Origin of the sequence: Pantoea stewartii subsp. stewartii (assembly GCF_008801695.1) — a bacterium.
In the GTDB taxonomy this organism is placed as follows: domain Bacteria; phylum Pseudomonadota; class Gammaproteobacteria; order Enterobacterales; family Enterobacteriaceae; genus Pantoea; species Pantoea stewartii.
Genome location: NZ_VZPF01000031.1, coordinates 1 through 51787, shown reverse-complemented (window position 1 = coordinate 51787; position 51787 = coordinate 1). Strand labels below are relative to the sequence as shown.

Below are 51787 nucleotides of genomic sequence, written 5' to 3'. Positions count from 1 at the left end.
AATGGAGGCGAAGCGCCTCAAGGAGCCATGTCCGGTGTTTCACGCGATAGTGTCCATTAAAAAATGATGGACACTATTTTCCCGGAACCGGAGCCCGCTGCACAGACGGTTTAAATGTGACGCTTACCAACAGGTTATCGTTAATGCCGTTTTCGCGTGCAAGCTGGGCCACATTAGTGCCTGGCTGCAGTGATTTCTCGACCAGTGCGATTTTGAACGCTCGCGGGAAGTTTGGTCTGCGGATGCGCTTTCTGGCGTTCGGCTTTTCGTCCGTAACGGTAACCACAGGCACTGGCGGTGCGCTGGATAGGGAGCGGTAAAGACACTCATCCAGTTTTTGTTCTGACATGGCGGGGGGCAAAGGCCACGAAAGCCCGGCTTTCCGGAAGCGAACAAAAAGATCGCAAACGGTCGTTTTTGGAATTCCCAGACGGCGTCCGGCCTCGACCCGGGCTAAATTTTCGTCGAAGTGCAGATGCAGGGCTTCAAGTAGCCAGGTCCGGTGTTTCATACGCTAATGTCCATTATAAATGATGGACATTATTGTCAAGGAGCCGGAGGGAAACGGACAGACGGTCTAAATGCGACGCTTACAACCGCTCTTGCATCACATTCACTTCAGCGTCAGAGAGGGAGAGCGGCTGGTCATCATCGGGCCAAACGGCAGTGGCAAGACGTCATTACTGCGGGCAATGTGCCGTGAGTTATCGTCACCGCCACAGGCGATTCAGCTTAACGGCGCATGTCTGGCAACGTTTTCACGGCAACAGCTTGCCACCTGCATAGCCGTGATGGCGCAGAATGATATGCCCGATCTCAGGCTGTCGGTTGAAGAGTACGTTGCGTTGGGCCGTATTCCGCATCTAGGCGCCTGCCCGGCAGGAGTAAATCAACGGATCATCCACGAGTCCATTGATGAAACCGGTCTTTCAGCACTAAAAACACGCCCGCTGGCTGCGCTGTCCGGGGGAGAGCGACAACGTGCTGCACTGGCGCGCGTGCTGGCGCAAAAGCCGTTATTGATCTTACTGGATGAATCGACGAACCATCTTGATCCGCTGGCCCGCCAGCAGCTACTGGCACTCATTAAAAACAAAGGGATTACGGCAATAGCGGTACTGCATGACCTGTCCCTGATTGATACGTTTGCCGAGCGTGTGCTTATCCTGTCGCAGGGCGAGCAAATTGTGTGTGATCACCCGTCGCGCGCGCTGACGTCGCGCTATCTCCAGCCTGTGTTCGGCTTAAACAGCTTTACCGTAAAACATCCTGCCAGCGGTAAGCGCTTACGTATTTTTGAGGTGCCCGACTGTGCATGATGCATTGAGTAAAATCGGTTTTGCCGCGTTTCTGGCCGTGACGCCAGCCATGTGGGCCAGCGCAAGTGATTTTCCTGTCACCGTCGACAGTTGCGGCCAGCCCGTGACGTTCACCTCGCCGCCTGCGCGAGCCGTGATTAACGACCTCAATATGGCAGAAATGGCTTTTGCGCTGCATCTGCAGAACCGTATTGTCGGTCTCACCGGCATCAGTGGCTGGTACAAGATGACGCCGGCCTTTAAGCAGGCCATGGGATCCATCCCTGAGCTGGCACCGAAATATCCCTCACTGGAAACGTTGCTGGCCGCGAGCCCTGATTTCTTTTTTGCTGGCTGGAATTACGGGATGAAAGTGGGCGGTGACGTTACGCCTGCTTCACTGCGTCAGTACGGCATTAAAACCCTGGTGCTGAGTGAAAGCTGCGTCTTTACACAGAAGGACAAGCAGAAAGCGACGATGGATCTGCTCTATAACGACGAGATTAAACTGGGCAAAATTTTTGGCAAGCGGGCCGAGGCCGAGGCGCTGGTAGAGGACTGGAAACAGCAACTGCAGGCCTTACCTCAGCGTCCGGCTGACACGCAGCCTCGAAAAGTCTTCGTTTACGACTCAGGCGAAGATAAACCGTTCACCAGCGGAAAATATGCCATGCCGACCGCCATCATTGAGGCCGCCGGAGGTAAAAACGCGATGGAATCGCTGGAGATGAGCTGGGGCACCACCTCCTGGGAGAGCGTGGCGGCCACGCAGCCGGATTTTATTATCTTGCTGGACTATCAGACCGGCAGTGGGGCAGAGGCACTGCGCCACTTCCTGGAAAATCATCCGCTTATGAAGCTGACGCCTGCGGTGAAGCACCACCGCTACCTGAAGTTACAGTACGCTGAACTCACACCGGGGCCGGCCAATATTCAGGCCGTGGAGAAGCTGGCTCATGCGCTCTATTCGACGGATGCGCCGTGAATCGATTGCCGCATCGTTATTCAGGAATAATGAGTGCGTCCTGCCTGCTGCTGGCGATCCTGATGCTGATCAGCACGGCGGAAGGCACCGTGTCATTGTCTTTAACGCAGGTGCTGTCCGCACTCGACATGGCAGACGCGCCCGTCTCTGAAATGATCACGCGAATCGTGATCGACCTACGGTTACCTCGCACGCTGCTGGCCGTGATGACGGGGGCTGGCCTGGCCATCGTCGGGGCATTGTTGCAAACCACCACCCGTAACGATTTAGCCGATCCGTTTTTATTTGGTCTGTCCTCTGGGGCCTCAGCCGGTGCTGTACTGGTGATTACCCGCTTTGGCGATCGGCTGTCGGCGTTAACCTTGCCCGTTGCCGCTTTCGCGGGTGGGCTGTTTTCAGCCGCCGCCGTCATGTTGCTTTTTCATTTCAAAAAGCAACGTTCAGCAGAGCACTTGATTCTCTGCGGGCTGGCCGTGTCATTTCTGTTTGGTGCGGTGACCAGCTATTTGATTTTTTCAGGCGACCAGCGCGCGGCCAGCTCGGTGATGTTCTGGTCACTGGGCGGGCTGGGATTAGCCAGCTGGCATAATCTGCCTTATGCACTGGTAAGTCTGGCACTACTGACAGGGTTTGTGGCGCTGCGCGGGCGGCAGTTGGATGGATTGCTGGCGGGCGAGCAAACCGCACTCTCGCTTGGTATTCACGTCAACCGGTTACGCATCGAGGTGTTTCTGTGCTGTGCGCTGGCAACCGCGTTGCTGGTGGCACTGACCGGCGTCATTGGCTTTGTCGGACTGATGGTGCCGCACCTGTGCCGACACGTAACGGGTGTGAAACACCGGTTGCTGATCCCCCTGTGCGCGCTCTGGGGCGCCATTTTGTTGTGTGCTGGCGATATTGCCAGTCGGACGCTGCTGGCCCCGCAGGAGCTGCCCATTGGCATCATCACGGCCGGTATCGGCGGAGGATTTGTGATTGTGCAACTGATGCGAAACAGGACGTGAAGGTCAAACCGGCCACCTTATAGGGTAAATATAAAGTGGCCTTGTCCCGGAAGGGGCCTTATCACCCGCTGCATCACTGGCTACAGACAGGCAACGCATAACAGATCATGACGCGTTTATACCTTATGCGGTATCAACGTACTGTGCAGGTATGGCTTGTCATTCCTGGCCCGCTGCGCCTGACCTGGCGAAATTCGCCGTAGGTTCCCCGAGCCCATGCCACATTCCCGCTCAACGTTATGCCACCGTCTCATTCTCAAGCTTCTGCCTTTTCCGCAGATTCGGAAAGAGCATCATCCAGAGCCCAACTACCACCAGTGTCCCGACGCCGCCAATGACGGCGGCAGGCACCGCGCCCATCCATGCCGCGAGCAGCCCGGATTCAAACTCACCCAACTGATTTGAGGTATTGATAAAGATAGCGTTAACCGCATTGACGCGGCCGCGCATCGTATCCGGTGTATCCAGCTGAACCAGTGCGCCACGGATCACCATGCTCACCATATCGAAACCACCCAGCGCGGCCAGCGCCAACAGAGAAAGCCATAGTTTTGTTGAGAGCGCAAACAGCAGCGTCGCCAGGCCAAAACCGGCCACGGAACCAAACATAATCATGCCAACATGTTTTTCCAGCTTATGACGGCTGAGCCAGACGCCGACCAACAGGGCACCCACTGACGGCGCACCGCGTAACAGGCCAAGTCCCCATGGCCCGGTGTGCAGAATATCCTGGGCGAAGACAGGGAGCAGGGCGGTCGCCCCGCCCAGTAACACGGCGAACAGGTCGAGCGATATTACGCCCAGAGCATCCTTGCGTTCGCGAATAAAGCGTACGCCCATAAACATGTTCGACAGCGTCATCGGCACACGTTCCTGAGGAGGACGCTCATAACGTAAGCAACTCACCAGTATCAGCGAGAATAAATAAAACAGGGCTTAAACCCCGTAAACCACCTCGGGACCGGCTATATACAGCAGTCCACCCAGCGTTGGCCCGACAATCACCGCCGCCTGACCGCCAACAGAGCTGGCCGCCATGGCGCGCGCCAGAATGGGTGGCGGGACCAGCGCCGGCAACATAGAGGTAATGGCTGGCCATTCCAGGGCTTTCGCCAGCGAAATCAGAAAGACCAGCCCCCAGATTTCAAGTTTGTCTGCCCAGTGCAATAGCGTCAGCGCCACCAGACCGAGCAGCGCGGCCCACTCAATCAGTTGGCCGATAACCACGATACGGCGGCGGTCGAACTGATCGGCCAGATGTCCCGCAGGCAACGCCAGAAGCACTGAGGGCAGAAACTGCATCAGGCCAATCATGCCTAACGCCATCGCGCTGTGGGTTATTGCATAGATTTGCCAACTGACGGCCACGGAAAGCATCTGAAAACCAAATGAAGAACAGGTTCGGGCGAGCCAAAACGCCACAAATGACCTGTGTTGCAGCAGCGAATCTTCGCCTGTTGAAACGCCTGTACGCATCCTGATTCCTGTCCCGAAAAGCCTCGCGGCAAAAGTGATTGCCTCAGTCTGATTGATGACCGTGATGTAATCTGGTTTTTTTCTGACTAAAGCATGGCGATGTTACTGCCTGGCGGTCTGCGCGATATTCACGCCATGGGCAGCGTCAGTCAGCACAGATAGAGCGCTAAATATTAGCATGCTCAATATTCAGTTTAATAAATCAAAATATCGACAAGATGTGATTTTAACCCGCTGAATAATGGGGAATTGCCGGATTACTTTTTATCATTCACCACAGAAAATGTACGAGCCGATCGGAAGGGACGCGACTTATCAGAGCTATTGGTCTTTCGTCGACGCAGCGATGATAAGATACGATCCAATGTTTTTTGACCGTCAGGCAAAGCCGTGTCAAAAAGCAAATAAAGGCGGGCTCGCAGGGCATAACGCTTTTTACGGCGTAAAAGACGTTAAAGCCCGCCCGACTGTTTCATCCATGGTCCGGGCTCATAAGGCGGCGTAAGACGTCAGCAAAGACGTTGGCAGGCTGACTCGACGTCGTCGCAGAAGTCCGCGCCATGCCTTCGTTTCGCCGTCACTGACGCAAAAGGCGCAGACGGAGGAGATGATGTCCTTGAGTGTGCTACAGTGTTCAGGCACTTTTTTCCTTGGGTTTTCAGAGGTCCCAGCTAATGACGAATAAACAGGGTGTTTTAATTGTTAACCTTGGAACACCAAAAGAACCCACGACTGCTGCGGTTAAAACATTTTTATCGAAATTTTTGCACGACTACAGAGTGGTCGATTTACCCCGGATCCTGTGGTGCCCGATCCTGCATGGCGTAATTATCCCGCTACGCGCCAAACGCGTGGCCAAATTATACTCCTCTATCTGGATGGACGAAGGTTCACCGCTGATGGTGTACAGCGTCCGTCAGGCGCGCGCACTGGAAGCGCTGACAGGCATGCCTGTTGAGCTGGGCATGAGTTATGGTGAGCCGAGCATCGGGGGCGCTATCGACAGGCTGCTGGCGAAAGGTGTCGATAAAATTATCGTTATTCCTTTGTATCCGCAGTTTTCCTCGTCCACCGTGTCATCCGTTTTCGACAGCGTGAGTCGTCACCTGCAGACGATGAAGAACCGCTACACACCGGCGATCAACTTCATCAACGACTATGCCGATCATCCTGCTTATATCGATGCGTTAAAAACGTCCGTGCTTGAATCGTTTGAGGCCAATGGCGTTCCGGATGCCTTACTGGTCTCCTATCACGGTATACCAGTCAGGTTTTCAAACGAAGGCGACAAATATCAGGAGCGTTGTGCGTTAACGACGAAATTACTCACCGACGCCCTGAACATGCCTTCGCTAAAAGTAGTGATGACCTTCCAGTCACGTTTCGGCAGGGAACCCTGGTTAACGCCTTATACCGATGAAACCATTAAAAATCTGCCTGCGGAAGGCGTGAAAAGCCTGCAGGTAATCAGTCCGGGTTTTGCGGCAGACTGTCTGGAAACGCTGGAAGAACTGGATGAGCAGAACAGGGAAATCTTTATGCATGCGGGCGGGACGTCCTTTACCTATATTCCTGCGCTCAATGATAAACCTGTTCATATTGAGATGCTGCGCCAGCTGGCGGAGGGCGCGAAATAGCGTGCTGCGGTCCGTCACTTGTTAAAGACCAGTAGCGACAAAGCCAGAATGCGTTCATTCTGGCTTTGTGTTTTTTATTAACTTGCAGGATTTTATTATGCCAGATTGCTAAATTTGGCCGTAAAGCAACGCGCGGAAAGGAGACAGAGAAAGGCGATCGGCTGAAAAGCAAAAAGCCTGCTCGTAAGCAGGCTTTTTTAATTCTGGCTCCTCTGACTGGACTCGAACCAGTGACATACGGATTAACAGTCCGCCGTTCTACCGACTGAACTACAGAGGAATCGTGTGAACGAGGCGAATAGTAACGAGGTCGGCTCAGGGTGTCAACAGTATAAAAGCGTTTAGCATTCAACTGGCTAGCTTTAAAGCAATGCGTCTGCAAAGCAGGCGATTTAGTCGTGAGCGGCTCCTGTTCTGCTTAACGGGTCCTGCTGATAAAAGTGCTGAAGATGACGGTACATGGCCGGGAAACGCTCCGCCAGCAGGGCCGGGGCCGTAAAAAAATACTCGGATAATACCGCGAAACACTCTGCCGGATCGCTGGCGGCATAAGGATCGATGCTGGCGGCCTGCTCACCGACACTTTCCACTTCATGTTCAATCCCGGCCATCGCGCTACGCAAATCTTTTTCCCATTGGGCAACCTCACGTAGCGGCATCATTGGCACGCCGCTGGTATAACCGCTACCGCGCGCATCCAGTTTGTGCGCCACTTCATGAATGACCAGGTTGTAGCCGGAAAGATCGAAGGAGTCCTGAATATCCAGCCAGTTGAGCACGACCGGCCCTTGCGTCCAGCTTTGCCCGGCATGGACGGCAGGGGCGTGATGGACCAGGCCATGCTCATCCTGCCACAGGCGATCCACATTGAAAGGCTCGGGATAAATGAGCACTTCGTGAAAGCCGTCCAGCCAGTCGAGCCCCAGCTTCAGCACCGGCAGGCAGAACAGCAAAGCAATGCGCACGGTACGCAGCGTATCAAGCTGACAGCCTTCAAGCGGAACCAGTTTTTTTTGCTGCAGAAAATGCTGAGCCATGGCCTGCAGCGACTGACGTTCATCGTGGTTGAGGAGGGTAAAAATCGGCTGTGTCAGCCCGGCCTGCCAGGGCAGGTCAGTCAGATCCGTATTGCTGTGTGTTTTCCATGGCCATTTAAACATCGTTGGTTCCGCACTGAATGCTGCAATTGCAGAACCCTGAGCGACCAGACAGTAAAATGCCAGCATCAAAACGGCATGCTGGCATCGTCAGGCTTCAGGGATGAAGGAGCAATATTCAACCTGTTAGCAAGGAAATTGTCTGTGATTCAGCCCACAAAGCGCAGGCTAAGTTGATTCGCGCGTGGCACGCTCGAACTCAATAACCCAAACCCACGGGTTAACCTGCCAGCTGGTTGCCCCGTACTGTTTTTGCCAGGCTTTGCGATAGGCTTCTTTAGGCAGTTCAGAATTGACGTTCATGGTAAAGAAGTTGTTCAGGAAGTGCGAGTCGGTCTGCACACCTTCCGCCATAATGTCGTCTTCACTAATATCCTGAATCTGCTCTGCGCGCACATCCGTAATAATCAGGTCGATGCGGCTTGCCCAGCGCGGCATATGAATGGCTGTTGGCCAGCCAAACTGCTCGGCGTCCGGTCCGCCTGACGTATGTTGGCCCAGTTCATTGCTGTCCGCCCGGTACTGGCAAAAGTCCGGCGAGCGAAACGGGGTGGGATCGCGTTCATAATCCGCCAGCGCATGTTCAGGCACGATGGGGCCACGCCAGGTTTCGCGGACCCAGAGCTTGTCGCCAGGCATGCCGTAAGGACAATGATAACGAATGTCGTTCATGGCCATCATTTTGTCACCGTGCAGGTGATTAGCCTGTACATCAAAGGCATGTACCCCTTCATGATGATCCTGGCCTGGACCAAAAGCCTGCGTTTTCATTATGCGCCGGGTTTGGGTTTGTTGGCCAACCAGCAGGGCTCGGACCCGCTGTTCGGAAAAAAGAATCGGCCGCTCTTTCATGGATTACCTCTTTTTATTAGTCGATCCCGGTTACTGCTGAAACAAAAAGGGCACCTAAATGGTGGCAATATCATAAAAAATATAAATCATTATTCCTGGTAATTGGCCACCGTGTGGTTCGCTCAGTTGTGATGATTTTTAATCCACCGGACAGGTGTGGATAAAAAATCATCAGCACTGCTGTTAACGCGTATTACCGGACATCTGATAGTGAGAATACAGTACGTTATATCGGCAAAAATAGGAACCTTTTCAGATTTATCCATCTATAATTTTCGCCGCTTTTATTGTTTTTTACATTTTTATTATGACATTAATTCCCTCACTCTGAGATAAAATAGCGCTGAGTAATCATTATTAATATTAAACTAGGCATCCTGCCTAAAACTGAATCAGTCAAGGCTGAAAAAGCAGCAAATGGCTGCTTTCCTGGTAGCAAATTGCCATAAAAATGATCAGCGTCTCATTTTTAAGAGGAATTTAAAGGTCCCGACCGGCTTTTTCCTTAGCGATGTAAAGAAAATGTCATTAGCCATTCGTTATGATGACAAAGCCTATACGCGTAACAGGTCGTCAATTGAGACGAAAATAACCCTTACAGGAAAAGATTATGTCACTTGCACTTTGGCAGGCTCGCTATGAAACCTGGTTTGAAAAAAACTGGATTCATGATGATGGCGCACACGATATTGCGCATTTACGTCGGGTCTGGATGAGCGCGCAGCGCATTATGGCAGGTACATCTGCCGACCCCCTGATCGTCCTGACTGCCTGCTACTTTCATGATGTGGTGAATTTACCGAAAAACCATCCTGAACGTAATAAGGCTTCCACTTACGCCGCCAGCGAAACGCAGCGTATCCTGCAGCAGGACTTTACGGATTTTCCTGCCGAATTAATCGGTGGAGTGATGCACGCGGTTCAGGCACACAGTTTTAGCGCGGCCATCACGCCCGAAACCCCTGAAGCGAAAATCGTTCAGGATGCCGATCGGCTGGAATCGCTGGGTGCAATCGGGCTGGCCCGGGTGTTTTACACGGCCGGTACGATGAACCGTCCTCTGTTCAACAGTGAAGACCCGCTGGGGAAAGCGCGTGAACTTAATGATGTGGAATGGACACTGGATCACTTTCAAACCAAGCTGTTACGGTTGCCTGAAACGATGCAAACCGAAGCAGGGCGGAGACTCGCAGAACACAACGCGGACTTCCTGGTACGCTATATGGCCAAGTTGTGTGCTGAGCTGCAGGGTAATCTGGTTAGTCTGGATGAGGCAGTACTTCGTGATTTTAGTCCCTTACACGCGGAATATTAAATTTTTATGACAGTATAGGAATCGATACAGTCATCCGGTAGCGTGGAAGCAATAACAAAAAAGGAGTGAGGAAATGACCGAAACTGTTAATTTGACGATTAAAATTGATCCTGCATTGAAAGAACACATTAAACAGCTGGCGCTTGAAAACCAGGTATCAATGAGTCAGGAGATCGTGCAACGTCTGCAGGCCAGCCTCGAAGCACCTTCTCAGCCCGCCATCGACAGTCAGAACACGGAAGAAGGCGCGTCGGATGCTTTAAGTTCCAGCGAAATTAAACAACTGCGTACGCTGCTTAAGAAACAGAGTAAGAAAAAGAAATAATGGTTATCGGTGTTCTCGCGATGAAAGCCGCCTTTGATAAAGGCGGCTTTTTTATTCAGAGCGCGTATTCAGACGGCAATGCGAAATTGTTGCGCGCTTTCGGCCAGGCGTGAAGCCTGATGTTGTAAGGTATCGGCGGTGCGTACCTGCCGCGCCGTAAGCCCCTCGTTAGTATGCAGTTCCTTGTCCAGCGCCACCACTTCGGCGGCAATGCCAGACACGCGGCGACTTTGTGCTGTGGCGTTTTCCTCCAGTTCTTTTAACTGGGTGACCACGGCGCTGACCGACTGGCTGATTTGGTAAAACAAGGCTTCCAGTGACTTCACCTTGTTGAATCCCTCAGAAATATGCAGCTGTGTATTGTTCACCAGCCCGTTAATTTGCTGTGCCGACTCGCCGCTTTTATTCGACAGGGTACCCATCTCTTTTGCCACGACGCTAAAGCTGCGTCCATAAACCCCTGCATGCGCTGATTCAATCGCCGCATTCAACGCCAGCAGACGCGTTTGCAGTGAAAGACCGTCCAGCAGCTCGACAATGCCGGCGATTTCCCCTGAGGAATCGACGATGTGGCGCATCTGCACCTCCATTTCATCGACCTGACTGGCGCACTGCTGCATCAGTTCATCCGCGACATGTGCCTGCTGTGCGGCCTGTTGCGAAAACAGCGTACTGTTTTCAACCTCTTCCGAGACACGATGCAGGCGCTGTGAAATATGACTAAAGCTGCTGTTTTGCACCTTATAGTGCTCGCTTACCTGGTCATTGGTATGCTGCATTTCCCGCGCGCCCTCCGCCACGCTGGCGGCTATGGTATTAATTTCTGCCACAATGGTGCGCAGCCCTTGCCGCATATCCGCCACCGCGTTAAACAATCCGGCGGTTTCTAACGATTGCAGACGAGGCGGTTGCGGGCAACTGACTAAGTCGCCAGTGGCGATAGCCTGCAGCTGGCGGCTGGCCAGTCTTAAAGGAATAATCACGCCGCGCAGCAGCAAAACCCCACCCGTCAGCAACAGCGTAAACAGCAGCCCTGTGACCAGCAGCGACAGGTTACGGCTGGTGGTCAGCGTCTCCAGTGTCAGGTTGTTGACGGCAGAAAGCTGTTTGTTGGCCTGGGTGATTTCGTTAAACCAGGCGCTGTTAAACTGCTGCTGATAAGCCTGCATCGGCACCATAAAGAACGCATCGATATTATTGGCTTCCAGGCCTTTAAGCTGCTCTTCAAGGCCCTGGGTTAACATCATGAAACCCTGCTCAAGCTCCCCCTTGGGAACGGCATGGTACTGAGCAAACAGCTGTTCTGCATGCACGAGTGAGGATTTTGCGGTTTCCGCCAGGCTCTTCCAACTGTCCACCGATCCACTTTTCTGATCTTCCATCAGATAAATGCCTGCCCGGTGACTGTTATCGCTGGCCGTCAGCAGCTCTATGCGAGCGTGATCGAGCAGCGCCAGCCGGTCGCGCATGGCACTCGCCTGCGTCAGGTTCACTTTGGTATGGCTGACCTGCGCGGTCAGCAGAACAATCCCGATGGATTGCAGCAAACAAAACAGCACAACGAACAGCATAAAATTGCCGCGCAGGCTGGTAAGCCAGGTGGGCACCGGGGGCAGTTTGACGCGATAGCGACGCTTCAGACTGCGCAGGGATAACAACGTGAGAGGTGACATCATTCTACCCATCAAGTGAAAAAGCAGCAGTATTCTGGGCTTGTATGACGAGGTTGTGACAATATCGCCTGGCAGCGGGAAAAGAGGAGAAAGGTTGCGCCTAAGCGCAACTTTTAGCGTGTTTTATGCTGTAAATCGCTGATGTAGGGCAGGAGAAGCTGCGCCACGGCGGCAAAAACGGGGACGACAACGGAATTACCAAACTGTTTATACGCTTGCGTGTCAGAGACCGGAATGCGAAAAGGCTCACTGCCGGCATCATCGAAGCCCATGATGCGTGCGCATTCACGAGGCGTAAGACGACGGGGACGATGCGCCATATTGGTGGCATCAAGGAAATCACGCTCGCCTTTATCCGCGTCCCAGCCGCGATCGATCAAAATCTCAGAGCCATCTTTATAGTAGCGGGCAGACAGGGTGCGCACGCAGCACTGCAGATTGCGCGGATCGTTCAGACCAAAGCCAAAGCCATTCCCCAGCGCTTTATGCTTTTTGGCATACTGATACAGATAACGCCACAGCACCTGCGACAGGATGTACTTATCATCAGGTGCGGCTTCCAGCAAACTTTGCAGGCTGGGCACCTGGGCAGGGAAAAAGCGTTTGATGTCGCGCAGGGTAAAATTCTCGCAGCCGGCAATGTCCCGTCGAATGCCCACCAGCACAATACGCTCGCGGTGTTGAGGCAAGAAATGGCGGGCATCAATCACTTTCGGATCCGGTGCACTGGCATCGGCATCCGCGACGGCATAGCCCAGTTCATCCAGCGTATCCATGATGATGGCAAAGGTCCGGCCTTTGTCATGGCTTTTTAGGTTCTTCACGTTCTCCAGCACGAAGAAGGGCGGTTTTTTGGCGGCAAGAATGCGTGCTACATCAAAAAACAGCGTACCCTGCGCCTGGCATTCGAACCCATGCGCCCGACCCAATGCATTCTTCTTACTGACGCCAGCCAGCGAAAAGGGCTGACAAGGAAAGCCTGCCAGCAGCACCTGATGATCGGGGATGGCTGCATCAATGGAGGAGTAGATCGCTGTTTCATCGTATAGCCCGGCAGGCTGCGTGACCTGGCGGATATCGGTATTGAAGTGGTGCTCAAGCGGATCGCTGTAATGGTTGGCCCGGTACGTGCGAATCGCCTCTTTATTCCACTCACTGGTAAAGACACATTTTCCACCAATGCGCTCAAATCCGCGACGAATCCCCCCGATGCCGGCGAACAGATCAACAAAACGAAACGCAGGTGCATCATAATGCGCAGGACGAGACGGCAATAAGCGCTCGAACAGATCCCGCTCCGCAGTGCTCAGTGCGGGCAGCGTGCTTTTACCCTGACGAATACGGTTGATGAGCGTCGGTGACCAGTGCGCAAAGCCGGCCTGATGCAGTCGGGCAACGATATCCCTGACGGAATAGATCGACAGGACCTGGTGTAACAGATTCAGTTCATCGGAATGCAGATCTGCAGAAAGAAGAGGTTCAGCGGTTGCGACGGCGTGCATGCAAATATCCTTAACAGTGAAGCGCCTATGCTATCACTCCTTGCCCGATGAGGAAATCCGCCTGACGCGGCGGCGGTGGGCTGCAAAACACGCGAGTGTAAAAGTCTGGACAGGTAGCACCGGACGCGTGATTACCGTCCGGAAGCGCCAAAAAAATGGCCGCTTTTGTCCAGGTGGCTTTCGCTTTTCAGGACGGCGACTAAAGTTGAAAGAGTAGCCTTTAAGGAGATGCTATGGCCGACGTTCACTCCAGCGAAACGCGCAGCAAAAACATGCGCGCTATTCGCCAGCAGGACACTGCGATTGAGCAACGCATCGCACTGTTGCTTAAAGATCGCGGATTCACTTACCGGGTTCAGGACAAAAACCTGCCAGGGCGGCCTGATTTTGTCCTGACCGCTCATCAGGCCATTATCTTTGTGCACGGCTGCTTCTGGCATCGTCATCACTGCTATTTGTTTAAGATACCCGCCACGCGCACCGAGTTCTGGACAGGCAAGATTAACAGCAACGTCGAACGAGACCATCGCTATGTCCGGCAGTTACGTGAGAGCGGCTGGAAGGTTCTCATCATCTGGGAATGTGCACTGCGTGGCAAACTCCGTCTCGACGACGACGCGTTGCTTGAACGACTGGAAGAGTGGTTACTGGTGATGAATGACAGTGCTGAAATCGATCATCAGGGCATTCATCATTATCGTGAGCAGGAATGATCGGGCCTTGCCCATCAGTAACATAACATGTTAGATAGACGCTTTTCCGTGACCGGGAGACCGAGATGAGCAGCATAAAACTGACGGTTAAACGTCTCTACCAGATTCGTGATGAGCGCATGGTGAATACCAAAGCCACCGCCAGAATTTATGTGGGCGAAACGCTGGTGGCCACGGAAGAAATTACCGGCATGACGGAAAGCCCGGTCAGTAAATACCTGCATAGCGAAGGACTGGCTGGGCAAGCGGTGCGCGTCGAATGGGATTGTGAGGGCATCGCAGAGATGACGGTAACGGAAATCGAACGATGCCCATGTTGTCAACATAACGAACCGGAATAGTCACAACGCACGCATCGTATGCCGTTGGGCTTCGTCGAGGATGAGGCTTCCACTGTTTGCGATGTAAGTCGTTGTCGATGACCGAATAAGGGACATATTTTGGCAGGAACCAGTTTATTAACGTTGCTGGATGATATCGCCACGCTGCTGGATGATATCTCTGTAATGGGCAAAGTCGCGGCAAAGAAGACGGCGGGCGTTCTGGGTGACGATCTGTCACTGAATGCGCAACAGGTCAGTGGCGTAAAAGCCAATTGCGAACTGCCGGTCGTGTGGGGCGTGGCCAAAGGCTCGTTTCTGAACAAGCTGATTTTGGTGCCGCTGGCGCTGATTATCTCGGCATTTGCGCCGTGGTTAATCACGCCGCTGTTGATGATTGGCGGCGCTTACCTTTGTTATGAAGGTGTCGAGAAAGTGCTGCACAGCCTGCAACACGACAAGCAGCAAAATTCACCAGAGGCCCGTCAGCAGCGTCTGGATAATCTGGCAAAGCAGGACCCGCGTGAATTTGAAAAGAAAAAGGTTAAAGGGGCTGTGCGCACCGATTTCATTTTGTCCGCCGAAATCGTCGCGATTACGCTGGGCATCGTTTCGGAAGCACCGCTGCTGAATCAGGTTCTGATCCTGGCGGGCATTGCCATTCTGGTCACGATTGGCGTTTACGGTATTGTGGCGGGCATCGTGAAAATCGATGATCTGGGATTCTGGTTAAAGCAAAAATCGTCACGGGTGGCCCAGTCAGTTGGTGCCGTGCTGCTGGCCGCGGCACCCTGGCTGATGAAAATATTAACCGTGGTGGGCACGCTGGCCATGTTCCTGGTGGGAGGGGGCATCATTGTTCACGGGATAACGCCTTTGCACCACTTTATTGAAAATGCTATCGCTCCGTTTAGCGGGCTGGTGTCAGGGCTGCTGAGTAACGGCGCTAACCTGGTGATTGGTTTTATCATTGGGTCGATCGTGCTTTTAGTGGTTAACCTTATTGCCAAACTGCGTGGGTAATCGGTATAACAGCGCCTTCTTTTACGCGTTCTGGGGAGAAAACAATGAGCGACGATATGTTTGAATTCGATATAGATGCTCAGTTAGAGCAGGCCGAAGCCAAGGCAGAAAAAAAGGCGGCCGAAGTGCCTGACGACCTGAGTGACGAAGCGGATTGCGAAGGTTGCAAAATCTGATTCATCCTCCCTCTGAAGCGGATAGCCTCTTATCCGCTTTATTCCTTTCCAGGATAACCTTCTACTTTATTCTGAATTTGCCCTTTTTCTGCGCGCCTTAACAGCAGCAACTTTTTTACCATGCTATAAATAAATATTAAGAATTAATGTCAATGGATAAAGAGGGCGCAACATGGTTTTTGCAATCAGTGATGAAGTGCAGCATAAGGACGGCGGGCAAACGATGGTGGTGACCGGTCATGCCAGCGGCATGGTAGAGTACCGCTGGTATGATGGTTATGCGGTCAGAAGCGAGGCGTTTCGGACAGACGAGCTCAGCCACACCCGTGAGTCACAACCGCAGTTAACGTCCTGATTGCAGATGACCGGGCCGGTGTTGTACACCTGGCCCGTCTGTCTGTCTTCCTTCCAGGCATCACGTCACGTAATAGCCTGTCTTCCACCTATGGCACGCTAAACGTTACCGTCATTATCCTCTTCTACCGCCTTGTAAATTCGTTGCAGAATATCCGGGAAGGCAGACTGAACCCGACTCCAGCTTGGGATAAACGGCTTGTCATTTGGGCGTTCTATAAAGGACTGACCCGCATCCAGGATAGCCTGGGTAAACATCTCGACCGCAGCCTCTTCCACGTGCTGATCGAATTTCAGTCCGTTCATGGCGGCCTCATGATTGTAGATTTCCATCATATCTAACGCATTGCGATAGTAGGTGGCTTTCAGCACGCGGAAGGAGTCGCTGGTGAGCGGCACGCCCATGGTGGCAAGTTTACGTAAAAGAGACTGAACAATATCGTTGCTCATGCGCTTCAGGCCGCCTGTTCCGTCATCCTCTGCCAGCGGCTGATGCTTGTGGTCATAATTATCCGCAATCTCAACCTGGCACGACTGGCGTGTGGTGTAATTGCGATAGATCTCGGAGAGCACGCCAATCTCCAGGCCCCAGTCACCCGGAATTTTAATCCCGTTAAGGACATGAGTACGCATGGCGAACTCGCCGGAGAGCGGGTAACGGAAACTGGAGAGGTAATCAAGGTACTCCGAGTGACCATACACTTTTTGCAGGGAACGCAGCAGCGGCCCGACTAATAAACGGCCCATGCGACCATTGAGTTTGCCGTCGGCGACACGCGCATAAAATCCTTTACAAAACTCATACTGAAACGCGGGATTCGCCAGCGGATAAAGCAGACGTGCCAGCATACCGCGCTCATAGGTAACAATATCGCAATCGTGTAGCGCGACACAGCTGGTGCGGTCGGAGGCCAGCGTATAGCCGGTGCAGAACCAGACGTTACGCCCTTTGCCCGGATTCGTCGGCGACAAACCTTCTTTGTCCAGTTCCGCGTCGATCGCCTTCAGGCGGGGACCATCATTCCATAAGATCCGATGGCGCTGCGGCAGGCGAGAAAAGAACTCGCGGGCATGGAGGAACTGATCGCGATCGGCCCGGTCAAGGCCGATGACAATTTCATTCAGATACGGCACTTTTGCCAGTTCATCGACGATTTTGCTCAGTGCCGGTCCTTCCAGCTCAGAAAACAGGGAGGGCAGAATTAACCCCATTTTGCGTTTACGCGCAAAACGCACCATCTCTTTTTCCAGCGATTCGACGCTGCGGTGCGTGAGATTATGAAAGTTAGTAATTACGCCATTCTGAAAGAAATCACTCATTGCATCATCCTTATGGGGTTGCCCGAGGAACCACAGCCGTTCATGGCTGCGTTAAAAAATGGTCCAGACCTTCGCGCCAGCCTTCAGGGCCGTGATGCGTTGTATGATAAACCTGCCCATCATTACGCGTTAACGTGACAGGGTTTTTGCTGAAGCCTTTAATCACGATGGCATAATCGACCGCATCGAGCATAGGTGCATCGTTAGGGCCATCACCCAGTCCAATCGTGATCAGATCCTGATGGCTGTAATGCGACAATAATTTATGCAGGGCATGGCCTTTTCCGCTTCGGGCCGGCATCACGTGCCAGAAGCGGCCGCCCTGGGTAAGCGTCAAATGGTAGTCAGCCAGCGCATGGCGAAAACGGTCTAACGCCTCGTCGGTATCGCGCCAGACGATAACTTCGGAAGCATCGCGCTGGCGGGCGAGCGCGGCCTCGGCTTCCGGTAAACCTGTCATTGCCGACACGTCGCTGTCGCTAAAATCCTGAAAGCCGCTAAAGCGGAACTGCTGTTTCATCGCGCTAAGAATCCGACAGATGGCGACGTAGTTCAGCTTATCGTCAGGGATACGAACGGGTTTGTCCTCGCGGAAGTAGAGAACCGCGCCGTTTTCGGCGATAAACGGCGTACCGCTAATCCCGATTTTTCGTTGTAACGGCAGAATTTCCGCCGCCGTCTTGCTGGAGCAAATCACCACAGGAACCTGATGCTGGCTGAAGGTCTCCAGCCATGTTGTGGCGGCATCCCAGTTGTAGTCGTGGTGGTCAAGCAGCGATCCATCGAGGTCGGTCACGATCATCAGCGATTCATTCAGGTTGGGCATCAAGGTCTCCTCCACACGGCTCACGTTAGCCACGGCATCTGTTTAGTGTAGTTGAGTCCTGAAAAGGCTCGAGGTTCCGTACTCATGCAGACAGAACCAGGAGGATTCTTAAAACCCGATAGGACAAAAAGCGGGAGCGGTCAGAATGTGCACGACGCATGGCGCGCGCGCTGCGGCTTGCGTAGGCAGGAGGAGGGCAGGAGCAGAATAAGATGAGCGAAACGTGCATCGCAGAAGCTTGTTTTCATTACCGGAACAGCTACTCTGAGAAAGCAGTATGTCTTCCCTGGTGTAACGATTTGAATACTTGCCTGGCCTGTGCCGGGTATTTTTTTGCCTGCTATTCCGCCCGGCGAGCGATCCCGCTAGCGATTGATCTCACTGTAGCGGCAATCGTGAATGTCCATCTCACACTGCTCCGCAGGGGCTTTGTTGAATAAATGGATTTTATGCTGTGGTACTATGAAAACGGTTGTTTCAGATAACATAAAATCAATGCGTTACATGCTTGCGTATGACGGTGTTCTGTCTGGCATCAGCGTTTTCTACCAAAACAGTGCAGACAAAACAGAATGATTACCTATTATTCAACAAAGCCCTCCGCAGGTTCACGGCACGGGGCTGTCGGCCCGCCAGCATTTTTTTCAGTCTGCGCAACCTGAGGCGAAAAATAGTCCTGTACCTGTCCTGCCGTGTCACGCTGGATGGCATGAAGAAGCGCATCCATTTCACTGTCCCGATCACTTTGGTTTTCATCTGAAGCGAGAAAATGCGTCATAGTCTGCCTCCAAAGAGCAACGTGAATACTGAGTATAGAACGGCGGGCTGACAGCAGGGAAGGGTAAAAAAAAGCCCGCGCTGCGCGGGCAAAATAATCCTTGTTACTTTGGGTGTGTTGTTTTCCTGGGGTAGGAAAGCAACGCAATGAAGTGTAACGATTCTCGTGTTAAACGTCCGGCTGTGAAGTGTCAGGAAAACGAAAAAAACCATGACTCAGATTTACCTGACTTTTCCTGTAACCCTTCAGAAAACGGCTATATTGGTAAGCAAAACGGTTTTTCTCAGTACCTAAAGGAATGGTTATGGACTTACTTCGAATTCTTATCGCTATTTTACTTCCACCACTGGGCGTTTTCCTGCAGGTCGGTTTTGGCGGCGCGTTCTGGCTGAACATTTTACTGACCTTGTGCGGCTACATTCCCGGCATCGTCCATGCCGTGTGGGTGATTGCCCGCCGTTAATGCCTGCATTCGTCCTACGCTTCCATTACACTGTTATCAGGAACGTTTCTGGAGAGTAACAGATGAAGGTAGACGATCGCGTAAGCGTTAAAACCGACGGTGGACCCCGGCGAATCGGTACGATCCTGGCGGTAGAACCTTTTAACGAAGGGACGATGTTTTTGGTGGCGCTGGACGATTACCCGCAGGGGATCTGGTTTTTTAACGAGAATAATCACCGGGACGGCGTTTTTGTCGAGCCCTGGGTTCCCGCCTGATTATCGGTCAGTCTGATGAAAACGCCCGCGATGTCTGAGGATGTCGCGGGCGTTTACTTTTATCTGTCCTGTCACGCATGTCACAGGACAGGGGCGTCCGCTTGGGTCAGAACGTTTCCCAGTTTTCATGACCAGAGGTAGTGGCTACCGGACGTAGCACGGGTGAGCTCGCTTTCGGTGCCACGTCTTTAACATCGGGAGTTTTCGCGACCGGTGTGTCGACTAAGCGAAATGCGGAAACCGCTTTCGTCAGTTTACCCGCCTGATCTTCCAGTGATGCCGCCGCCGCTGAGGCTTCTTCAACCAGCGAGGCGTTCTGCTGGGTCACGTTATCCATTTCCGTTACCGCCTGGCTCACCTGCTGAATAACGCGGCTTTGTTCATCCGAGGCGGCAGCAATCTCAGACATGATATCGGTCACGCGACGCACCGCTTCGACAATTTCACCCATCGTACTGCCGGCCTCGCCAACCTGATGCGAGCCACTGCTGACTAACTTCACAGACTCGGCAATCAGGGATTCAATTTCCTTCGCGGCCTGGGCGCTGCGTTGTGCCAGACTACGGACTTCACTCGCAACAACCGCAAAGCCACGCCCTTGCTCTCCTGCGCGCGCGGCTTCGACGGCGGCGTTCAGCGCCAGAATATTGGTCTGGAAAGCGATGCTGTTAATCACATTGGTGATCTCAGCAATTTTCTTCGAGCTGCCAGAAATATCGTTCATGGTTTTCACTACACCACTGACCATGTCGCCACCGTTGCGTGCTTTATCTGATGCATCGGCTGCCAGTTGGCTGGCATGGTGCGCATTATCGGCGTTCTGTTTCACCGTCGCCGTTAACTGCTCCATGCTGGCTGCGGTCTGCTCAAGGGCGGCGGCTTGCTGCTCCGTCCGCGAGGAGAGGTCGGTGTTACCGGCTGAAATTTCACTGGAGCCTTGATAAATGGCGATAGCGCCTTCAAGCACCGAACCGACCGTTCTGACTAACGATTCCTGCATGCGCTGCAGATTATCCAGTAGTAAGCCGATTTCGTTACGACCGTGCGGTACTGAAGGGGCGGTTAAGTCACCCTGAGCGATACGCTCGATATGGGCAACCGATTTGCGTAAAGGCGTGATCACGACCCGACGGAGAAAAACAAAGGTCAGCAGCACCAGCACCAGCGCAGCCACAAACGCACCACCCATGGAAATAAAACCAATACGTGACTGTTCGGCAGCCTTGGCGTTAATGAAATCAGAACGGATATCCCGAAGTTTGATCGCCTTGACCAGCACAGCGTTATAAGCGTTATCCAGTTTACGCGTGGTGTCGGTTTCCTGGGCAATGATGCTTTCGAAACTGCCCTGTTTACCGGCGTCAATCATCGGCTTCAGGCCTTTTTGAACATACTCTTTGAAGCGAGTAGTGAGCTCTTCGTCCAGCCTGACGTCTTCGGGGGTTTTATTCTTGCGGTTCAGGTAGACGTTGAGGCCATTTTCAGCCTGCTTAATACGCTCATCCGTTGCGGCAAGGTTGGCATTGAAATCATCCATCTCACCAATACGCGCGGCCGCACCGGCCTGGATGATATTCAGTCGGGCAGAGCGGAGGTTTGAGGAGCTGTCGATCAGACCGTTGCGGACCTGAATTTCCTCAGTTGCATCTTTCAACGACTGATTACTCAGGATGAGGAAGTAGCTGGAAATGCCTATACAGAGTGCGAACAAAAATAATATCCCGCCGAAAATCAAACTAAACAGCGGGACCAGTCTGAGATTTTGCCAAAAACTGACGTTGTGATGTCCTTCATTAATCAGCGTTGTGTTCATTTCCTTGCTCTCTTAAGGGGGCCTGATGAAAAAAACATCGGCAGGAGCAGGAAAAGGTTTATGCTGAAAATTGAGATCTTGATCGCTAATCACTAAAAAAAACCGGCCTTTTGGGCCAGTTCTGTGAGGCGGCAAACTATCTTACGTTGACGTAAATACCAGAGGTCACGTTATCGGTTAAGCGCACGACATGGTAAATAACCTGCTTGTTGTGCGTTTTAATTTTCCGCTTAATGTTTCCTTTATGGGAAGAGACCGTCTTCGCTTTAATTTGCATTTTGTCGGATATCTGGATGGTGTCATGACCCGACATCCACATTTTCAGCATATTTGACTCAGTCTGGCTCAACGTCAGAGGGTGAACGTCCAGCCCTGAGGAAATACGCGGAGACATGTTAAGTTTCTTTTGCAAATACGTGCTAAGGAGAGAATCCAGCGTTGAAGGTTTAATGGCTTTCGACGTAATAATTAAATTTTTTCGGACATACAGATATTCTTCAAAATGAATATTACTGATGGCCATAAAAATAAAAAAACAGTGTTTCTGGATGCTGATTAATAATGCTGCGAATGCGCTCGCTTGAGTCGGTTTCGTGAATGAAACAGTCTTCATTAATAAACACAACACCTGGTTTCAACTGCTCACATCTTTGCTGTAATTGCTCAATATCGGAGACAGAAGTAATATTTTTCTTCTTCACTCCTTTAGAAGACATATAGTCCGATAATCCCAGGCGTGTGTAGTTGCAGGAATCCATAATAATCGTTGGCATGTTAGCGACCCTCACCAATTTGTTATCCGTTTAAATCAACGATGAATTACGCGTTGCGGTACGAGAAGATTTCCAAAGCGCTTTTTTTTATTCTGCTGATGCAGCGTGGCAACGGGCAAACGCCCGTAAAAGTCTTCTTCCTTGACCCGTTCTGCAAAATTTTTTCTTACTCTGGCCCCACACCTGGCGTCGAATCCACATCGGGTATTGATGTAAAGTCGTACCGGCGCGAAACACCGTTTTTGGGAGCAATGTCACTATCGCTGAAAACCCAGAGTTTTCTGATAGGACAAGTCTTAAAAACATTTGTTTCACGAAAGTGTAAGGCTGAAGAGTGAGTTGACAATGCCGGAAAAAACATTTTCTGACAAGAAAAATCACACAATATTTTTTCTTGTTTAATTTCAATGCATTGCCGATTTTATCACCAAAACAACCCTGTCGATGACTCTGTGTACCGCCCGACTAAAATACGCGATGCGCGGTTTAATAAGAATTATTTTAAGACTTATCGCACATTTATCAGAATATCCTTAGTTGATTTCTGGAAAATATGGTTTGAAAAATGCCCGGATAGTTGTGAATTTCTTAAGTATGGAAAAGAAAAAATAGTTAGATACTTAATGTTCAGGAGGGGGACAGTTCGGTGAGGAACTGGGCCAGAAGATCAAATATTTCGCCGAACAGGTGCTCACAGAACGGGGCGAGAAGGGGCATCAGCAGGCTAATCGTCAAAATGCCGACTGATAAGGTAATCGGGAAGCCGATCGCGAAGATTGATAACTGTGGTGAAAGACGGTTTAACAAACCCAGGACCATGTTTAGCGTGAGTAGCAGAACGATCAAGGGTAACGCTAACATCATGCCATTAAGGAAAATCATGCCGCCTGATTTTGCAAGCGCCATAAAAGCATTAGCTTCAAGTGGTGTTCCACCTACAGGAAGTGTATGAAAACTGTCCGCCAACAGTGAGATAAGCCACAAATGACCGTTGAAGGATAAAAACAGTAACATGGCCAGCATGTCGAGAAAACGCGCAAGGACCGGCATATTAAGCCGACTGGCGGGATCAAAAAACGTCGCAAATGACAGACCCATCTGCAAACCAATCAGTTCACCGGCCGCCCGGACAGCTGCAAAGGCAAACTGCATCGTAAAACCAATGGCGATACCAATCAGCATTTGCTGAATCAGCAGCATGAAACCGGCCGGCGAAAACAGGGTGACGTTCACCGGCGGTAACAGCGGGACCAGCAACCAGGTGATCATGGCCGCCAGGCCGATTTTCACCCGTTTGCTGATGGCGCGCTCACTCAATACCGGCGCTGTCGCAATCAGCGCCAGAATGCGCACCATCGGCCAGAAAAACTGGCTTATCCAGTGAACAAGCTGGCTGCTGTCGAGCGTAATCATCAGCCGATGATATAGGGCAGGTTAGAAAAAACGGTGCGGATATAATCCAGCAAGACGTTTAACATCCAGGGACCGGCAACGACGCCCGTGGCCGCCACCGCAATAATCTTAGGAATGAAAGACAGCGTTTGTTCATTAATCTGGGTCGCTGCTTGAAGCAAGCTCACCAGTAAACCGCTGACCAGGGCGGCCAGCAGCATCGGAGCGGCCAGCAGCAACGCGACGCGCATCGACTCCTGGCCCATTACCATTACCGATTCAGGTGTCATGAATATCTCCTGTGCCACTCACAAGATCAGGAATAGAAACTTTGTGCCAGCGATCCAACCAGCAACTGCCAGCCATCCACCAGAACAAATAACATTAATTTAAAGGGCAGGGCGATGGTTGCCGGCGGCACCATCATCATACCCAGCGCCATTAATACGCTGGCCACGACAAGGTCAATAATTAAAAAAGGAATAAAGACGGTAAATCCAATCTGGAAGGCGGTCTTTAATTCACTGGTCACATAAGCAGGTAATAAAATACGCATCGGCACGGCTTCCGGCCCGACAATGGGAGGCGTATTTGCCAGACGGGCAAATAACGCTAAGTCAGCTTCACGCGTTTGACGCAGCATAAATTCACGCAGGGGTTGTGCGCCTTTATCAATGGCCACATCCATACTGATTTTATCCTGACTGAAAGGTAGATAGGCATCCTGATAAATTTTATCAAAGGTAGGTGCCATAATAAAAAAAGTTAAAAAGAGCGTCAGGCCCAGTAATACCTGATTGGGCGGCGCAGAGGGCGTGCCCAGCGCATTACGCAGCAGACCAAAAACAATAATGATGCGGGTGAAGCTGGTCATCATTAACAGAATGGCCGGCAGAAACGTCAACGAGGTAATAAATACCAGCGTTTGTACCGGAAGTGACCAGCTCTGGCCACCATTGGCTAATGGCTGGCTTACCAGGCCTGGTAACTGGGCGTGAGCAACCGGTGCCAGCAACAGCAGCGGCAGAAGAGGGAGCAGTCGACGCATCATGGGTTTTTTCCGGGACATTTAACCAGATTCTGTAATAACTGACGAAAATCCTGCGGTGCTGCCTTTTCCGCGGTGTCTACATCGGGTGAACCCGGTGGCAACGTATGCAGGTGGGTAATTTGCTGTGCCGTTACGCCCAGTACCAGACGGGCATCTGGCGTATCAACGATGACGACGCGCTCGCGCTGACCGACCTGGACACTGGCCGTGAGCGTCAGCTCACGGCTGCCGACTTTTTTCGGCGCAAAGCCCATACGACGGGCCAGCCAGGCGCATGCCAGAATCAACAGGATAATAACAACCAGAACACCACTTACCTGAGTCAGTACAGAGCCCGCTGAGATGGCGGGCGTCTGCGGCGTAGCCGGTTGGACAGTATGATTCTGGTTATTCATATTAACGGCTCAGACGGCGCATACGTTCTGAAGGCGTAATGATGTCGGTGATACGCACACCATATTTGTCGTTAACGACCACGACTTCACCCTGCGCAATCAGGTAACCGTTAATCAGGATATCCAGCGGCTCGCCTGCGAGACCATCCAGTGAGACCACAGAACCCTGTGTCAGACGCAGCAGTTCTTTGATGGTCATCTTGGTGCGGCCCAGTTCCACAGTCAGTTTTACCGGGATATCCATAATCAGGTCAATATCCTGCAATGAGCCTGAAGTGTTGCTGCTTTCAAACGATTTGAAAACGTCATCACTCTGTGAGGTGCTGGCACCAGAGCCCACCTGCTCATTCATTGCTTCAGCCCACAGATCGTCCGCAGAGATGGTGTCATCGGACGGTTTCTTGCTGTCAGTCATGGGGCTGTTCCTCGTTAAGCGAATTCAAAATCGGGTTAATCAAATGTTCTACACGCAGCGCATACTGACCGTTAAGTGTACCGTACTGGCTGGTTAAAACAGGCACACCGTCCACGTGGGCAATAATGCGCTCGGGTTTTTCAATCGGCAGGACATCGCCGGGTTTCAGCTGCAACACGCGTGACAGACGCAACGACGTTTCAGCAAAATGGGCAATCAGTTCCAGTTCAGAATGCTGAACCTGCTTCACCAGATTGTCCCGCCAGTGTGTATCTTCTGACCGCGAGTTTTCCAGCGGCGGATTCACCAGCATTTCACGCAAAGGTTCAATCATCGAAAACGGAATACAGATGTTGAACTCACCGACAAGGTTGCCAATCTCGACCTGGAACGGTGTGTTGACGACGATATCGTTAGGCGATGTGGTGATGTTGGTGAACTTCACCTGCATTTCCGAACGGACGTACTCGACATCCAGAGGATAAATCGCTTTCCACGCATCGCTGTAGCCATCAAGCGCCAGTTTCAGCATACGACGAATGACGCGTTGCTCGGTATGCGTGAACTCACGTCCTTCTACTTTAGTCGGAAAACGCCCATCTCCGCCAAAAAGGTTATCAACGGCAATAAATACAAGGCTCGGTGAAAACACGACCAGAGCCGTGCCGCGCAGCGGTTTCAGGTGGATCAGGTTCAGGTTCGTTGGCACCGGCAGGTTGCGGGCAAACTCATGGTATGGCTGAATCTTGATCGCGCCCACGCTGATATCCGGGCTACGGCGCAGCAGGTTAAACAGCGCCATACGGAAATGACGGGCAAAACGCTCGTTAATAATTTCCAGCGCCTGTAAACGCTCGCGCACCACGCGGCGCTGGGTATTGGGATCATAAGGGCGAATATCGCCCTCTGGCCCGTTTTGTTTCTTTTCTTCTTCCGCGCTGCCACTGTCGCCGTTTAATAGCGCGTCAATTTCAGCCTGGGAGAGAATGCTGTCGCCCATTGATTCACCTCAAAATGAAGGCGGTAAACAGTACGTCGTCTACGACCTGCGGAGGTTGACCTTTCACCAGCGGTGGTGCCAGCGCCTGTTTGATTTGCTCAACAAGCGCTTGCTTTCCTTGCTCTGTCGCCAGCGCAGCAGCGCTCTGGCGAGAAAGCAGCAGTAACAGACGACTGCGAACCTCAGGCAGATAGTCACTCATCCGACGACGCGTTTCTTCATCCGGCAGACGCAGAGTAAACCCTACGTACAGTACACGGTCTGGATCGTTGTCGGGATTGACCAGGTTAACCGTAAATGTATCAAGTGCAAAAAAGACCGGGGCGGGAGGCGGTTCAACTTTCGCGACCTCCGGCTTATCGCCCTCATGTTTATTCATTATTCGCCAGACTGCATAGCCTGCCACGCTGCAAGCGGCCAGCGTTACGATCAGCAACACTGGAATCAGGATTTTACGTTTGCGACCTTTAGCTTTCGCGTTATCAGACATTTTAGCAGTTACTTCCTGTGAATTATGGGCGAGCCTCTCGGCTCACCTGAACAGATTATCGCGTGTCTTAAGTCAAACAATGGCAAGAAAAGACACGGGTTTTACGCTTACCTTCAGCGTTTGTCGCTGTCAGGCAAAGGTGTCGACGGCGCCCTTACCGTTTAACCGGGCCTGAAGAGCCTGCGGTACGGCAATCGGCGTGATGTCGTTATCACTGTCCTGGGTCAGAGAGAAGCTGCCGTGCTGTCCGTCGCGACGCCCCTCCTGCTGATGCTGGAAGCTTTGCCCTTGCGCGAAACTGTCACTGCTGACCTGACTCTCACCCAGGTTAATACCATTTTCAGCCAGCGCAGTGCGCAGCTGAGGAAGCGCGGCTTCCAGTGCAGCCCTGACATGGCTGTGACCTGAAACCATATTTAACTGTGCCTGATCGTTATTCAGTTTCAGGCTGATCTGGATCGCACCGAGATCTTCTGGATGCAGGCGTAACTCCGCATTCTGCTGGCCGTTACGACTGAACATCACAATTTGTTGACTCAGGGCCTGCTGCCATTCATTGCTACCCAGGTGGGCATTCAGCATCGGCGTAGACGGCGTGTTCATCGACGCAGAGGCCGTGAAGGGTTGCATAACGCTGCTGGCGCTGGTTATCGGCGCGGCAATCATCGTCTGATTATCGCTGGCTGCAGCGTTTATCGGACGCTCATCCTGCTTGTTGACGCTGCTCAGTATCTGCTGAAAACTGGCGTCTGTAGTCAACTGTGCCGGTGTCGATGCGGTTTGCGTCGTGGCTGCGGGCGTTACCCCACGGCTGGCCTGGTCAACGTTACTGGCCAGGAGACCGCCATCCTGCACCTTGCTGTTTTTCGCGTCTTTGTCATCACCGCTCAGTGCCGTGGTCACCGCCTGCGTCAGTGCCGATAAGGCAGAACGCGGTCCGGCATCGCGTTGCATATCCACGTCACGCGTCGTCGTGCTGTCTTTCACGGCCTGTTGCAAGCCGGTTGCTGGTAACATGGCAAACAGCGCCTGAATATTTTGCATATCGCTGCTGTTCAGCGCGGCCTCTTTCGCGTCACCCTTATCATCGGCTGATTTTGTACCGGCTTTAATATTTTCCGGTTTAAACAGCGCACTGAGTGCAGTCGGGTTTTCCAGCGAAGAGATCAATGCATTCAACGACGTGGCAACCTTGCTGTCGTCATCAGCGACGCTATTTTTTTCTGCTGCAACCGTGGTTTTACTGTGCAGTTTCGCCAGGGAAAGCAACTGATTTCCCAGCGTAGTGATAAAGTCCTTCGGTAGCGCCTCGCCACCGCTCAGCAGATCGGTAGTCCCCGATGTTTCAGCGGTGCCGGTTGTTTTCGTTGTCAACGCAATGTTTGGCAGCGTAATCATTCGCCTTTCCTCAGTGCAGCCCGTTGGGCAAATTCATCCATCCGTTTCTGGTCGAGACGGTTTTCTTGTCGTAATGCATTTTCTTCTGCCCGGGTAATCAGCGTCTGATAGGCATTGAGGCGTTGTTGTTTTTCACGCCAGTTAACCAGTGCCTGTTCAAGCCGTTGATTCCATTGCTGCAACTGACTGCGGTGTTGCTCAATGGCTTTTTCCAGCGTCTGAATGAACTGGTGATAGTTCGTCCAGCGGTTGCTGGCAATACCGCTGGACATGTCGCTGTTCAGCTTGTTGCGGTATTCATCCTGATAGTCAAGCAACATACTGAGCTGCTCGTTTGCAGCCTGCTGGCCACGCCGCATATCGCCTAACAGCACGGCGGCGCGTTCAAGATCCTGTTCCGCCAGGTCACGCAAAGTGTAAATGGCATTGACTGTTTTCATTACGATGTCCTCATATCAAACGCGCGAATTAACCGAACAATGCATGTAAATGCAGGCAGGCATCGTCGTACTCACTGCGCTCAAAAATGCCTTGTTGCAGGAAGGCTTCCATCTGCGGATAAAGCTGAATGGCTTTGTCCAGCATCGGATCGCTACCGGCGGCATAGGCACCGACGCTGACCAGATCCCGGTTGCGCTGGAAACTCGAGAGCAACTGTTTGAACTGGCGCACGCGTGCATAATGGTTTTCATCAATCAGTGACGTCATGGCACGACTGATTGAGGCTTCAATATCAATCGCCGGATAATGGCCGGCTTCGGCCAGACGACGTGACAGCACAATGTGGCCGTCAAGGATGGCACGCGCAGAGTCAGCAATCGGGTCCTGCTGATCGTCGCCTTCGGTCAGCACGGTATAAAACGCCGTGATCGAGCCGCCGCCATCGATGCCGTTACCCGCGCGTTCAACCAGGGCGGGCAGTTTGGCAAATACGGAAGGTGGATAACCTTTGGTGGCCGGCGGCTCACCAATCGCCAGCGCGATTTCACGTTGCGCCATGGCATAACGTGTCAGCGAATCCATGATTAATAAAATATGTTTACCGCGATCGCGGAAATCTTCCGCAATGCGCGTGGCGTAAGCGGCACCCTGCAGACGCAGTAGCGGTGAGACATCTGCCGGCGCGGCGATGACGACCGAACGGGCGCGGCCTTCAGCACCTAAGATGTTTTCAATAAAGTCTTTAACTTCACGGCCACGTTCACCGATTAAGCCCACCACGATCACATCGGCCAGGGTATAGCGCGCCATCATGCCGAGCAGCACACTTTTACCCACGCCTGATCCGGCGAACAAGCCCATACGTTGTCCCCGGCCAACGGTGAGCAGGGCGTTAATCGCCCGAACGCCGGTGTCCAGCACATCGGTAATGGGCGTGCGCTGTAAAGGGTTAAACGGCGGTGTGTTCAATGGGGCACGGTAGCCCGTTTCCGGGGAAGGCAAGCCATCCAGTGGGCGGCCGCTGCCATCAAGCACCCGGCCTAACAGCTGTGGCCCCAGCAGCAGCTGTTTACCTGAATGAGGGTTATCGCCGGTGGTACGGGCATAAACGCGCGCGCCGGGCAGAATGCCGTCCACTTCTTCCAGCGGCATCATCAACAGTTTCTGACCGTTGAAGCCCACGACTTCGCTTTCAATTTCGCTAATCGTTTTACCGTCATTACGTTCAATCACACAGGTCGAACCGAGCGGCAACTGCAGGCCGGTTGCTTCGAGAACCAGGCCGGTGGCACGCGTCAGCCGTCCATAGCGACGAACAGGTTGCACCTGCGCAATACGACTTTCGAAGGCATCAAGCGAGCCCAGCCAGCGGTTCAGACGAGTGGTCATTAAAACTCTCCAGGTGCGGCAAGACGGCACAGTTCCTGCCAGCGGGTTGCCACGCTCGCGTCAAGATCGCCGTCTTCGGCACTGAGCTTGCAGCCGCCGGGGTGCAGTGTATTGTCAGCCAGTAAACGCCAGCCGTGCAGATCAAGCGTTGGCCCCAGTGTTTGTTCAATCCTCAGCAGGTCATCAGGATGCACCCGAAGCTGCGGCTTACCGCTAAACATGGGCTCCTGCTGCAGTAAGCCCTGAATCTGGCGCAGCAACGCACTGCCATCCACCGTGGTGGCCTGACCAATCACCGAACGCGCGGCTTCCAGAGCCAGCTGCATCAGGCGGGCAGCAATGACGCTGTCCAGCGATTCCAGCGTATTTTGAAATTCCGTCACCAGCTGCTGCATTCGCGCCTGTAAGGGAGCCTGCTGTTGCTGCGCATCAGCAAGGCCTTGCTGAAAGCCCGCGTCATAGCCGGCTTTCTGACCTTCATTAAACCCCTGCTGATGGCCTTCGCTGTAGCCTTGACCGTGGGCTTCTTTACGCAACTGCTGCTGCATCTGCTCAAACTGCTGTTGCTGTTCGTCTTCTTCTGATTCGAAGAATTCGATTGCGGGTTCACCCTGAATCGTCGCGGGCTCTTCAGGACGCCCCAGTTCTACAGGCTGCCACAGTTGCCAGGGGCGGGCGGAAAATGCATCAGACATAGGTTTCCTCGCCGCCACCGATTACCATCTCGCCGGACTCTGCCAGACGACGCACCACCAGCAGGATCGCTTTCTGTTCGTTCTCTACTGCAGACATACGTACCGGACCACGGTTGGCCAAATCGTCGCGCAGGATATCGGCCGCACGGGCTGACATGTTTTTGAGGAACTTCTCGCGCAGCGGCTGCTCGGCACCTTTCAGGGCGATCAGCAACTGCTCGGATTCCACTTCCTGCAACAGACGCTGGATACTGCGGTCGTCCACTTCCACCAGGTTTTCGAACAGGAACATCTCGTCGATAATTTTCTGTGCCAGTTCGCCATCGAAGTCGCGTACCGCTTCGATAACCGCTTCTTCCTGCTGCGTTTTCATCAGGTTGATAATTTCGGCCGCTGTTCTCACGCCGCCCATCTTCGCACGCTTGAGGTTGGTACCGTCGAGCAGGCTGTTCAGGACTTCGGTCAGTTCTGCCAGCGCTGCCGGCTGCACACCACCGAAGGTAGCAATACGCAGCATGACGTCATGACGCAGGCGCTCATCAAACAAGGCCAGAATATCGGCAGCCTGACCACGTTTCAGGTGGACCAGGATAGTCGCGATGATCTGTGGATGCTCGTCGCGAATCAGATCGGCTGCGGCCTGCGGTTCCATGAAGTTGAGCGTTTCCATACCACTGGTGGTATCGCGGGTTTCAAGGATATCTTCCAGCAGGCTTGACGCACGCTCTTCACCCAACGCCCGGGTCAGCACGGAGCGCAGGTAATCGTTCGAGTTGAGGCTCAGTGCCGCGAACTGCTCGGCATCGCCTTCAAACTCACGCAGCACTTCGGTCAGTTGCTTATGCGAGACCTGACGCATGCTGGCCATCGCGGCACTCAGATGCTGAACCTCACGCTGGTTCAGGTGCTTAAAGACTTCCGCCGCGCGTTCTTCACCAATGGTCATCATCAGAATGGCGCTTTTTTCAGTACCGGTCAGACTCATAGTTCGTTACTCATCCATTCGCGAATCACCAGCGCAACAACGCGCGGATCGTTTTCAGACATGTCGCGGATACGCTGGCTCATGACTTCAGCGCTCATGCGGTTATTAGATTTACGTTCCTGCTCAAGTTCATCTTTGCTGAGCTGGACGCTGTAAGCTTCCTGATCGTTCTGCTGAGCAGCACGGGCAGCCTGAGCTTCTGCAGCGGCCTGCTCTGCGGCTTTCTTACGCAGAACATGCGGACGCACCATTTTGCGATACAGGATGAACGCCACCAGCGCAACCAACAGCCATTTACCTGCATTAATCAGCTGATTAAAGAACGACTGCTGTTGCCAGAAGGGCAGTTCAGTTGATACAGGCTCGGTGGTATTAAACTGCGAGTTCACCACGTTGACAGTGTCGCCACGTGTCTGTGAATAGCCCATGGCTTCGCGCGTCAGGTTTTCAATCTGCTTCAGCTGCTGCTCATTCAGCGCAATCGCTTTGCCTTTATCGTCTTCGCGATAGTTCACCACCACGGCAACAGACAGGCGCTGCACGTCACCCACATTCATCTTGGTATGACGAATGGTACGATCCAGCTCATAGTTCACCGTATCATCACGGCGCGAGTTGGTCGGTACACTGCTGGTAGAGGCTGTGCTGGTCCGTTGACCATTGGCCTCATTGTTCTGACCATTGGCATTCTGGCCATTGGCAGCATTGTTATTGGCCGTATTGATCGGGGCCGTATTGGCTGGCGCAGGCTGGTTAGACAGTGCGCCCGGTACGCCGCCCGGATAAGGGCTGCCCGTCTGCTCGCTGGTGCTGGTCTGCTGAGAGCGAATAGACGCGTTTTTCGGATCGCCGTTCGGCTGGTACTTCTCATCCGTCTGTTCACTGGTATCGAAGTTAATCTGTGCCGTTACCTGCGCATGGACATTGCCCTGGCCCAGAATCGGGTTAAGGATCGCTTCGATACGTTGCTGGTAACGCGCTTCGACTTCGGCGGCATATTTCAGCTGTGCATCGTTCAGATCACGGCCTACTGCGTCAGAACGGGTTAACAGATGACCGCTCTGATCGACTACGGTCACGTTCCCCGGCGGTAAACCGGCCACGCTGCTGGAAACCATGTGCGTGATGGCCTGAATCTGACCTTCATCCAGCGCACGGCCTGGCTGCAGAGTTAACGTCACAGACGCGGAGGGCGCTTTTTGCTCACGTACGAACAGGGTTGGTTTAGGCATCGCCAGATGGACGCGCGCCGTTTTCACCGGCCCAAGAGATTCGATAGTACGTGCCAGCTCGCCTTCCAGTGCGCGCTGGTAGTTCACCTGCTCGCTGAACTGGCTGATACCGAACTTCTCTTTATCCAGCAGTTCAAAACCGACGTTGCCACCTTTTGGCAGACCCTGTTCAGCCAGACGCAGGCGCAGCTCATGCACCTTATCTTCCGGCACCATTAATGCACCGCCGTTATCCGCGAAACGATAAGGGACATTCATTTGCGTCAACTGCGTGACAATGGCACCCCCGTCCTCATTGGACAGGTTGCTGAACAATACGCTGTAGTTCGGTGTTTTGGCCCAGAGCACCAACGAAAAAACCACAGCGATAGCGGCTGCGGCTGCGACGATTAACGGAATACGTGGATTGGCACGCAGGCGAGCGAGAAGGTCACCAAAGCCTTTCGTTTCTTCATTTTGTGTGGCGGCTGCACTCGCATTCATGACCGATTCCTGCCTGACGTAATTGACCGGGTTAGTTGTGATGGCAAAACAGACTCCCTGACCTGCTTAAATAAAATTTCTACTTCAATGCCTGGCATTATTTGATGAAACGCAAAATTCGATGGGTGAATAAGCCACGGTTTTTAGCGTCATTTAGCGGCTTTGTCTTATTGACAATGTGTTAACTTCTCCCCACGTAAAAAATCTTCATCTTTTTTAATGAGGTAGCAACCATGTCAATTCAGGCAATCGACGGTGTTTTACAGCAGTTACAGATGACCTCGCTTCAGGCCAATAACAAAAGCGATGAGGTCAACAGCCATATCGATTTTGGCGCGACCATGAAGGCCGCTCTGGACAAAATCAGCGAAACCCAGACCACCGCCCGTAGCCAGGCGCAGGCGTTCGAAATGGGGAAACCCGGTGTCGCTTTAAACGATGTGATGGTCGATCTGCAAAAATCGTCTATCTCCATGCAGATGGGGATTCAGGTCAGGAACAAGCTGGTTTCGGCCTATACCGACATCATGAACATGCAGGTGTAGTCGGGAAAACGGGTCTTTATTATCAGGTATATGCCTGGCGGCGTTGAGTTGGGACAAGAGCGACACAGAATGTGGCTTTACCAAAAGCACCTTCTTGTTGCTTTATACGTGTTCAACGATGCAATCGTACACCTGATAACCTTTCCTGATGCGTTCAGGCCATGCCAGCCGCGCGCGGTAGCCGAGTTGGGCCTGTCAGGGCAGCGTCTGAGACGCGATTATCGCACCACAACCTGCCTCATCATCCCTTTACTTCAGACATCTACCTGTCGGTGTTTATTCTCCTTGTATATTGAAATTTGATTACCTTAACTATGGTTAGATTTGGCAAGGTTCATGTAGCACGTTTTCCCCTGGGGTTTTGAAGCCCGTCCCGAAGCTATTAGCGCATGAACTGAGCCACTCATCTGAAACCCAAACAGTTGTCCGTACTCCATAACGCATTTGCAAGGATGGGTAATAATGAGTCTGCCAAGTCCACTCTGTGTAGGTATCGATGTTTCGAAAGCAACTCTGGATCTTGCTGCCAGTAGCGCTATTGAGCAATTTTCTGTATGCAATGACGCTGACGGCTTTGATCTCATCATTGCCGAGCTGCGCAAGCGTGATGTTGAACTTGTGTTGATGGAAGCCACCGGAGGACTTGAGGCTGCCGTAGCCTGCGCGCTTCAGGCGGCAGGTTTTGAGATCGCTATAGTCAACCCAAGGCAGGCACGTGACTTTGCACGTGCTATGGGATATCTGGCAAAGACTGATCGTATTGATGCGAAGGCACTTGCACAGATGGCCGAGGTTATTAATCGTCATCCGGAACGGGATCGTTTTATCCGGGCTCTGCCAGACGCAGAACGGCAGGTTCTCAATGCGATGGTCGTTCGTAGACGGCAGTTGATTGCTATGCAGGTCGCTGAGCGCAACCGGTTGTACTTAGCCCACCCTCAAAGCAGAAAAAGTATTAATATCATCATCAAAGCGCTGGAAGATGAGCTTACGCGAGTTGATGATGATATGAAGAACCACATCGGGAATCACTTCAGAGAGCTGTCTGAACGATTGAGTAGCATCAAAGGTATCGGCACCATGACCATTGCCGCATTGCTGGCCGAGGTTCCGGAGTTAGGGAAACTAACGAGACGAGAAATTAGCGCACTCGTAGGCGTTGCGCCGGTAAACCGGGATTCGGGCACGATGAGAGGACGACGAACTATCTTCGGTGGCCGGGCCGGAGTGCGGACCGCTCTTTATAATGGCTGCACCGGCTTCAAAGCATGGTGCAGATCACCGTCTGCCCCGGTTAAGTGGGCAGACGGTGACATGTCATGATGCTTTGAAAGGATCCTTTTTATCATCCTGACTGTCATCATTTTTTCTGGGCACTTCACCGTGATCTTTCGGTGCATCGTTTGCGGGATGATCATCTTCCTCGTAGGCATTTCCCGCATTAGGTGCGGCTTCGGGTAATCCTTTGCTGACATCGCCTTCATGCTTACGTTTATCGTTACTTTGGTTGTGCATCGTTTGCTCCTCTTTGTCGTCCTCTAAGTCTAGACCAGCACAACAAAGCTGTGAGCGGAGACCCGTCAGCATATTTATCATCACGTAAGGACGGGGTATGACACCGCCGTTTTCCGCCTGACCACGGCGAGAAGCCATGTCCTGTAAAAGTGACTTCCGATTATTCCTAATGCAAAACCGCTATATTGTCCTACCTTTAAATCTCCAGACGATATTTTCATTGGAAAAACAACCAAAAGGAAACACAGCATGAGTGATTCAATCGAAACCAAAAGCAAAACCGATTATCTGCGTGACGTGGCATCCCAGTTGAAAGAAATGCGCCACTATGCGCAAACGAACACTGAGACGCTTTCCGCCCATTGGTTAGCCTTTGATGCCGGTGAATACAAGGATGAAGGGAATGCGGCCCGTATTGACGCATTACTGAATAAGCAGGGAACGTTGCTGGAAGATCTGGAGAAAGCCATTCAGGATATTGAAATTGAAATCAACCACAGTGAGCAGGAGAGTTAAGGTATCTCCCGCTAACTGAGGGGTGGCGATTAACAGATTAATCCGCCACCAGCCAAAACTCGGCTTCATCAAACATTTCGTCCACCAGACGCGCGACAGTGGCTTTATCATTCTTGCTGAGGTCGGTTTCTATCGCGTTACGTTCCATCGGTTTCACCTTGACCTCGATGTCAGGAAAAACACGATGCACACGCTTTTGAAGCTCTGCCAATATCATGTCGCGCGCCCCTGGCAGGCCCACGACATTACGCTTATCGTAAATTAACTCTACAAACATAATAACCATCCCTTCAGGGCAAAATCGCGTTGCCATTTTACTGTAAATAAAAACAGTATCAAGCTGATGTTTGCATGAATCCGTTTTTTAGGTCCCGCGTAGAAAAGCATTTTTATCTGGTTTACTCTGAGGGCGCTCTTAACGATATATGCGCTCACTCACCGGGAGAAGTGCAATGCGACAATTGGTTATTGATATTCTGCTTAAACTGGCAAAAATGGATGTCGATGCAAAGGAACTGACTGCTCAGGTCGAAGCGCAGTCATTGCTGGTTGCCGCTTTATTAGTCCAGGCGAAACAAGATAATGCGTTAACGATTTCTGAGACGGTGCAGGATGCCATTGTCACGGCATCGCGTTCCTCATCAGAGTTCATGCAGTCTGATATTGATCTGTTGCTCACGCACCTCAACCGATTACTGGCCGTGGCTAAGTATGTTGAGGTGAGGGGAAAGCTCGAACAAGAAGAGTGATCGCTAACGCTGGCGGCAGAGGGGTTTTCTGCCGCCAGCGAGGCCGTATCAGGGGCATTAACCGTTTGTTGTCACGACGCTGCGCAACGCCATCGCCGTTATTCTTCCTGTCCGCACAGCTGAGGTATAGCTAGAGCTCGTTCTTAATACAAAATTCTTCCCAACTCATTCCCAGAGATTCGGCATGCGATCGGAGATAGGCTTCGATGGCTTCGGCGGCGACGGCTTTATCCGGCTCTGCCAGTTGAATCGAAAAAATCATACCATCAAGATTTTTCTGGCGTAAAAAGGCGGCATAAATGCGTTCGGCGTGCCACTCGCGCAATTCACGCAGGGACATATTGGCGGCACGGGCATCCTGTTCGGTCAGTTCATCGAGTGCGGCCTGAAAATCGGCATGGGCAGTGAAGAACATTTGGCGTGCCTGGGCATAATAAGCTTCTGGAGTTTTCATGACAAATCTCTGAGATGTAATGCAGGGCGACAGTGTAGCCTGTTGTGCCTCCCTTGTCAGGCCGGAGTGGACAGGTTCATTCACAGCGATAAAAGCGGGCAGGGAAGGGAATAAACATCACCCGGTGCGTGATGAATCCAGGAAAAGCGCGCTTTACGTTGATTTCATCCCTCAGATATCTTGCACATCTGGCGGTAAAAATTATAACGTAGCCGCCATTAACCGGATTTAGGGATCAAAGATGAAAAACTGGATGCTGATTGCTACACTGGCGCTGAGTGGCTGCGCACAAATAAACAGTTATCAAAGTGCGGTGCAAACGCCGGCCCCGGCAAATTTACAAGGCAACTGGCAGACGGTTGGGCCGCAGAGTAACCTGATTAGCGACAAGGCGATTGGGAGTCTGATTATCAACGCGGACGGCAGTACGCTGGATTGCCGGCAGTGGCAACGAGTCATTGCGAAGCCAGGCAAATTGACGCAGCTGAATGGCGATTATGTCAATGTTACGCGTCAGTTACGCATCATGACACTGGATCTGGATGGCGGTGAGCTGGATTACGACGGGCTTACGTTGCGTAAGGTCGATCGACCCACGGTGGAATGCCAGAAAGCTTTACAGGAAGCGGCCCAACATCCCGGTGTGGATGTGATTCAGAATATCGAACCTGAGATTATGCGTCCGGTTCTGAACAAATAAATGACGCAAAGCGGTCTTAAGGACCGCTTTGCGCTGATGCGCAGGCTGTTACCGCGCCAGAAAAAGCAGCGGACCTGTGGTTTTATGCCTCAACAACCCAGACACTCACGCTGCCTGCATTACAGCGAAACACGGCGCTGCCGGCGTCGTCCGTCGTAACGGTATAGGATTGATGTCCCAGATAGTCATACCATACTTTCCCGGCATATCCTTCTCCCATTGAAATCTGTTTTTCCCCCGCTTCGCCATTCGACATGATCACAATACAGCCCGGCTTTTCAGCGGTTCCGCTGCGGCTGAACGCGACGCAGTTAGGATGGTCGAAGTAATCGGTTTGCGCGCCCCAGCCAAATTGCTGACGGGCACGAATCAGCCCTTCGAGTTCAGGAATGACCGGCATATCGACCTGATGCATTTCACCGTCTCCGCCTTCATCCTCATAGTGGGCACCGAACAGGTCCGGATAAAAAATGGTCGGAACGCCTTGCTCGCGCAACAGAATCAGCGCATAAGCCAGCGGCTTAAACCAGGCTTCAACGGGCGCTTCCAGAGACTGCAGCGGCTGTGTGTCGTGGTTGGCCACGATAGTCACGGCATGCCACGGGTCGGCTAATACCAACGAGTTATCAAAAATTTTGCTCAGGTCATAATCGCTGCCGGCTTTAGACGCCTGATGAAAATTCATATGCAGCGGGGCGTCAAACAGCAGCGTTTTGCCTTCCACCTGATTGATATATTCCTGCAACTTTTCGGTTTCAAAGGACCAGTATTCCGCCGCAATAAACAGCGGTTCGTTAGCGACGTCCTGAATATGTTCGATCCAGTCTTTGTAAAACCAGGCCGGGATATGTTTTACCGCGTCCAGACGAAAGCCGGTGCAGGGGACCTGCTCCATGACCCAGCGCGCCCAGTATTTGAGTTCTTCGCTCACCGCCTTATTGCGGAAATCAACATTGGCGCCCATCAGATAATCAAAGTTACCTAACTTCAATATGGTCGACCCCGCTAAAACACTTATGATCCCAGATGAATGTCGAGTATTCGCCTGCCCGCGCCGGAAACGTAAACTTTGTCCAGGCTTCGCATTCCACGACCTCGGGATAAATTTCATCACGATTATCCGGGTTAACGCGATTTACGCTCACCTGTTCTTTCTCGTCCGCGCCCATTTTATGGTTGAGAACCACATCCAGCAGCACGCCAATGTTGTGGCTGCGCAGCGCATTGACGGCAGCCAGCAACTGCTGCTTATCACCATATTTGGTGGCGACGCTGCCTTTTTGCTCAAACTCGCCTAAATCGAAGAGATCGTAGCTGTCATAACCCACCGAGTAACCACCGGACTCGCCTTTATAGCAAGGGGGCAGCCAGACCATGTTGATGCCGATGTCATTAAGCAGGGCCGCTTTTTCTGCGACTTCCGGCCACAGCGTGCTGCCATCGGGATAATACCAGTGGAAAAACTGCAAAAGGGTTGGGTTGTGCATGACAAACGTCCAGTCAGAGGAGAGGGAACTGGAAGTATGGGATAAGAGTGAAGAAATTACGCGGGTAAACTAAAAAAAGAGTTTTACCCGCATAAGTCGGCCTTTACTGGTCTTTTGGGTAAAGGATATTACCCGCCATCTTGCCGTAAGAAGAGACAATGTTGTGTTGCTGCGTTGAGGTCGTGACCAGCGAGCGCAGTTCGCTCATACGTTCACCCAGCAACGTCTTCAGCGTGGTTTCATTCTTCAGAATTTGCTCAAGTACCGGGCGAATTTGTGCCCGCTGTAATGCGGACAGCGCACTGGCATCGTTATCACGCGCAACACGCTCGACGCTACTAACGTAAGTTGATTCGCAACTAAGCAACTCATCCCATTGTCCCTGCCGGGCATTTTCCAGCATGGCATTACTGAGCGTGAGTAAGTGTTGATATCCTTTTAGCAGCTCGGGTGGATGACTCATTAAAAGGTATCATGCTGTGGCTGGTAATTAGGGCCAATCTGTTTCCACGCATCCGCAATATTATTGAGCAAGCCTTCGACTTCCGTAATGGCCTCAAGGTCGTTGTTCAGGTTAGTCTGTAACAGACGACGGGTCATATATTCATACAGATCGTCGAGATTAGCGGAAATTTTACCGCCAACCTCATGGTTCAGGCCTGCGCGCAGCCCGTTAGTAATGATATTAATGGCCTTAGATAAGGCGTTACCTTTACCGGGAATATCGCCTTGCTCAATTAAAATGGCAGCTTTTTTCATGGCGCTCAGGGCGCCATCAAAAAGCAGCACGACCAGCTGATGTGGGCTGGCGCTTAATACGGCGCTTTCCACACCTACCTGCGCATAGGCCTGAATACCGGACTTAGCGTACATGCTTACCACTCCTGTTATAGTTTGGCGAACTGCTGGGTCAAATAGTTACCGGTCTGGGTCATGGAGCTGACCAGGGTAGACAGACTGGTAAACTGTGTTTTGTAACGCGCCATAGTCGCCGCAATCTGGCTGTTTACTTCGTCGTACTGATCGTACAGTTTTTTCAGTGAGGTATTAATGCCGTTAGTGGCATTTTGTACCTGTCCGTCACTGGCCAGTATCTGCGTCAGTTTGTTATTTGCCTGTGTGGCAAACCCGGTTGTTTTACCGTCACCCGTCAGAAAGTTCAGGACATCTGTCGGTTGATTGGTCAGGGCTTTGTCCAGTTTGGTGCTGTCCACAGTCAGCTTGCCGTTAACGTCCTGCGTGATCCCTAGTTGTGACAGACTGGTCAGGTTTCCGCTGGCTTGTCCGCTGGACAGTTGACTGCGCAGGCTGGTCTGGATGTTACGTAAGGTATTATCACCCAACAGATCGCCGTTACCGGAACTTTGCGACTCACCCGCTTTCACCGCCGTGTATTTCGTCTGGTTACCGATGGTAGTTTGCAGGGAATTGTAGGCATCCACGTAAGCCTGGATTGCCGCTGTCATTGGCTGATTGTCTGTGGCGACGGTCAGCGTTTCCGGTGTATTTGCAGCGGTGGTTTTCGTCAGGTTGAGCGTGACACCTTCAGGCGCGTCCGTGACGGTATTGCTGCTGCGGGTGATGGACACGCCGTTAATTTTTAACTGCGCATCTTTAGCGGCAACCTGTTCGGTCATCGCGTTGCTGCTGCCACCCGAACTGTTATTAATATACTGGGACAGCGTGCCGTCGTCCGTACTGACCGTCATCGCATTCGCTGTGCCACTGTCGCGTGCAGTCAGAGACAGATAATAGGTATTATCGTCTGCTTTAATAATACTGGCGTTTACGCTGCCTTGCTGTTTATTAATCGCATCGCGAATATCAGACAGGCTGGTTTGATCTTTGCTCAGTGTTACCGTGAGCGGCGATTTCTGCCCAGACTGGGAAATCGTAATCGTGCGAGATGCCAGGCTCTGATCACCTAAATCGGTATCTTTACTGCTGGCTGATTTTGACAGCAGCGATTGCGAAGAGGCGAGTTGAGTAACCTCAATAGAATAGTTACCGGCGGAGGCTTTGCTCGCCAGCGTGGCAGTGAAAGCGGTATTCGTGCTGGTGACTTTCGTAGCCGCAATCGTCGAGGCATTTTGCAATGCCGCCGCCGCGGTCTGCAATTTTGACAGGCCGGTTTTCACCACGCCCCAGGCGGTAAGCTGAGCGTTATAGGACGCCTGCTGCTTAGTAATAGGCGTCAGTTTAGTCTGCTCAGCGGATTCCATGCTGCTGTAGAGAGTATTCAGGTCGAGGTTCGTACCAGCACCGAGTGAACTTACACTTGCCATGCTTTAATCCTTTACGAGTTTACGTTAAGTGAAATGGGTATCGGCAGCGAGTGGCAAAAGATTAGCCTGTTTTTGAAAAAATTGATGGCTGAATAAAACCCCTTTCTTTAATTGTCTTCCCGGATTTGGCTGGCGAAAAATTACTGAATTTTTTTTCTAAAGGTTGAACGAGGGCTGACGATAATCAGGTTGTCGGTAAGCTAGCCGAATTCAGACGCCTAATATGGCTCAATTTTTTAAAGGAAAAACATCATGGCAGTGATTAACACTAACACCCTGTCGCTGGTTACCCAGAACAACCTGAGCAAGTCACAGTCTTCTCTGGGTACTGCAATTGAGCGCCTGTCTTCTGGCCTGCGTATCAACAGCGCAAAAGACGATGCAGCCGGCGAAGCTATCGCTAACCGCTTCAGCTCTAACATCAACGGCCTGACCGTTGCAGCCCGTAACGCCAACGACGGTATCTCTCTGTCGCAGACGGCTGAAGGCGCCCTGACTGAAGTGAACAACAATCTGCAGCGTGTACGTGACCTGACCGTTCAGGCGCAGAACAGCTCTAACTCAGCATCTGACATCGACTCAATCCAGGCTGAAGTTAACCAGCGTATGCAGGAAATCGACCGCGTCACCAAGCAGACCGATTTCAACGGCATCAAAGTTCTGAACACCGGTTCAGGCAGCACCACTTATAACTTCCAGGTTGGCGCAAAAGACGGCGAAACCATCGGTATCACCATCAGCTCAAGCGACGGCTTCGACCTGGCAGCAGCGGGCCAGTCTGGCACCACTCAGAACACCAGCTCAACAACCGGTCAGACCGTTAACGGTAACGCGCGTACCACTTCAGCTATCGGTTTCGACGTGCTGAAAGGCGCAGTAACCGGCGGTACTGGCGGTACTGCAGCAGGTACCACACCGCTGGCTGACATTGACAAGGCGATCAAAGCCGTTGACAACCAGCGCAGCCTGCTGGGTGCGTCTCAGAACCGTTTTGAGTCCACCATCAGCAACCTGAACAACACCGTGACCAACCTGACCGCTGCCCGCAGCCGTATTCAGGATGCGGACTACGCGACGGAAGTGTCGAACATGTCCCGCGCGCAGATCCTGCAGCAGGCCGGTTCTTCTGTATTGGCACAGGCCAACCAGGTGCCACAGACCATGCTGTCTCTGCTGCGTTAATCGCCGCACAGCCCGTCAGATTAAAAGCGCTCTCAGAAATGAGGGCGTTTTTTCTTAATCGGTCTAATTAGCCCGCTTTGCTGTAGCTTTTCCCGCCCTAAATTAATACCCAAAAATTTACAATAGTCTGAAACAGGTAAGGTACTTACGTGCAGGATAGTGCTATGCACAACCAGAGGATGTCAGATGAACAGGCTTTTAATAAGCATTGACCGAGTTGAGCAGTTTTCTCTTCACGTGAATGAGGCGCTCGATATCATTGATGTTTTTTTACCCTGGGGATGGCAGGTGGATATTGTCACCAGTACCTATGGTAAAACGCTGTCGTTTGAACTGGAAAAGTACAAATCCAACCCGGCTTTCCGCATTATCAGTGATAAGCAAGGCACGCTCGCTGATGCTTATAGCCTCGTCTGGGTCTATAAGGGTTTTATTGCACAAAAATTGTTACCCGTGCTGGAAACGTTAACAGGCACGGCCCCGGTAATTTTCCGCCACTTTTATGATTATCATGATATTTATATGCCGTGGGGCGCTGAGCTGGAAAATCAGCTCGCCTCCCTGTCATTGAGTTTGTCACCTGTGGTGTCAGAACGTTTGCTGCAAAACGGACTGCTATCCAGTCAGATCGCTGTTTTGCCGTTTACCGTTCCCTCCGCATTCAGTTGCTATCCATCTCGTAATGCCCGCACCGCGCTCAAGCGAATACTTTATTACGCCCCGGATATTTCCGCCGAAATGTATGAGCTGCAACAGCAACTGAAAAGTCAGTCCATTACGCTGGAATGGTTCGACTGTAGCCAGCCTGTGAGTCGGATTGAGCCTGAGTGGCTGGATAACTACGATATGGTCATGGGTGGCGATGAAATTGTGGCCAAGGCATTAATACTGGGTATTCCGGTATTTTTAGCGTCTACAACCGGCGTGGAAGGTTATCTGAACGCGCATAACCTTCAGGAGTTTGAACAATCGCATTTTACCGTGGTGAATCTGCAGTTTTGCCCGGAGACGGAGGAATGGATCGCCGCACTCAAACGTGGTTTCAGTGAAGCCGTGGCATGGAGCCGGGCGAACCAGGGCCGCTTTGGCGATAAATGGACGATGCCTGCTGCGATCCAGACTATCCTCAGCCAGCTCCCTGCGCCCAAACGCTGGTCCATGGATGACCCGGCGCAACATGCGTTACGCTTTCACAGACAGTCCGTCCTGTCCTGGGCCGATAAAAATTACTCTATTGAGCAGTGGCTGAAAGACAGGTCAATTACCGAAGCCCGACGCGCAGCATTACAGTCATTTATTCAGTCTGTGCCCGAAAGTGGCGACATCGGGATCGTGATCATTGATGAAAACGGCGATGCCGCAGCCTGTGAACGTTCCCTTGCCGCCGTCAGGCAGCAAACATTGCCGCCCGCGACGGTCATGTTACTGAGCGATGTCGACATTGCGTTAAATGAGGGGACGATAAGCGCCTGTGCCTCAGGCTGGGTCGCTGAACTTAACGAGGTCGTTTATCACCAAACCGGGCCAGCCGCGCTGCTGCTGGTGATGGCAGGGGATGAGCTTTTGCCTGACGCGTTGCTGTTGCTGGCAGAGCAGCGTTTGCGACGCCCGGAAACGGCTGTGTGGTATGTCGATGAAACCTTTAATGATGATATGAATGAGCCGGGAGCGATTCTTCGTCCCGATCCCAATATCGATCTGTTAAGAAGTACGCCTTACGTAGGCCGCACGTTGCTGTTTGACCGCCGGAAAGTGCAGGCGGCGGGGAAGGGCGAGGATGCCGTCAATACTCTGATCATGTATGAATGGCTGTGGCGTTGCATTGAAAATCAGGGACCGGGCGCGCTTGGACATGTGTCAGATGTCGTAGTCAGAGGCCAAAAAGAGAACGGGCGCTGGCATGAAGCGCAGTCCTGTGAAGCCTGCTATCGGCGCGTTGTCGAGGCGCATTTACAGCGTTTAGGGATAAAAGTGTCACTTGATGCCGGCGTGAATCCCGGTTTTGCACGGGTGCGCTATCAGTGGGACACGCAGCCTCTCATTTCCATTATCGTCTCCACGCGTGACCATGCCGCCTTACTCCGTGCCTGCATCGATACGTTGATGGAGAAAACGCGTTATCCCTATTATGAATTACTGATCGTCGACAATCAGTCCGTGGATGCGCAGGCCTGTACCTTTCTCAACGATCTCGACAAACTCAATATCGAACAGATTAAGGTACTGCGTTACGACGCGCCGTTTAATTTCGCCGCCATGCATAATCGCGCGGCAGAGCAGGCGAAGGGCGACGTCCTGTTGTTCCTGGATAACGACTGCCAGATTACGCAACCTGACTGGCTGGATGCGCTGCTGGAGCATGCACTGCGGCCAGAGGTCGCATTAGTCGGGGCGCGCCTTGAATACCACGATGGCCGGGTTCAGCACGGTGGTTATCTGCTGGGTGTACAGAACGGCGTTGACAGTCCGTGGGAAGGGATGCAGGAACATGCCAGAGGTTTCCAGAGCTATCTGCAAACGGAGCACAATCTTGCTGCAGTGAGTGCGTCCTGCATGATGGTCCGCAAAGACGTGTTCTTTAGTCTGGGTGGCTTTGCTGAGAACGATTTCCCGCTTTACTTCGCGGATGTCGATTTGGGGTTACGTGCGCAGCAACAAGGTTACTTAAACGTCTGGACGCCGTGGTCGCGTGTTCGCCATATGGGCGGTGCAACGCGGTTGATGCCAGAAAAGTTCAACGTACAGGAAAGGCCGTTTCAGCATGACTATAGTCGGCTTCGCCAGCAGTGGCGCGCCACGCTGTTAAAGGATCCCAGTAACCATCCGCTGATGCAGCGGGCAGGTAAACCGTTTACGCTGGGTGCAGGGACGGCGCGTTTTCAGCAGCCGCTGCCGGGCAGGCCACTGCCTGTCGTGCTCGCACACCATGTCGACTGGCAGGGATGTGGCAATCACCGCATCCTGCAACCGTTCAAGGCCATGGAAAGTCAGTTGCTGCTTGAGGGCGGACTCACTCAGCAAATTCCCGGCGTAATGGAAGTCGCACTTTTACAGCCTGATATTATTGTGCTGGAGTCGCTGAGTGGCGGTCGTTTCCCGTCGGTCATGGCGCAATATAGCGACGTCTGCGATGCCAAAATTGTGGTTGAGTACGACGACTACCTGCTCAACGTACCGGTAAAAAATGGCAACCGTAACCAGTTCCCTAAACAGATTGTCAAAAATCTTCGCAAAGTAATGGAGTGCGCGGACTGGGTGGTTGTGTCAACCGCACCGTTAGCGGATGCCTACAGCCGTTTCCATCATGACATCCGCATTGCACAGAACCGTCTCGCAGAAGGTCAGTGGGGCCATTTGACCAGCCAGCGCGGCGTGGGGCGTAAAGTGCGTATCGGCTGGGCGGGCGGCAGTACACATGCCGGTGACCTGCAAATTTTGCTGCCGCTTATCAAGGAGCTGGAAGACAAGGTTGAATGGGTTTTCATGGGAATGAAACCGCGGGGCGTGCACTGTGAGTTCCACACTGGCGTGCCGTTTGATATGTACCCCGAAAAGCAGGCCAGCCTGAACCTGGATCTGGCGCTGGTGCCGCTCGAAGTCAACCAGTTCAATGAATGCAAAAGTAATTTGCGGTTACTGGAGATCGGCACCTGTGGCGTGCCGATCATTGCCACCAGTATCGAACCCTATCGTTGTGGCCTGCCCGTCACGCTCGTTGAAAACCGCTTTAAAGACTGGATGGGCGCTATACGCGCGCACCTTGCGGATATGGATGCCACTCGTCGTCTGGGCGATCAACTTCGCGCGGCGGTCCATCAGGACTGGTACCTGAGGGAGCAGGGATTAAACGAATGGCAGAGAGGTTGGCTTTCTGCCTGAGACAGTGGCGGCGCGTCGTCCTGATGATGACGCCGTCGTTACATGACCGGACATAACGTCTCCATAGAGACACACAACGTTCAGGCAACGCCAGCTTTTCATTGTCGCGCCTGTAGAAAAAGAGGCTGTTATGCGTGGGTTCACCTTTCCTTACTTACTTCTGGCACCGGATTACATCGAATCTTCATCCGGCGTTCAGGTTATCCATCAGCTCTGTCACATGATTAATGAACAGGGCGGTAAAGCCTGGATGGTTAATTGCCGCGTGAATCCAGAATGGAATACGCCGGTGATAAACAGTGAAGACTGGAAAGTTATTCAAAACAGCGGGCAACCCTGGATTGCCATTTACCCTGAAATCGTATCGGGTAATCCTCTTTCCGCGCCCGTATGTGTTCGCTATATGCTGAACCGGGAAGGCGTGATCATGAATAACCGGATCCATGAAGGACCGGATGATTTATTTTTCTGGTACCGCAATGAGTTTGCTGAAAAAGCCGTTGACCCACAAATATTGGGAATCGAATCCTTTGATCTGCAATTATTTTGTGACGACAACCCGCAGAAAGACCTGAATATCCTCTACCTGAATCGTGTGCCTGAGTCGGTCGTTGATTTCAGCCAGCTACCCGCGGATACCAAAATCTTGTCCATGGCAAACCCATTGACGCTGAAAGAACTTGCCGTTGTGCTCAAGCGTACGCGCGTATTTTATTCGTATGAGTCCTCGGGCACCTGCGCAATGGCGATTTTATGCGGAAGTCCTGTAGTTGCGTTAACCGCACCGGGTTATGAAAAGTATGCCATTACGCAGGAAACCTTGCGTGACAACGGTGGCGCTGGATTTTGCTGGGAAAACACCCAGGAAGCTATTGATACCGAGCGCCAGAATTTATGGAAGATGCGAGACTATTTTCTGGTCCGACGCGCGCGAAGTCAGCAACAGTTTGAAAACTTCGTTACGTTGACACAAGAAAAGGCCGAACAACGTGCCGCGCAGGATAAGCGACACGCTTTGAATGACTGGCTGTATAAGCGGCAACTTCCGGCTCCTGCTGAAGAGGTGCAGAGTCCTTCATCACTGCCACTCCTCAGAATGCTGATTGCCGTCCAGCCAGGCAGCGAAGCGGACAGGACCTCGACGCTGAATGCCTTATTGCCTCAGTTAGATCAGGTAACAGGATGCACCGTTTTACTGGCGACGCCGCAGGAAACGTGCCACGTTTCTGACGATCGTGTCTTTCAGATTCGGTCTGATGTGTGGCTGAATGAAATTAATTGTCATCTGGAGCAGAACGTTTACGACTGGATATACGTCGTTCCTGCCGGGTGTCAGTTTACAGCGGAAAGTTTACGACTCCTTGCTGAGGCCTTGCACAGCAGAACGGGATGCGCCTTTGTTTACGCGGATGAAGGCCTCTCTGACAAGGAAGGGAAAATTCATCCTCATTTTAAGCCTGCATTTTGCCCGGACCTTTTTCTGAGTCAGCCTTCACTCTACCTTAAGCGCGGGATCTTCGCGCGAAACGCCTTGATGGCTATCGGCGGGTTTAATGCTGATTTATCCGCGTGCTATGAGCTGGATGCGATTACGCGACTGTTAGCTACGCGCGATAGCAACGTGTTTGGTCATGTTTCAGAGGTCTTTACCGTGACGCCTCTGAACAGCTGTGTGGCACAGGATCTGCAGCAGGAACATGCTGTGTTGCAATCTTATCTTCAGCAGCAGGGCTTCAGCCAGGGTGTAGTGGAGCACCAGCCGGGTAAGCCGTGGCGGTTAAAATACAGCACGGAGCCGGTTATTTCGCTCAGCATCATACTTGTCGCTGGCACAGATATCCATCAACTGCAGTGTTGCATCACTACGTTATTTGAACAAACCCATCAACCGGTATGCCAGTTGATTGTTATTGTGACGCCGGCGACCTCTGAGGCCATCACGGCCTGGCTGACGACAAATTTGTCAACAGCGTCGGTTAACATCAACATCCTGAAAAGTCATGGCAGCCAAACCCAGGAAGCGGCGATTAATGAGGCAGTAGGGCAGGCAGAAGGCGAGTTTCTGCTGTTGTTGGATCCCCGTGTTTTATTTGTCAGCCGCGGCTGGCTGGAGGCGCTGGCATGTCATGCCCTTCGGCATGATGTTGTCTGCGTCGCGCCTCATATTATCAACCTGGACAGTCAGATCTTATGTGCCGGAGAAATTCTTGGGGTCAGGGGCCTGTCCTTCCCCGTTGGTTATGCCGAAAGATGGGGCAATGCAGGCTACCTGTCACGCTATCAAAGCGACTGTAGTTATTCGACGTTGGCCACAGACTGTCTGTTAATCAGAAAAGACAGATGGCTGGAGGTCGGTGGATTTGATACGGCTTATACACAACCTCTGCTGGCCAGACTGGACCTGAATCTGCGACTGGTTCAGCAGGGCGGTCGGGCAATATGCACACCTTACAGCGTTGTAGCAAAACAGGAAGCCGTGACGGACTTTCCGCCACAATATGCGTTGTCGCCTTCACAGGAACTTGACCGTTTCTATCACGCCTGGCTCCCTGTTCTGGCAGATGATCCGGCTTATAATAAAAATTTAAGCCTGAACAGAACCCTTTTTACCGCAGACAGCACGTTAGTCACGGGCTGGAACCCGCTCAAACCTGGCGAAACACGCACCGTCATTTTTATCGCGCAGGATCAGAATAATACTGGCGTGCAGCGATTTATCATCGCGCTGGACAGGCTGATGAATGCCGGTGGCGTCAAAAGCGTGCTTCTTGAACAGATACCCTCCGCGCCAGAATTATTGCGGCATCATCCTGACGAGCTCGTTATCAGCGGCGAACTGACGGATCTCGCCTGCCAGACAATCAGGCAACTCAAAAACGCCATAACCTGTCGTGTTCATTATCTTATTCAGGACGATCCGAATGCGCGGAAATATAAAAAATTAATTGAAGATAATTTTATCGATAACTGGCTAACGTACAGCGATGCACTGGCCAATTGGCTCAAAAAGCGCCATAAACCTGTCGTTATTCTTCCTAATGTTTTAGTGCAGCCCTGTCAGGATAGGGTTAAGCAGAAAAAAGACAAATGCCGTGTCGTGTGTTTCACATACGATCTCAGGAAGAAAGATTATGAATTACTGACTCCAGCGATAACGGCAAGTGCGGAAAAGCTTGACTGGATTGTCATTGGACATTGTCCGCCGGAATGGCTGCCTTATATCAGGGAAACTTACCGTTTTCAGACTGAGGCCCGCCTGGTCGCGCAGTTGCTGCATTGTGACGCCGATATCGCCGTGCTTCCGCGCTGCAACAATGATGAAAACCGTTACAAAGATAACAACGTACTCATGCAGTTAGCGGTAATGGGGATACCGGCGATGTATAGCGATCATCCTACATTCGGTGAGTCCGTTCCCGGCTGGAGAGTAAAACATAACCCGAACGCCTGGAAAGAGGCTATCGCAACGCTTTGTGCTGATACGTCGCTGAGTGACACGCTCAGTCAGCCATTGAAAGAAAAAGCGTATAACGAGGTAAACCAGGACGCGCTTATGACACTTTTCGGCCGGATACAGGCGTTATCTGAAGCCACTCAGGCATAAATGACGTGCAGAGACAGCGCGCCAGATAAAAGCCCTGTACGCATTCAACAATTATTTAAGGTCAGGAAGTTATCCGATGAAGATAAACAAACCCTCATCAAATGTGCTGGTGACAAGTCCTCTTCTGCCGCCCCTGGAAGAGTTCCTGCCTTATTTAGAACGTATCTGGGACAGTAAACAGCTCACAAATGGTGGTCCGTATCACCAGGAGCTGGAACGGGCCCTTGCCGATTATCTCGGTGTCGAGCACCTCAGTTTGTTCGCGAACGGTACCCTGGCGCTGGTGACGGCGCTAGAGGCGCTCAGAATAACGGGGGAGGTGATTACCACTCCCTATTCTTTCGTCGCGACATCCCATTCCTTATTATGGAACGGCATAAAACCCATATTCGTCGATATTGATCCTGTTACCTGCAATATCGATCCTGAAAAAATCGAATCCGCCATCACGCCTACCACCAGTGCAATTTTACCCGTTCACTGCTATGGCATTCCCTGCGATGTCGAACGCATTCAACGTATTGCCGACAACTACGGTCTGAAAGTCATCTACGATGCCGCGCACTGTTTTGGTGTTAAACAAAAAAACGTCAGTATCCGTGAATCACGGCGATCTTTCTGTTTTAAGCTTCCATGCGACAAAGGTATTTAACACGTTTGAAGGCGGCGCCATTATCTGCCCAAATGAAAAAATCAAACGACGTATTGATTATTTAAAGAATTTTGGCTTTGCCGATGAAACCACGGTGGTTGCGCCGGGTATCAATGGCAAAATGAATGAAGTTCAGGCGGCATTTGGATTACTCCAGCTGAAGCATGTGGATTCAGCGCTGGCTAAGCGTAAAGTCATCTACGAAAAATATCAGCAGGCATTAGGGCATATACACGGACTTACGCTACTACCGCTCGTTGATGAAACCGACTGGAACTATGCGAATTGCCCGGTCTTTGTTCACGCGGGATTATTCCCGATGACGCGTGATGAACTGTATCATCACTTCAAAAGCCAAAATATTTATGTCAGACGGTATTTTTATCCGCTCATCTCCGATTTCCCGATGTACAAAGGCTATGAATCATCGGCTCCTTCAAATTTGCCGGTGGCCAGTCAAATTTCTCAGCAGGTGTTGTGTTTACCGGTGCATCCGAACCTGGCGGAAGCGGATCAGGATGAGATTATTAACATTATTATGCGCGCCAGCAATGTGAATGCTGCGTAAGCCTTCAATCCGGATCTTTATAAGCCTGTCAGGCAAAAGGGAACATGCTTTTGCCTGACGCTGCAGATCTCACATGCTTTCCATCTGCACGATCTTGCTTTCTTAACCGTTTCTCATCTGTAAGCGTCACATTTAAACCGTCTGTGCAGCGGGCTCCGGTTCCGGGAAAATAGTGTCCATCATTTTTTAATGGACACTATCGCGTGAAACACCGGACATGGCTCCTTGAGGCGCTTCGCCTCCAT

The 51787-nt window shown here is 52.1% G+C and carries 47 protein-coding genes, 1 tRNA gene and 6 pseudogenes; 22 read left to right on the top strand and 32 right to left on the bottom strand.

The genetic code is table 11. The features are described 5' to 3' along the window. Positions 1 to 127: 127 nt before the first annotated feature. A pseudogene (gene tnpA / locus F7Q90_RS11180) lies at positions 128 to 511 on the bottom strand (IS66-like element accessory protein TnpA); the annotation flags it as partial. 70 nt (positions 512 to 581) lie between these two features. Between tnpA and F7Q90_RS11175 the strand changes: the two are divergent. Genes F7Q90_RS11175 through F7Q90_RS11165 form a run of 3 tightly spaced genes read left to right on the top strand, consistent with a single transcriptional unit; the run spans position 582 to position 3287 of the window. Then, the gene (locus F7Q90_RS11175) at positions 582 to 1319 is read left to right on the top strand and encodes an ABC transporter ATP-binding protein (protein WP_006119610.1); all 738 of its coding nucleotides are present in this window, start codon (positions 582 to 584) and stop codon (positions 1317 to 1319) included. 49 nt (positions 1320 to 1368) lie between these two features. Beyond that, positions 1369 to 2283 (top strand): ABC transporter substrate-binding protein, encoded by a 915-nt coding sequence (locus F7Q90_RS11170; protein WP_080577396.1) that lies wholly within the window; start codon positions 1369 to 1371, stop codon positions 2281 to 2283. A gap of 29 nt (positions 2284 to 2312) precedes the next feature. After that, entirely contained in the window at positions 2313 to 3287 is a 975-nt protein-coding gene (locus F7Q90_RS11165) for a FecCD family ABC transporter permease (protein WP_085980089.1), read from the top strand. 237 nt (positions 3288 to 3524) lie between these two features. On the opposite strand, the pseudogene F7Q90_RS11160 reads toward F7Q90_RS11165, so the two are convergent. Continuing rightward, positions 3525 to 4763, bottom strand: a pseudogene (locus tag F7Q90_RS11160) (MFS transporter). Positions 4764 to 5437: 674 nt separating this feature from the next. On the opposite strand from F7Q90_RS11160, the gene hemH reads away from it, so the two are divergent. Then, positions 5438 to 6400, top strand: coding sequence for a ferrochelatase (hemH, locus tag F7Q90_RS11155; RefSeq protein WP_006119604.1), 963 nt, complete (start codon positions 5438 to 5440; stop codon positions 6398 to 6400). A gap of 204 nt (positions 6401 to 6604) precedes the next feature. Here the strand turns inward: hemH and F7Q90_RS11150 are convergent. From F7Q90_RS11150 to F7Q90_RS11140, 3 genes are all read right to left on the bottom strand, one after another. Continuing rightward, positions 6605 to 6680 (bottom strand) — tRNA-Asn (locus tag F7Q90_RS11150). Between the two features lie 112 nt (positions 6681 to 6792). Next, a complete protein-coding gene (mtfA, locus tag F7Q90_RS11145; protein WP_006119602.1) occupies positions 6793 to 7560 on the bottom strand; it encodes a DgsA anti-repressor MtfA in 768 nt (255 codons plus the stop codon). A 165-nt stretch (positions 7561 to 7725) separates the two neighbouring features. Continuing rightward, positions 7726 to 8409, bottom strand: a complete 684-nt coding sequence (locus tag F7Q90_RS11140; RefSeq protein ID WP_006119601.1) for an ASCH domain-containing protein — start codon at positions 8407 to 8409, stop codon at positions 7726 to 7728. A 610-nt stretch (positions 8410 to 9019) separates the two neighbouring features. On the opposite strand from F7Q90_RS11140, the gene F7Q90_RS11135 reads away from it, so the two are divergent. Both F7Q90_RS11135 and F7Q90_RS11130 read left to right on the top strand, forming a co-directional pair. After that, entirely contained in the window at positions 9020 to 9724 is a 705-nt protein-coding gene (locus tag F7Q90_RS11135) for a phosphohydrolase (protein WP_006119600.1), read from the top strand. A 73-nt stretch (positions 9725 to 9797) separates the two neighbouring features. Beyond that, positions 9798 to 10049, top strand: a complete 252-nt coding sequence (locus tag F7Q90_RS11130) for an Arc family DNA-binding protein (RefSeq protein ID WP_006119599.1) — start codon at positions 9798 to 9800, stop codon at positions 10047 to 10049. A gap of 68 nt (positions 10050 to 10117) precedes the next feature. Here F7Q90_RS11130 and F7Q90_RS11125 read toward each other — a convergent pair whose 3' ends face one another. Further along, positions 10118 to 11734, bottom strand: coding sequence for a methyl-accepting chemotaxis protein (locus tag F7Q90_RS11125; RefSeq protein WP_044242116.1), 1617 nt, complete (start codon positions 11732 to 11734; stop codon positions 10118 to 10120). Positions 11735 to 11835: 101 nt separating this feature from the next. Beyond that, positions 11836 to 13224 (bottom strand): DNA (cytosine-5-)-methyltransferase, encoded by a 1389-nt coding sequence (gene dcm, locus F7Q90_RS11120; RefSeq protein ID WP_006119597.1) that lies wholly within the window; start codon positions 13222 to 13224, stop codon positions 11836 to 11838. Between the two features lie 233 nt (positions 13225 to 13457). Here dcm and F7Q90_RS11115 point away from each other — a divergent pair, with 233 nt between their 5' ends. From F7Q90_RS11115 to F7Q90_RS11100, 5 genes are all read left to right on the top strand, one after another. Then, entirely contained in the window at positions 13458 to 13937 is a 480-nt protein-coding gene (locus F7Q90_RS11115) for a very short patch repair endonuclease (RefSeq protein WP_006119596.1), read from the top strand. A gap of 65 nt (positions 13938 to 14002) precedes the next feature. Next, a complete protein-coding gene (locus tag F7Q90_RS11110) occupies positions 14003 to 14278 on the top strand; it encodes a hypothetical protein (RefSeq protein ID WP_006119595.1) in 276 nt (91 codons plus the stop codon). A 99-nt stretch (positions 14279 to 14377) separates the two neighbouring features. Next, entirely contained in the window at positions 14378 to 15280 is a 903-nt protein-coding gene (locus tag F7Q90_RS11105) for a DUF808 domain-containing protein (protein ID WP_006119594.1), read from the top strand. 44 nt (positions 15281 to 15324) lie between these two features. Beyond that, a complete protein-coding gene (locus tag F7Q90_RS27625; RefSeq protein WP_006119592.1) occupies positions 15325 to 15456 on the top strand; it encodes a hypothetical protein in 132 nt (43 codons plus the stop codon). Positions 15457 to 15628: 172 nt separating this feature from the next. Next, entirely contained in the window at positions 15629 to 15811 is a 183-nt protein-coding gene (locus F7Q90_RS11100; RefSeq protein ID WP_006119591.1) for a hypothetical protein, read from the top strand. Between the two features lie 98 nt (positions 15812 to 15909). Here the strand turns inward: F7Q90_RS11100 and F7Q90_RS11095 are convergent, their stop codons facing one another. The 3 genes from F7Q90_RS11095 to F7Q90_RS11085 form a co-directional block, all read right to left on the bottom strand. Continuing rightward, positions 15910 to 17130: a glycosyltransferase family protein gene (locus tag F7Q90_RS11095; protein ID WP_006119590.1), complete on the bottom strand. Its 1221-nt coding sequence runs from the start codon at positions 17128 to 17130 to the stop codon at positions 15910 to 15912. Positions 17131 to 17170: 40 nt separating this feature from the next. Next, positions 17171 to 17956 (bottom strand): mannosyl-3-phosphoglycerate phosphatase-related protein, encoded by a 786-nt coding sequence (locus F7Q90_RS11090; RefSeq protein WP_006119589.1) that lies wholly within the window; start codon positions 17954 to 17956, stop codon positions 17171 to 17173. A 583-nt stretch (positions 17957 to 18539) separates the two neighbouring features. Beyond that, the gene (locus F7Q90_RS11085) at positions 18540 to 18734 is read right to left on the bottom strand and encodes a DUF2525 domain-containing protein (RefSeq protein WP_006119588.1); all 195 of its coding nucleotides are present in this window, start codon (positions 18732 to 18734) and stop codon (positions 18540 to 18542) included. A gap of 304 nt (positions 18735 to 19038) precedes the next feature. Between F7Q90_RS11085 and F7Q90_RS11080 the strand changes: the two genes are divergently transcribed. Both F7Q90_RS11080 and dsrB read left to right on the top strand, forming a co-directional pair. After that, the gene (locus F7Q90_RS11080) at positions 19039 to 19197 is read left to right on the top strand and encodes a YqaE/Pmp3 family membrane protein (protein ID WP_006119587.1); all 159 of its coding nucleotides are present in this window, start codon (positions 19039 to 19041) and stop codon (positions 19195 to 19197) included. 62 nt (positions 19198 to 19259) lie between these two features. Continuing rightward, positions 19260 to 19454: a protein DsrB gene (gene dsrB / locus F7Q90_RS11075; RefSeq protein ID WP_006119586.1), complete on the top strand. Its 195-nt coding sequence runs from the start codon at positions 19260 to 19262 to the stop codon at positions 19452 to 19454. A gap of 106 nt (positions 19455 to 19560) precedes the next feature. Here the strand turns inward: dsrB and F7Q90_RS11070 are convergent, their stop codons facing one another. The 15 genes and pseudogenes from F7Q90_RS11070 to fliF form a co-directional block, all read right to left on the bottom strand. Continuing rightward, positions 19561 to 21267, bottom strand: a complete 1707-nt coding sequence (locus F7Q90_RS11070; protein WP_006119585.1) for a methyl-accepting chemotaxis protein — start codon at positions 21265 to 21267, stop codon at positions 19561 to 19563. 136 nt (positions 21268 to 21403) lie between these two features. After that, positions 21404 to 22040: pseudogene (rcsA, locus tag F7Q90_RS11065) on the bottom strand (transcriptional regulator RcsA). Positions 22041 to 22667: 627 nt separating this feature from the next. Beyond that, positions 22668 to 23453: a flagellar biosynthetic protein FliR gene (gene fliR / locus F7Q90_RS11060; RefSeq protein WP_006119583.1), complete on the bottom strand. Its 786-nt coding sequence runs from the start codon at positions 23451 to 23453 to the stop codon at positions 22668 to 22670. After that, positions 23453 to 23722, bottom strand: a complete 270-nt coding sequence (gene fliQ, locus F7Q90_RS11055) for a flagellar biosynthesis protein FliQ (protein ID WP_006119581.1) — start codon at positions 23720 to 23722, stop codon at positions 23453 to 23455. Before fliQ ends, fliR begins: the two co-directional genes overlap by 1 nt. A 26-nt stretch (positions 23723 to 23748) precedes the next feature. Next, complete coding sequence (gene fliP, locus F7Q90_RS11050) at positions 23749 to 24480, bottom strand: flagellar type III secretion system pore protein FliP (protein ID WP_033742230.1); 732 nt, start codon at positions 24478 to 24480, stop codon at positions 23749 to 23751. Next, positions 24480 to 24878, bottom strand: a complete 399-nt coding sequence (gene fliO / locus F7Q90_RS11045; RefSeq protein WP_006119578.1) for a flagellar biosynthetic protein FliO — start codon at positions 24876 to 24878, stop codon at positions 24480 to 24482. The genes fliP and fliO overlap by 1 nt, the downstream gene beginning before the upstream one ends. Position 24879: 1 nt before the next feature. Then, positions 24880 to 25293: a flagellar motor switch protein FliN gene (gene fliN / locus F7Q90_RS11040; RefSeq protein ID WP_006119577.1), complete on the bottom strand. Its 414-nt coding sequence runs from the start codon at positions 25291 to 25293 to the stop codon at positions 24880 to 24882. Continuing rightward, positions 25286 to 26293: a flagellar motor switch protein FliM gene (gene fliM / locus F7Q90_RS11035; RefSeq protein WP_006119575.1), complete on the bottom strand. Its 1008-nt coding sequence runs from the start codon at positions 26291 to 26293 to the stop codon at positions 25286 to 25288. The genes fliN and fliM overlap by 8 nt, the downstream gene beginning before the upstream one ends. Before the next feature lie 4 nt (positions 26294 to 26297). Further along, positions 26298 to 26783, bottom strand: coding sequence for a flagellar basal body-associated protein FliL (fliL, locus tag F7Q90_RS11030; RefSeq protein WP_006119574.1), 486 nt, complete (start codon positions 26781 to 26783; stop codon positions 26298 to 26300). Positions 26784 to 26912: 129 nt separating this feature from the next. Beyond that, the gene (locus F7Q90_RS11025) at positions 26913 to 28181 is read right to left on the bottom strand and encodes a flagellar hook-length control protein FliK (RefSeq protein ID WP_006119570.1); all 1269 of its coding nucleotides are present in this window, start codon (positions 28179 to 28181) and stop codon (positions 26913 to 26915) included. Beyond that, the gene (fliJ, locus tag F7Q90_RS11020) at positions 28178 to 28621 is read right to left on the bottom strand and encodes a flagellar export protein FliJ (protein ID WP_006119568.1); all 444 of its coding nucleotides are present in this window, start codon (positions 28619 to 28621) and stop codon (positions 28178 to 28180) included. Before fliJ ends, F7Q90_RS11025 begins: the two co-directional genes overlap by 4 nt. A 28-nt stretch (positions 28622 to 28649) precedes the next feature. Then, positions 28650 to 30011, bottom strand: coding sequence for a flagellar protein export ATPase FliI (fliI, locus tag F7Q90_RS11015; RefSeq protein ID WP_006119566.1), 1362 nt, complete (start codon positions 30009 to 30011; stop codon positions 28650 to 28652). Continuing rightward, positions 30011 to 30706, bottom strand: coding sequence for a flagellar assembly protein FliH (fliH, locus tag F7Q90_RS11010; RefSeq protein WP_006119565.1), 696 nt, complete (start codon positions 30704 to 30706; stop codon positions 30011 to 30013). Before fliH ends, fliI begins: the two co-directional genes overlap by 1 nt. Then, positions 30699 to 31691 (bottom strand): flagellar motor switch protein FliG, encoded by a 993-nt coding sequence (gene fliG, locus F7Q90_RS11005; protein WP_006119564.1) that lies wholly within the window; start codon positions 31689 to 31691, stop codon positions 30699 to 30701. The genes fliH and fliG overlap by 8 nt, the downstream gene beginning before the upstream one ends. Then, positions 31688 to 33406 carry a flagellar basal-body MS-ring/collar protein FliF gene (gene fliF / locus F7Q90_RS11000; protein WP_006119563.1) on the bottom strand — a complete coding sequence of 573 codons (1719 nt, stop codon included), beginning with the start codon at positions 33404 to 33406 and terminating at the stop codon, positions 31688 to 31690. The genes fliG and fliF overlap by 4 nt, the downstream gene beginning before the upstream one ends. 233 nt (positions 33407 to 33639) lie before the next feature. On the opposite strand from fliF, the gene fliE reads away from it, so the two are divergent. Next, a complete protein-coding gene (gene fliE / locus F7Q90_RS10995) occupies positions 33640 to 33951 on the top strand; it encodes a flagellar hook-basal body complex protein FliE (protein WP_006119561.1) in 312 nt (103 codons plus the stop codon). Between the two features lie 462 nt (positions 33952 to 34413). Then, positions 34414 to 35196 (top strand): annotated as a pseudogene (locus F7Q90_RS10990) (IS110 family RNA-guided transposase); the annotation flags it as partial. Positions 35197 to 35268: 72 nt separating this feature from the next. Here the strand turns inward: F7Q90_RS10990 and F7Q90_RS10985 are convergent. After that, positions 35269 to 35466 carry a hypothetical protein gene (locus tag F7Q90_RS10985; protein WP_006119494.1) on the bottom strand — a complete coding sequence of 66 codons (198 nt, stop codon included), beginning with the start codon at positions 35464 to 35466 and terminating at the stop codon, positions 35269 to 35271. A 249-nt stretch (positions 35467 to 35715) separates the two neighbouring features. On the opposite strand from F7Q90_RS10985, the gene F7Q90_RS10980 reads away from it, so the two are divergent. Continuing rightward, a complete protein-coding gene (locus F7Q90_RS10980; protein ID WP_006119493.1) occupies positions 35716 to 35982 on the top strand; it encodes a hypothetical protein in 267 nt (88 codons plus the stop codon). Between the two features lie 37 nt (positions 35983 to 36019). On the opposite strand, the gene F7Q90_RS10975 is transcribed toward F7Q90_RS10980, so the two are convergent. After that, a complete protein-coding gene (locus tag F7Q90_RS10975; RefSeq protein WP_006119492.1) occupies positions 36020 to 36259 on the bottom strand; it encodes a DinI-like family protein in 240 nt (79 codons plus the stop codon). A 175-nt stretch (positions 36260 to 36434) separates the two neighbouring features. Between F7Q90_RS10975 and iraP the strand changes: the two genes are divergently transcribed. Then, entirely contained in the window at positions 36435 to 36731 is a 297-nt protein-coding gene (gene iraP, locus F7Q90_RS10970; RefSeq protein ID WP_006119490.1) for an anti-adapter protein IraP, read from the top strand. 130 nt (positions 36732 to 36861) lie between these two features. On the opposite strand, the gene F7Q90_RS10965 is transcribed toward iraP, so the two are convergent. Next, on the bottom strand, positions 36862 to 37185 hold the full coding sequence (locus F7Q90_RS10965; protein ID WP_006119488.1) for a DUF6388 family protein: 324 nt from the start codon (positions 37183 to 37185) through the stop codon (positions 36862 to 36864). Between the two features lie 241 nt (positions 37186 to 37426). On the opposite strand from F7Q90_RS10965, the gene yedD reads away from it, so the two are divergent. After that, positions 37427 to 37885, top strand: a complete 459-nt coding sequence (gene yedD, locus F7Q90_RS10960) for a lipoprotein YedD (protein WP_006119487.1) — start codon at positions 37427 to 37429, stop codon at positions 37883 to 37885. An 82-nt stretch (positions 37886 to 37967) separates the two neighbouring features. Here the strand turns inward: yedD and amyA are convergent. The 4 genes and pseudogenes from amyA to fliD form a co-directional block, all read right to left on the bottom strand. Beyond that, a pseudogene (amyA, locus tag F7Q90_RS10955) lies at positions 37968 to 39372 on the bottom strand (alpha-amylase). A gap of 103 nt (positions 39373 to 39475) precedes the next feature. Continuing rightward, positions 39476 to 39835: a flagellar protein FliT gene (fliT, locus tag F7Q90_RS10950; protein WP_006119486.1), complete on the bottom strand. Its 360-nt coding sequence runs from the start codon at positions 39833 to 39835 to the stop codon at positions 39476 to 39478. After that, entirely contained in the window at positions 39835 to 40245 is a 411-nt protein-coding gene (gene fliS / locus F7Q90_RS10945) for a flagellar export chaperone FliS (protein WP_006119484.1), read from the bottom strand. Before fliS ends, fliT begins: the two co-directional genes overlap by 1 nt. Positions 40246 to 40259: 14 nt before the next feature. Beyond that, positions 40260 to 41657, bottom strand: a complete 1398-nt coding sequence (gene fliD / locus F7Q90_RS10940) for a flagellar filament capping protein FliD (protein WP_006119483.1) — start codon at positions 41655 to 41657, stop codon at positions 40260 to 40262. A 252-nt stretch (positions 41658 to 41909) separates the two neighbouring features. Between fliD and F7Q90_RS10935 the strand changes: the two genes are divergently transcribed. The 4 genes and pseudogenes from F7Q90_RS10935 (at position 41910) to F7Q90_RS10920 (ending at position 51542) form a co-directional block, all read left to right on the top strand. Then, positions 41910 to 42839 carry a flagellin N-terminal helical domain-containing protein gene (locus tag F7Q90_RS10935; RefSeq protein WP_006119482.1) on the top strand — a complete coding sequence of 310 codons (930 nt, stop codon included), beginning with the start codon at positions 41910 to 41912 and terminating at the stop codon, positions 42837 to 42839. Between the two features lie 186 nt (positions 42840 to 43025). Further along, positions 43026 to 46718: a glycosyltransferase gene (locus F7Q90_RS10930; RefSeq protein ID WP_006119481.1), complete on the top strand. Its 3693-nt coding sequence runs from the start codon at positions 43026 to 43028 to the stop codon at positions 46716 to 46718. A gap of 130 nt (positions 46719 to 46848) precedes the next feature. Then, entirely contained in the window at positions 46849 to 50322 is a 3474-nt protein-coding gene (locus F7Q90_RS10925) for a glycosyltransferase family 2 protein (RefSeq protein ID WP_006119480.1), read from the top strand. A gap of 76 nt (positions 50323 to 50398) precedes the next feature. Further along, positions 50399 to 51542: pseudogene (locus F7Q90_RS10920) on the top strand (DegT/DnrJ/EryC1/StrS family aminotransferase). Positions 51543 to 51787: the final 245 nt, after the last annotated feature.

What these genes read in the sequence shown, in the direction of transcription:
- F7Q90_RS11175 (WP_006119610.1), top strand. Translation starts at nt 582, where the DNA reads ATGCGACGCTTACAACCGCTCTTGCATCACATTCACTTCAGCGTCAGA.
- F7Q90_RS11170 (WP_080577396.1), top strand. Translation starts at nt 1,369, where the DNA reads ATGTGGGCCAGCGCAAGTGATTTTCCTGTCACCGTCGACAGTTGCGGC.
- F7Q90_RS11165 (WP_085980089.1), top strand. Translation starts at nt 2,313, where the DNA reads ATGAGTGCGTCCTGCCTGCTGCTGGCGATCCTGATGCTGATCAGCACG.
- hemH (WP_006119604.1), top strand. Translation starts at nt 5,438, where the DNA reads ATGACGAATAAACAGGGTGTTTTAATTGTTAACCTTGGAACACCAAAA.
- mtfA (WP_006119602.1), bottom strand. Translation starts at nt 7,560, where the DNA reads ATGTTTAAATGGCCATGGAAAACACACAGCAATACGGATCTGACTGAC.
- F7Q90_RS11140 (WP_006119601.1), bottom strand. Translation starts at nt 8,409, where the DNA reads ATGAAAGAGCGGCCGATTCTTTTTTCCGAACAGCGGGTCCGAGCCCTG.
- F7Q90_RS11135 (WP_006119600.1), top strand. Translation starts at nt 9,020, where the DNA reads ATGTCACTTGCACTTTGGCAGGCTCGCTATGAAACCTGGTTTGAAAAA.
- F7Q90_RS11130 (WP_006119599.1), top strand. Translation starts at nt 9,798, where the DNA reads ATGACCGAAACTGTTAATTTGACGATTAAAATTGATCCTGCATTGAAA.
- F7Q90_RS11125 (WP_044242116.1), bottom strand. Translation starts at nt 11,734, where the DNA reads ATGGGTAGAATGATGTCACCTCTCACGTTGTTATCCCTGCGCAGTCTG.
- dcm (WP_006119597.1), bottom strand. Translation starts at nt 13,224, where the DNA reads ATGCACGCCGTCGCAACCGCTGAACCTCTTCTTTCTGCAGATCTGCAT.
- F7Q90_RS11115 (WP_006119596.1), top strand. Translation starts at nt 13,458, where the DNA reads ATGGCCGACGTTCACTCCAGCGAAACGCGCAGCAAAAACATGCGCGCT.
- F7Q90_RS11110 (WP_006119595.1), top strand. Translation starts at nt 14,003, where the DNA reads ATGAGCAGCATAAAACTGACGGTTAAACGTCTCTACCAGATTCGTGAT.
- F7Q90_RS27625 (WP_006119592.1), top strand. Translation starts at nt 15,325, where the DNA reads ATGAGCGACGATATGTTTGAATTCGATATAGATGCTCAGTTAGAGCAG.
- F7Q90_RS11100 (WP_006119591.1), top strand. Translation starts at nt 15,629, where the DNA reads ATGGTTTTTGCAATCAGTGATGAAGTGCAGCATAAGGACGGCGGGCAA.
- F7Q90_RS11095 (WP_006119590.1), bottom strand. Translation starts at nt 17,130, where the DNA reads ATGAGTGATTTCTTTCAGAATGGCGTAATTACTAACTTTCATAATCTC.
- F7Q90_RS11090 (WP_006119589.1), bottom strand. Translation starts at nt 17,956, where the DNA reads ATGCCCAACCTGAATGAATCGCTGATGATCGTGACCGACCTCGATGGA.
- F7Q90_RS11085 (WP_006119588.1), bottom strand. Translation starts at nt 18,734, where the DNA reads ATGACGCATTTTCTCGCTTCAGATGAAAACCAAAGTGATCGGGACAGT.
- F7Q90_RS11080 (WP_006119587.1), top strand. Translation starts at nt 19,039, where the DNA reads ATGGACTTACTTCGAATTCTTATCGCTATTTTACTTCCACCACTGGGC.
- dsrB (WP_006119586.1), top strand. Translation starts at nt 19,260, where the DNA reads ATGAAGGTAGACGATCGCGTAAGCGTTAAAACCGACGGTGGACCCCGG.
- F7Q90_RS11070 (WP_006119585.1), bottom strand. Translation starts at nt 21,267, where the DNA reads ATGAACACAACGCTGATTAATGAAGGACATCACAACGTCAGTTTTTGG.
- fliR (WP_006119583.1), bottom strand. Translation starts at nt 23,453, where the DNA reads ATGATTACGCTCGACAGCAGCCAGCTTGTTCACTGGATAAGCCAGTTT.
- fliQ (WP_006119581.1), bottom strand. Translation starts at nt 23,722, where the DNA reads ATGACACCTGAATCGGTAATGGTAATGGGCCAGGAGTCGATGCGCGTC.
- fliP (WP_033742230.1), bottom strand. Translation starts at nt 24,480, where the DNA reads ATGCGTCGACTGCTCCCTCTTCTGCCGCTGCTGTTGCTGGCACCGGTT.
- fliO (WP_006119578.1), bottom strand. Translation starts at nt 24,878, where the DNA reads ATGAATAACCAGAATCATACTGTCCAACCGGCTACGCCGCAGACGCCC.
- fliN (WP_006119577.1), bottom strand. Translation starts at nt 25,293, where the DNA reads ATGACTGACAGCAAGAAACCGTCCGATGACACCATCTCTGCGGACGAT.
- fliM (WP_006119575.1), bottom strand. Translation starts at nt 26,293, where the DNA reads ATGGGCGACAGCATTCTCTCCCAGGCTGAAATTGACGCGCTATTAAAC.
- fliL (WP_006119574.1), bottom strand. Translation starts at nt 26,783, where the DNA reads ATGTCTGATAACGCGAAAGCTAAAGGTCGCAAACGTAAAATCCTGATT.
- F7Q90_RS11025 (WP_006119570.1), bottom strand. Translation starts at nt 28,181, where the DNA reads ATGATTACGCTGCCAAACATTGCGTTGACAACGAAAACAACCGGCACC.
- fliJ (WP_006119568.1), bottom strand. Translation starts at nt 28,621, where the DNA reads ATGAAAACAGTCAATGCCATTTACACTTTGCGTGACCTGGCGGAACAG.
- fliI (WP_006119566.1), bottom strand. Translation starts at nt 30,011, where the DNA reads ATGACCACTCGTCTGAACCGCTGGCTGGGCTCGCTTGATGCCTTCGAA.
- fliH (WP_006119565.1), bottom strand. Translation starts at nt 30,706, where the DNA reads ATGTCTGATGCATTTTCCGCCCGCCCCTGGCAACTGTGGCAGCCTGTA.
- fliG (WP_006119564.1), bottom strand. Translation starts at nt 31,691, where the DNA reads ATGAGTCTGACCGGTACTGAAAAAAGCGCCATTCTGATGATGACCATT.
- fliF (WP_006119563.1), bottom strand. Translation starts at nt 33,406, where the DNA reads ATGAATGCGAGTGCAGCCGCCACACAAAATGAAGAAACGAAAGGCTTT.
- fliE (WP_006119561.1), top strand. Translation starts at nt 33,640, where the DNA reads ATGTCAATTCAGGCAATCGACGGTGTTTTACAGCAGTTACAGATGACC.
- F7Q90_RS10985 (WP_006119494.1), bottom strand. Translation starts at nt 35,466, where the DNA reads ATGCACAACCAAAGTAACGATAAACGTAAGCATGAAGGCGATGTCAGC.
- F7Q90_RS10980 (WP_006119493.1), top strand. Translation starts at nt 35,716, where the DNA reads ATGAGTGATTCAATCGAAACCAAAAGCAAAACCGATTATCTGCGTGAC.
- F7Q90_RS10975 (WP_006119492.1), bottom strand. Translation starts at nt 36,259, where the DNA reads ATGTTTGTAGAGTTAATTTACGATAAGCGTAATGTCGTGGGCCTGCCA.
- iraP (WP_006119490.1), top strand. Translation starts at nt 36,435, where the DNA reads ATGCGACAATTGGTTATTGATATTCTGCTTAAACTGGCAAAAATGGAT.
- F7Q90_RS10965 (WP_006119488.1), bottom strand. Translation starts at nt 37,185, where the DNA reads ATGAAAACTCCAGAAGCTTATTATGCCCAGGCACGCCAAATGTTCTTC.
- yedD (WP_006119487.1), top strand. Translation starts at nt 37,427, where the DNA reads ATGAAAAACTGGATGCTGATTGCTACACTGGCGCTGAGTGGCTGCGCA.
- fliT (WP_006119486.1), bottom strand. Translation starts at nt 39,835, where the DNA reads ATGAGTCATCCACCCGAGCTGCTAAAAGGATATCAACACTTACTCACG.
- fliS (WP_006119484.1), bottom strand. Translation starts at nt 40,245, where the DNA reads ATGTACGCTAAGTCCGGTATTCAGGCCTATGCGCAGGTAGGTGTGGAA.
- fliD (WP_006119483.1), bottom strand. Translation starts at nt 41,657, where the DNA reads ATGGCAAGTGTAAGTTCACTCGGTGCTGGTACGAACCTCGACCTGAAT.
- F7Q90_RS10935 (WP_006119482.1), top strand. Translation starts at nt 41,910, where the DNA reads ATGGCAGTGATTAACACTAACACCCTGTCGCTGGTTACCCAGAACAAC.
- F7Q90_RS10930 (WP_006119481.1), top strand. Translation starts at nt 43,026, where the DNA reads ATGAACAGGCTTTTAATAAGCATTGACCGAGTTGAGCAGTTTTCTCTT.
- F7Q90_RS10925 (WP_006119480.1), top strand. Translation starts at nt 46,849, where the DNA reads ATGCGTGGGTTCACCTTTCCTTACTTACTTCTGGCACCGGATTACATC.